This is a genomic window from Pseudomonas cannabina, from assembly GCF_900100365.1.
Lineage (GTDB): Bacteria > Pseudomonadota > Gammaproteobacteria > Pseudomonadales > Pseudomonadaceae > Aquipseudomonas > Aquipseudomonas cannabina.
Map to the genome: position 1 here is coordinate 4,201,212 of NZ_FNKU01000001.1, position 57,163 is coordinate 4,258,374.

Sequence of the window (57,163 nt, forward strand, 5' to 3'; positions counted from 1 at the left end):
CGACTACCCGGAATGGGAACTGGGCGTGCAGATCGTGGCCGAGGAAGACGAGCACAAGTTCGACTTCGACTTGCTCGATCCGACCAAGATCATCCCGGAAGAGCTGGTCCCCGTCACGCCGCTGGGCAAAATGGTGCTGAACCGCAACCCGGATAATTACTTTGCCGAAACCGAGCAGGTTGCGTTCTGCCCGGGCCATATCGTGCCAGGTATCGACTTCTCCAACGATCCGCTGCTGCAAGGTCGCTTGTTCTCCTACACCGACACGCAGATCAGCCGCCTCGGTGGTCCGAACTTCCACGAAATCCCGATCAACCGTCCGATTGCGCCGAACCACAATGGCCAGCGCGACGCACAGCATCGCACCACCATCGACAAGGGCCGTGCTTCTTACGAGCCGAACTCGATCGACGGCGGGTGGCCGAAAGAAACCCCGGCAGCTGCGGTGGACGGCGGTTTCGAGACTTACCCTGAGCGTGTTGAAGCGCACAAGGTGCGTGAGCGCAGCGAATCGTTCGGCGATCACTTCTCGCAGGCGACGCTGTTCTTCCAGAGCATGAGCCACCATGAGAAAGAGCACATCATCGCGGCGTACAGCTTCGAGTTGGGCAAAGTCGAGCGCGAGTACATCCGTGCCCGTCAGGTCAACGAAATTCTGGCCAACATCGATCTGGAACTGGCCAGCCGTGTGGCGGCCAACCTGGGTCTGCCTGCGCCGAAGGCCGGCACTGTGCCTGTGCGTCAGACGTCGGTGAAAGAGTCACCGGCGCTGAGTCAGGTCAACCTGCTGTCGGGCGACATTGTTTCGCGCAAAGTCGCGATCCTTGTGGCCAATGGCGTTGACGGCAAAGCGCTGGAGGCCATGAAAGCTGCACTGACAGCCAAAGGCGCACACGCCAAGGTACTCGGTCCGACGTCTGCACCGGTCAAAACGGCGGATGGCAAAAGCCTGCCGGTCGATGCTTCAGCTGAAGGCCTGCCTTCGGTAGCGTTCGACGCAGTGTTCGTGCCGGGCGGCGCCGATTCGGTGAAAGCGTTGAGCACTGATGGCGTGGCACTGCACTTCATCCTGGAAGCCTACAAGCACCTCAAGGCCATCTCCGTTGCCGGGGAAGCTAAAGACTTGTTGAGCTTGCTGCGCCTGGAAGAGGATGCGGGCCTTCTGGTGGTGTCGGATAGCGCATCGTTCGAAGTCTTCTTCGACGCGATGGCCCAACACCGCGTCTGGGACCGTGAAGTGAAAGCCAAGGCTATTCCGGCTTGATCTAGACGCTAGAGCCAGTCTTGTTCTGGTTGGATTATCGTCCCCACGCTCCAGCGTGGGGACGCATTTCTGGACGCTCTGCGTCCGATCTTGAGTATGCGGCGCGGCGCAGATTTGTGACGCGAAGCGTCACGCACGGCATTCCCACGCGGAACGTGAGGAACGATAGCTGTCCAAAAATCCGCTTTTGAAAAAGCAGTTCAAGACTTGGCTGACGTCAAAACGATGTGCGCTTTTTCATTGCGCTCGATTTCTCGACGCAGCTGCAACTCGAAGTCTGGATTGGCCTTCACCACCCGTTTGGTCAGCAACGTGGCCAGCCACGGGTAATCCTCGGTGCGCGGCACCACCAGCAGCACTTCACAGTTGAACGCCACGGTATCCGCCGCAATGTCATCCAGTTGACGACGCAGTGCGGGCATATCGCCGATTTTCAGGTCAATGGTGGTACTCGGCGCTGACGGGTCAACCAGCTTGGCCACCCTTCTCGCTTCCGCTTCTTTCAATTGCGCTTCGGCTTTTTCCAGTTCCGCCTTGCGGGCGTGGGCAATCGCCCCGTTGACGCCGCTGGTCAGCGCAGGCGCCTTGGGCATCAATGCGCGCGCTCGAGATAATGCGCTGGCCGCAGCGTTCATGTCGCCCTTCTGCAGGCTGATCTGACTGCGGCTCAGGTAAGCTTCGGCCAGACGACGCTGCAGAGGCTCGAGCCGGGCATCGTCGGAATTGGCTGCCTGCAACGTCGCCAGTTGATCCTCGGCGGTTGCCAGCTCATTGCCAGCGATGTTCTGTTCAAGCTGCGCGAAGGCGTCAGGTTGAGCCTCGGACGCAGGCGTATCGACCGTTGGCGCACTCTGACAGGCACCCAACAGGATGGAAAATGCGACCAGCAGCAGATAGCGTGGGGCGAACGGCTTCATTCCTGCGATTCTCTAGTTTGCGCAAAAAACGAGCAAGTCTACACCGCTCGCCTGGGTAGAACAAAGCTGAGCAAGAACAACGCCGCAGCGGATACCACTATAGACGGTCCGGCCGGTGTGTCCTTGAACCATGACAATGATAGCCCGACGCACACCGCAGTCACGCCCAGCAGGCTTGCGCCGATAGCCATCTGCTCCGGCGAGCGGGCGTGACGCTGTGCCGCAGCGGCCGGAATGATCAGCAACGAAGTAATCAGTAACACACCGACGATTTTCATCGCCACCGCGATCACTACCGCGATCAACAGCATCAGCGCCATGCGCAGCGCTGCGACCGGCAGGCCTTCGACACGGGCCAGTTCTTCATGCACGGTCATTGCCAGCAGCGGTCGCCACAGCGCAATGATCGTGACCAGCACCAGCGAACTGCCACCCATGATCCAGGCCAGATCGGCCGGGCTGATTGCCAGCAGATCACCGAACAGATAAGCCATCAGGTCAATTCGCACTTCGTGCATGAAGCTGAGCACGACCAGCCCGAGCGACAGCGTGCTCGGTGCCAGAATCCCCAGCAGCGTATCCGACGCCAGCGGTTGACGCTGTTGCAGGGTGACCAGCAGCACCGCCAGCAACAGGCAGCCGCAGGTCACCGCGATGGTCGGGCTGATATCCAGCAAAAAGCCCAGCGCCACGCCGAGCAGCGCGGCGTGGGACAGTGTGTCACCGAAATACGCCATGCGCCGCCAGACCACAAAGGAACCGAGCGGACCCGCCACCAGGGCCAGCGCAACGCCTGCGAGCAAGGCATACAGTAGAAAATCAGCCATGCTTGCAGCTGTCTCCGTGAACGTGAGTGTGAGGGGTGGCCGGGACGTCGTTCACCACCGCGCCATGCAGATCGTGGGCGTGGTCGTGATGATGGTGATAAATCGCCAGGCTTTGCGCATTCTTGCCGAACAGTTCGACGAACGCCGGATCATGGCTGACCTGCTCGGGATGCCCGGAACAGCAGACGTGGCGATTAAGGCACACCACTTGATCGGTGGTGCTCATCACCAGGTGCAGGTCATGGGACACCATCAACACGCCGCACTGGTGACGGTCGCGCAGCCGTGTGATCAGGCTGTACAACTCAGCCTGCCCGGCCACGTCGACGCCTTGCACCGGTTCGTCGAGCACCAGCAATTCGGGCTTGCGCAACAAAGCGCGAGCCAGCAGCACGCGCTGCATCTCGCCACCGGAAATACCCTGCAACGGGCTGTCGATGACTTTTTCGGCGCCGACCTCTTCCAGTGCAGACTGCGCCGCAGCACGGTCCACACCGGGCACCAGACGCAGGAAGCGCAGCACCGACAGCGGCAGGGTCTGGTCGACATGCAGCTTCTGCGGCATGTAGCCAACACGCAACCTCGGTTTGCGCCACACCGTGCCTGAATCGGGCTTGAGCAGCCCCAGCACCGCACGCACCAGCGTAGTCTTGCCCGCGCCATTGGGGCCGATCAGCGTAACGATCTCACCAGGACGGACACTGAGCTGGATGTTGTCCAGCACGCTTTGCCCGGACAGCGTGACGGCGACCTGCTCCAGACGTATCAATGCATCCGTCATCAGGCGGCCTTGCAGCCAGCGCACACGCCAACGATCTCGACCGTCTGGCCTTCGACCGCAAAGCCGACGCCCGCGGCAGCATCGACCACCGATGCGCTGATGGCCGGGTGTTGCAACTCGATCGCGGCATGACACACGCGGCAAATCAGAAACTGGCCCTGATGCGCGTGGGTCGGGTGATTGCAGCCGGTGAAGGCATTGAGCGAGGCAATCCGATGCACCAGGCCGTTTTCCAGCAGGAAATCCAGCGCACGGTAGACGGTCGGCGGCGCGGCGCGACGGCCGTCCTCTTCGCTGAGCACCGCCAGAATGTCGTAGGCACCCAGCGGTTTGTGGCTTTGCCAGACCAGTTCCAGCACGCGGCGGCGCAGGGTAGTCAGGCGCAGCCCCTGTTTTGTGCACAGAGCGTCTGCTTCGGCGAGGGCCGAATGCACGCAGTAGGAGTGGTCATGGGGGCGACTGGCCAGGGGAGTATTGGGCATGAGCAGCGACGATATTGGCTAGAGACGTTATTATGTTACCTGTTCCTGACTTATATGAGTGATTCGAGTGCGCCGTCTTTTCAATCTTGTTGCTGTTCTGTGGATCGGTCTGTTGTTCATCGCCCCGGCTCAGGCCGAAGTCAACGTACTCACCAGTATCAAGCCATTGCAGCTGATTGCGGCGGCTGTGCAGGACGGCGTCGGCAAGCCCGAGGTGCTGTTGCCCCCCGGTGCGTCGCCTCATAACTATGCGCTGCGACCATCCGACGTACGGCGCGTGCGCGAAGTCGAATTGTTCTACTGGATCGGCCCGGACATGGAAACCTTCCTGCCGCGCGTCCTGCAAGGCCGCAGCTCGCCTGCGGTTGCCGTGCAATCGCTGCCTGGCATGCACTTGCGCCATTTCGGCGAAGACAATGCCTCCCATGACGACCACGCTCATCATGACGAGGATGCAGACGAACACGATCACGACCACCAGCCCGGCAGCCTGGACTCGCACCTGTGGCTGTCGACCGTCAATGCGCGAGTGATCGCAACAAAGATGGCGGCTGACCTGAGCACTGCGGACCCGGCCAATGCGGCTCGCTACGCCAGCAACGCCGAGGCGTTCAGCAAGCGCCTCGATGCGCTGGACGCGCGTATCAAGGGCCGTGTCACTGCCGTTGCGGGCAAACCGTTTTTCGTGTTTCACGAGGCGTTCGATTATTTCGAAGAAGCTTACGGGCTCAAGCACGCCGGCGTATTCGCCATTGCCGCCGAGATCCAGCCCGGGGCGCAGCACGTGGCGGCCATGCGCGAGCGCCTGAAAGCGGCGGGCAAGACCTGCGTATTCAGCGCCCCCCCCTGCGCCCACGCCTGGCAGAAACCCTGAGCGCAGGCCTGCCGGTCAAACTCGCAGAGCTGGACGCGCTAGGCGGCTACATCCCCGCCTCCGCGCAGGGTTACGAGCAGGTGTTGCAGAAACTGGCGGATGATCTGACGGGCTGCCTGAGCAGTCTTTGACAGTACAGGCACTTTTCGTCCTGACTATCGTCCCGACGCGCATTGGCAAGATAGTCGGTAGGGTGCTTAACCCCGTGGGCGAGCCAGTCAGTCAGAGCGCAAACGGCAGCGCGATGTGTGCTTCCTGGCGCTCGGCCAGACGCCGTTCAAACTCCACGGGATCGTGAATCAGCACGTCCTGCCCGGCGAACGTCTCGGCGGCGATCAGGCGGGACAGCCAGAAGCGTACGCAGGCGATGCGCAACATCGTGTTCCAGAGCTTCGATTCCGCAGCCGTGAACGGCCGCAGCCCTGCGTAAGCGCCCAACAGGGCACGCGCGCGGACGGCGTCGAGCTGGCCGTTTTCGCGTGAGCACCAGTCGTTCAGCGCAATCGCCAGGTCGTAGAGCATCGGACCGGAACAGGCGTTATAGAAATCGATCAGCCCGGTCAGGTGTGTGCCTTCAAACAGCACGTTGTCACGAAACAGGTCGGCGTGCAGGTTGGCGCGTGGCAAGGCCATGATTTGTGGCTTGAGGTCTTCGATTTCCTGAAGGCTTTTTGCAAGCAATGCCCGCTGAGTCTCGCCCAGGTGCGACAGAAAGTTGCGCCCCTCGCTCAACATCCAGTCCAGCCCGCGATCCGTCTTGCGCTCCACTATCTGCTCGCGTGTCGCCAGATGCAGATTGGCCAGCAACTCGCCGATCTGCACGCAATGCTGAGTATTCGGCTCACTGATGTGCTTGCCCGGCAGGCGCGGTTGCAACAGCGCCGGTTTGCCTGCCAGCTCGCGCAGCGCCTGACCGTCGGTGGTGCGCAGGGCGTAAGGCACCGGCAGATCAGCCTCGTGCAGCACATCGAGCAGCTCAATGAAGAACGGCATTTCCTGCACCGGACCGCGCTCGACCAGAGTAAGGACGAATTCGCCCCGCTCTAGGCTGATGAAGTAATTGGTGTTTTCACTACCGGCGGCAATGCCCTGAAAGTCAAGCAGACGGCCGAGCCCGTAAGGGGCAAGAAATGTTTCCAGCTCGGGCCGAGCCAGCGGGGTAAAAACGGACATATCAGAACTGCCAACCAATAAAGTGAATGTGGGGTGCTACCGACCAGCGACTACCAGCTGAATATTTCCCACTGCGGGATCAGCATGTCCGGTTGATCCGAACGAATGAAATTGGGGCTTGTACCATCGGCGCGCACCAGAAAATAGGGCTTGCCGTGTTTCGGGGTGATTTTCACTGCATACAGAAAGCCGTTCTGTCGGTATTCCTGAATGGTTCGGTCACCGTCGGTGCGAATAGTAACGTCCGGAGCCGCCGAAGGTGAGTCCTCTGCTGCAACAGCGAGCAAAGGGCAAAGTGCCAACAGGCCGGTCAATAAGAGTCGATTTACCTTGCGCATGATAACCTTGTCGCTTTGTCGTCAATGGTCCGCGCATTCTAGCGCCGACCCCGCCGAAAAGGTTGATTCTGCTCATGACCCAAGCGCCGCTCGTCCTGGTGGACGGTTCTTCTTACCTCTACCGCGCCTTCCATGCACTGCCCCCTCTGACCACGTCCAAAGGCTTGCCGACCGGCGCCGTCAAAGGCGTGCTGAACATGCTCAAAAGCCTGCGTCGCCAGTACCCGGAAAGCCCGCTCGCCGTGGTTTTCGATGCCAAGGGCGGGACCTTTCGTGACGCGCTGTACACCGACTATAAAGCCAACCGGCCCAGCATGCCGGATGACCTGCGCGTGCAGGTCGATCTGCTGCATGCGTGCGTCAAAGGCATGGGCTATCCGTTTTTGTGCGTGGAAGGCGTCGAAGCGGATGACGTGATCGGCACCCTGGCGCGCAGCAGCGCAGCGGCAGATCGTCCGGTGGTCATTTCCACCGGCGACAAAGACATGGCGCAACTGGTCGACGGGCACATCACGCTGGTCAATACCATGACCGGCAGCGTGCTGGACGTTGCAGGCGTGAAAGAGAAATTCGGCGTCGGCCCGGAGCACATCATCGATTACCTGGCGCTGATGGGCGACAAGGTCGACAACATTCCAGGCGTGCCGGGGGTCGGTGAAAAAACCGCAGTCGGCCTGCTGGTTGGCGTCGGTGGCGGGATCAAAGAGCTTTACGACAACCTCGACAAGGTCGCGACCCTGCCGATCCGCGGTGCCAAGACCCTCGCCGCGAAGCTCGAAGAGCACCGCGAGATGGCGTTTCTGTCCTACGAACTGGCGACCATCAAGATCGACGTGCCACTGGACATCGAACTGGATCAGCTGCACTGCAGCGAGCCGGACCGCGATGCGCTGATGGAGCTGTACGCCGAGCTGGAATTCAAAAGCTGGATCGAAGACCTGCAACGCGATGCCAAGCGTGCCGGGCAGGAATTGACCGTTGAAGAGCCTACAGTCGAAGCCAAAGAAGCGGCCTATGAAGTCATCCTTGAGCAGACTCAGTTCGACGCCTGGCTGAAAAAGCTTCAGGCCGCGCCGCTGTTCGCCTTCGTCACTCAGAGCAACGGCACCGACGCCCAACGCGCGCAACTGGTCGGCTTGTCTTTTGCCATTCAGACCCACGAAGCGGCGTACATTCCGCTGACTCACTCTTACATGGGCGTCCCGCAGCAACTGGATCGGGACAGCGTGCTCAAGACCCTCAAGCCGTTGCTGGAGGACCCGGGCAAGATCAAAGTCGGTCAGCACGCCAAATTCGCCATCAATCTGCTCGCCAATTGCGCGATCGATGGCGATCAGGCGCAAGGCATCGATTTGCAGGGCGTCAGGTTCGACACCATTCTGGAATCCTACGTACTGGATTCCACGGCGACCCGTCACGACCGCGACAGCCTGGTGGCCAAGTACTTGACGCACACGCCGATCAACTTTCAGGACATCGCCGGCAAGGGTGCCAAACAGCTGACCTTCGATCAGATCGCCATCGAGCAGGCGGGCAACTACGCCGCCGAAGAGGCCGACCTGACCCTGCGTCTGCATGAAGTGTTCGAAGCGCGTCTGGCGGCGATCCCGACCTTGCAGCCGGTACTCAACGATATCGAGATGCCACTTGTCCCCGTACTGGCGCGTATCGAGCGCCAAGGCGCGCTGGTCGATGCCAACCTGCTGGGCATCCAAAGCGTCGAACTGGGCGACAAGATGACCGCATTGGAGCGCGAAGCCTTCGCCATTGCCGGTGAAGAGTTCAACCTGGGCTCGCCCAAGCAGCTCGGGGTGATTCTCTACGAAAAGCTCGGCATGCCGATCCTCAGCAAAACCGCCACCGGCCAGCCGTCGACCGCCGAGGCAGTGCTTGCCGAACTGGCCGAGCAGGACTTCCCGCTGCCGAAGGTGCTGATGCAGTACCGTTCGATGAGCAAGCTGAAAAGCACCTACACCGACCGCCTGCCCGAACAGATCAACCCGCGCACCGGGCGCATTCACACGTCTTATCATCAGGCCGTGGCGGTGACCGGGCGCTTGTCGTCCAGCGATCCGAACCTGCAGAACATCCCGATTCGTACCGCCGAAGGGCGCCGTATTCGTCAGGCGTTCGTGGCGCCGAAGGGTTACAAACTGCTGGCGGCGGACTATTCGCAGATCGAACTGCGGATCATGGCGCATCTGGCGAAGGACGAAGGCTTGCTGCACGCGTTCCGCAATGATCTGGACGTACACCGGGCCACGGCGGCGGAAGTCTTCGGCGTCGAGCTGGAAGGCGTGACTCAAGACATGCGCCGCAGCGCCAAGGCGATCAACTTCGGCCTGATCTACGGCATGAGCGCGTTCGGTCTGGCCAAGCAGATCGGCGTCGACCGCAAGCAGTCACAGGCTTACGTAGACCGTTACTTCGCCCGCTACCCCGGCGTGCTCGACTACATGGAGCGCACCCGCGCCCAGGCCGCCGAGCAGGGTTTTGTAGAAACCATCTTCGGCCGTCGCCTGTACCTGCCGGACATCAATGCCAAGAACCCGTCCCTGCGCAAGGGCGCGGAGCGCATGGCGATCAACGCGCCGATGCAAGGTACGGCCGCAGATATCATCAAAAAAGCGATGGTGGCGGTAAATGGCTGGCTGGATGCGTCCGGCCTGGATGCACGCGTCATCCTGCAGGTGCACGATGAACTGGTGCTGGAGGTGCGCGAAGACCTGGTCGATCAGATCAGCGAACAGATCCGTCCGCACATGAGCGGAGCCGCAGAATTGGCCGTGCCGCTGCTGGTGGAAGTCGGCATCGGCAACAATTGGGACGAGGCACATTGAGTGAAAAAGGGCGAACTGTAGGCAGGTTCGTCAAACATTGTAGGAAAGGTGAACTTTTCTTAATTGCTGGAACTTAACCATTTGGACAGGAGTCAGAGGTTCCGATAGATTGCAAAATCCATCGTGCTCCTAGTTGTGTTAAGTGTTGGCATATATCCGGACCCCACCCTAAGGTCTGGACCTTAAGCCCCGGAACTTCCTTCTCCCCATGCGAAGTCCGGGGTCTTTTTTTGCCTGCGATTTACTCGGCAGGCACCTTGTCTTCCAGTTCCATCCAGTCGGCCAAGACGGTGTAGGCCTCTTCCAGCCCCATGCGCTTGGGGGCCGAGAACAACTGAATGCTGACGGCGTCGCCCCAACCCTTGCGGATCTCGGCCTGAACCTTGAGCAGCGTGTTCTTGGCTGCACCGTAGGTCAGCTTGTCGGCCTTGGTCAGCAGGATGTGCATCGGCATGTTGCTCGCGATGGCCCAGTCCAGCATCAAGATGTCGAAGTCAGTCATTGGATGACGGATGTCCATCATCAGGATCAGCCCCTTCAGGCTTTCGCGACTGCCCAGATAGGCTTCCAGGTGACGCTGCCAGTGCAGCTTGAGCGGGATGGGTACTTTCGCGTAACCGTAGCCAGGCAAATCGACCAGACGGCGATCTTCGTCCAGGCCGAAGAAGTTCAGCAACTGGGTACGCCCCGGCGTCTTGGAAGTACGCGCCAGGCTGGCATGCGTCAGGGTGTTCAGCGCGCTCGACTTGCCCGCGTTGGAGCGACCGGCAAATGCGACTTCAAAACCTTCGTCATCGGGGCATTGGTCGACCTTGGCGGCGCTGAGCATGAACGTGGCCTGTTGGCACAGACCGAGAATGGGGTTTTTGAGCTGCATGTGATTTCCGGTGAAGGCCCTTGCCTAAAAGGCGTGTGGCAAGAGGTGTCGGTTTCGTTTGGGTGCGTGCGCCTATAATGACACACCTGTCCCCCGGCCCATACTCGCACCCTGTCGGGGCGCACTGACTGACCGCTGGAACATTCAGACATGACCTGCTTCACTCCTTATGCAAAAAGGCCTGCCACGGCCGCCCATTTTTACAACCCCAGCGTTACACTAACGAACTCAGGCTTTCGCGCCCGGTCGAACACACCGTCGCATGAAGGCGATTCAATCTGCTCAGGAGTAAAGCATGCGTAATCTGATCATCAGCGCCGCTCTGGTTGCCGCCAGTCTGTTCGGTATGTCCGCCCAGGCCGCCGAGCCCATCGAGGCCGGCAAACAATACGTCGAGCTGAAAAGCGCTGTGCCCGTTGCCGAGCCGGGCAAGATCGAAGTCATCGAGCTGTTCTGGTATGGCTGCCCGCATTGCTACGCGTTCGAGCCGACTATCAATCCATGGGTTGAAAAACTGCCGTCCGACGTCAATTTCGTGCGTATCCCGGCCATGTTCGGCGGCCCATGGGATGCACACGGCCAACTGTTCATCACCCTGGACACCATGGGCGTCGAGCACAAGGTTCACGCAGCCGTCTTCGAAGCTATCCAGAAAGGCGGCAAGCGTCTGACCGACAAGAACGACATGGCCGATTTCGTTGCGACTCAGGGCGTGAACAAGGACGATTTCCTCAAGACGTTCGACTCCTTCGCAGTGAAGGGCAAGATCGCGCAGTACAAGGAACTGGCCAAGAAGTACGAAGTAACTGGCGTTCCGACCATGATCGTCAACGGCAAATACCGTTTTGACCTCGGCTCGGCCGGTGGCCCGGAAGCAACTCTGAAGGTGGCCGACCAGTTGATCGCCAAAGAACGAGCAGCTATGGCGGCTGCCAAGTAAGCGCCGGTCATGCGCCGCTGGGGCAAAGGTAGCCCGCGTATCGTTGGCCTGCATGATCCGCAGGTCAACGAACATCACCTGACGCAAAGTGGCTTGCCGGAAGACGGCAGGCTGCGTTTGCTCAGTTTCAACATCCAGGTCGGTATCAGCACCGAACGCTACCGGCACTACCTGACGCGCAGCTGGCAGCATTTACTGCCGCATGGCGGACGCGCAGGCAACCTGCAGAAAATCGGTGACCTGATCAACGACTTCGATCTGGTGGCGCTTCAGGAGGTCGACGGCGGGAGCATGCGCTCCGGCTTCGTCAATCAGGTCGAACATCTTGCCCAGCTGGGCGGTTTTCCGTACTGGTATCAACAGCTCAATCGCAACCTCGGGCGTCTTGCCCAGCACAGCAACGGTGTCCTGAGCCGTCTGCGCCCGACCAAGATCGAAGACCACCCGCTGCCCGGCCCGGCCGGACGCGGTGCCATTCTCGTGCGCTTTGGCGAAGGTGAAGACGCGTTGATCGTGGTCATGATGCACCTGGCCCTCGGAACCCGCACCCGAACCCTACAACTCGCCTACATTCGCGAACTGATCGGCGGCTACCGTCATCAAGTGCTGATGGGCGACATGAACACGCACGCCAATGACTTGCTGGAACACTCGCCGCTTCGTGATCTGGGGCTGCTGGCCCCGCAAATCGAAGCGACGTTCCCCAGTTGGCGCCCAAAGCGCTGCCTTGATCACATTCTACTCAGCCCGACCCTGACGCTTGAACGCGTGCAGGTGCTGGCCCAACCCATTTCCGATCACCTGCCGGTTGCCGTCGAGATTCGCCTGCCTGCTTCACTGTGTGGGGACTCACTGCCTGTGCCCTCTGGTGGAAACCTTGCATGAGCGACGACGCGGAGCGTTGGAAAGAGAAATACCTCAAAGGGATCGAGCAACAGGATAAGCTCGAAAAGCGCTGGGATGCGCGGCTCGACTTGCTGCGGCGCGGCTTGGTACGCAGCAGTCTGGCGGCAGAGGGTTCAGACCGGGCCGTCGACGAATGCATGAAGGAAATGCGTGAAATCGTCCGCACCGACGACATGGACGCAGGCCTCGCTGCCCTGATCCCGCGCCTTGAAAAGGCCGTGCTGGATTCTGAACATCGCCGCGAAGTGCGCGCCGGGCAGATCAGTTCGGCACTGACCGCTCTGGTCGCACAACTTCAGGCACTGCCGCTGCCACGCGACGTCCGCAAACCACTCAAGCGCTTCGCCAAGGACCTTGAAGAACGCGCCGCTCAGGCACGCGAACTGCCCGTCCTGCTCAGCGAGTTGAGCAGCCTGCAAGGCCAGGCCCTGACGCAGATCGAAAAACCCGAAGAAGGCCCCCGCCAAGGATTGCTGCAACGCCTGTTCGGCGCGCGGGACACGCACAGCGAGCAACACCCTCCTGAACCGCCTCAGCCTGAAACGACCCCGGCCTCGGTGCGAGAGGAACAGCACGACAACGTGCATGAACGCCCTGCATCCCCCGCGCCCCCGGATACACCGCCAACGCCGGTAGCGCCACTTCCGGCGCAGGCCGAGCAGACTGATACATTTATCGAATCGGCCCCACCGCCGACAGCCGTTGCCGAGGGCGAGGCAGTCGCTGCTCCCGCGCCAGTAGAAGCCGCACCCTCCGTGATCGCCACGCCCACTGTGACGATCAACGCAGAAATTACTCCCGAACCACCGGCTGAACACGCCTACACCTACGTCGAGCCCGTCGATATCACCGACATGCTGGCGCCTGTTCCCAGCGTGCCGTATCAGCAACGACCGGCGCCGCCCATCGTTGACACAGAGCCGCCGGAAGAAGATGCCGAGCCTGAAACCGAGGTCGCAGAAGGCGATGACGGCTACGCGCTGCCCTCCTCCCCGGAGCCGAGCTACAGCTCGGTCGCTGAGCACATCGAAGAAACCCTGCTGGGCCTGCTCAACGACCTGACGTTGTCCGAGCATTTCCGTCCGCAGGTCGAGGACATGCAGCTACGCCTCAAACACGGGCTTAACTGGTACGAACTGCTGCCGATCCTCGACGATCTTGCAGTTTTGATGCTGGCGATCAATAACGGTGGTCAGCAGGAATTCGGCAGCTATCTCAAGCAGCTGAACGAACGACTCGAGTCGTTCCAGAGTCATTTGCAGGCTGCCAGCGAAGATCACGCCGAGGATCAGTCCGCCGTTCGCGACTTGAACGAGCAATTGCGCGAGCAGGTGGGCGGGCTGCAAAGCAGCGTTCAGGATGCGTCCGACCTGACCAGCCTCAAGCAGGTGCTGGATAACCGGCTCGAAGGCTTGCTCAGCACCATGGATAATTACCAGCGCAAACGCGACGACCGCGAGCAGGAAGTGGCATCGCGACTGCAAAGCCTCTCGGCACGCGTCGCCAGCATGGAGCAGGAAGCACTGGGTTTCAGGAGTCACCTGGAAGAGCAACGCCAAAAAGCGCTGGTCGACACGCTCACCGAACTGCCCAACCGGGCCGCCTGGGGTGAACGCCTCGAGCATGAAATGGCGCAGTGGCAGCAAGAGAAGAACAGCCTGCTGGTGTGCATTCTCGATCTCGACCATTTCAAGCGTATCAACGACGGCTACGGGCACCTGGCTGGCGACAAGGTGTTGAAGATTGTCGCCAACGTTTTCAAGAAACGCCTGCGGCCTGGGGATTTCCTCGCCCGCTTCGGTGGCGAAGAGTTTGTCATGCTGTTGCCCGCAACCGTTCCCGATGTCGGGCTAAAGCTTCTCGACGAACTGCGTGCCGCCGTCGAGCTGTGTCCGTTTCACTTCAAGGGCGAACGGGTAACCATCACGGTTTCCATGGGAATGACCGCTTTTCGGTTGGGAGAGCGCTCCGATACCGCCATCAAGCGCGCTGACCAAGCGCTTTATAAAGCCAAGGAAAATGGCAGGAACCGGGTAGAACAGGGATAGCTGAAACATTTGTCCGAACAAATGTTTCAGCCTGAAGCTATTTGCTGGCGCTTTGTTATCCTGTCGCATTTCCTGCCGATGTTGCCAATCCAATGAAGCTGTATTTCTCCGCCTTTCTGCTACTCGCCCTCACGGCCTGCTCCAGCGGTCCAACACTGGACACCAGCCACCCGTCTGTGAATTTCGACAACCGGGTGCAGTACGTCGTGATGCATTACACCTCAACCTCGCTGGAACGCTCACTCCAATTGCTGACCCATGGCGAGGTCAGCAGTCATTACCTGATCGGAGATGACGCCAAAGCCACCGTTTACAAACTGGTCGATGAAAACGCCCGAGCCTGGCACGCCGGCGAAAGCGAGTGGGAAGGCCGCACCTGGCTCAACTCCAGCTCGATCGGCATCGAAATCGTCAATCCCGGATTCAAGGAAACACCGACAGGGCGCCTGTGGTATCCGTACAGCGAAGCGCAGGTCCGGTCGATGATCGTGCTGCTCAAGGACATCGTCAAACGCAACAGAATCGACCCCAAACACGTCATCGGTCATAGCGACATCGCCCCGCTGCGCAAGCAGGACCCGGGCCCGCTGTTCCCATGGAAACGCCTCGCAACCGAAGGCCTCGGCATCTGGCCCGACGAGCACCAGGTTGCCCAGCGCCAGGCATTGCTCGCTGTCAACCTGCCGAGCATCACCTGGTTCCAGCAGCAACTGGCACGCTTTGGCTACAGCACCCCGCAAACCGGCGAGCTGGACACCGCAACGCGACAGGTGCTGGCAGCCTTCCAGATGCACTATCGCCCTGCCCGTTTCGACGGCGAACCCGACGCACAAAGCGCTGCCATTCTGCAGGTGCTTAATCACTCGAATTGATTAGGTTTAATGGAGAATAAGGTCCCAGAATGTTAAATGGACGCCCACATCGCACGGCAAGCCAAGGTTGAATTAATGTACAAGATCCTGTACAAAACCCTATCCCAAGCTAAGCGCTTGAAGAAGCGTTCGACACCTGAAAGGTAGTCGAGCAGTTCCAATCCCATGAAGGGCCTGGTTGAGCCAGGAAGGAATATTTATATGCAGGTTTTATCATTCAGTCAGGCTCGCGCCGGCTTGAAGCAGGCTATGGATGATGTGTGCAGGGACCATGAGCCCGCTCTCATCACACGCTTGCGCGGTGATCATGTAGTCATGCTGTCCCTTGATGACTACAACTCAATGTCAGAAACCATGTATCTGCTGGGTACAGAGGCCAATGCGACGCGTCTGCGACAATCTGTTGCACAGCACAAAGCCGGGAAAGCTTTTATCAAGGAGATTTCCCTAGATGTCACAGGGCCAGAAACAGAAGAATAAGGAAGCGGCAAGATCCGCTGTGGGCGTACACTTCACGGCGCTAGGATGGGACGATTACTCTCACTGGAAGGATTCAGACCAGACTATTTCCAAATCTATCGACAGCCTTATCAACCAATGCCTGCGCACCCCATTCAAGGGCATAGGCAAGCCGGAACCACTGACCGGTGATTTAACAGGTTACTGGTCTAGGCGCATCACGAAAGAGCACCGTTTTGTCTATTTTTACGAGGGAGGTGTACTTACAGTCATCGCATGCCGCCATCACTATTGATGACTGGAAGTCTTCATGACAATTTGAAACGCAAAACTCTGTGCAGGACGCACGGGTAAGTGCCTGCTTTGTCTGGCACGTAACTCAAAGCGGCAACGCCATATAAAACTGCGTGCCCTGCCCCGGCCTTGAGTAAACCCCCATGCGCCCGCCGTGCAACTGGACGATCTCCTTGCACAGCGCCAGCCCAAGCCCGGCGCCGCCTTTTTTGCGGCCGACCTGAACGAAGGGCTCGAAGATTCGCCCTTGCTGACCGTAAGCGATGCCCTCGCCATTGTCCTCGACGCTGATAATTGCCCGCTCGCCATGGCGCCGCGCTTGCAGGCGGATCAGCCCTTTCGGTGGCGTGTGGCGCAAGGCGTTGTCGAGCAGGTTGTCGAGCACCCGCTCCAACTGGGACTGGTCGGCATGCAGACGTGGCATCGGCTCCTGCACATCCAGCATCAGCACAATGTCCTGCTCCAGCGCTTGCTCTTCGAACCGGGCCTTGGCTTCTTCCAGCAGCGCTTCGACAGAGCACGGCGCCAGCTTGAGCTTTTGCAGGCCGTTCTGATAACGCGAGAAGTTCAGCAGGTCGTTGATGAGCTGCATCAGACGCTGCATTTCTTCAGTCACGGTATTCAGCAGATCGGCTTCGCGGGACTCTGGCGCAAAGTGCAGCCGCTCCTGCAACAGGCCGAAGGCCATGTGCATGCCGGTGACCGGCGTGCGCAGTTCGTGTGAGGCGCGCAGCACGAACTCACTGCGCACGCGCTCGAACGCGCGTTGCTCGGTGACGTCATGCAGCACCATCACCGCCCCCAGAATATGCCCCTTGGTATGACTGACCGGCGTCATGCTGTAGGTCAACAAGCGAGACTCGCTGTCTATTTCGATGGCCAAATCTTCCGGCGCGCGCTCCAGTGTGCCCCCGCGCAATACCAGATGCAGCTGCTCATCCAGTTCGGGACGCCCCAGCGCTTCACCCAGACTCTGACCCAGACGGCTTTCATCCCAACCGAGTTGGCGCTGAGCCACAGGATTCAAGTGTTCGAGATGCCCTTGCCGGTCAATCATCAACAGGCCGTCGTCGATGCTGTCGAGGACTGCTTGCAGCCGCTGTTGCCCTGCCAGCAGCTCATCGACATTGGTCGCCTGATGCTGGCGCAACGCCTCAGCCATGATGCCGAAGCGTCGGGTCAGCAGGTTCATCTCGGCGGCCGAGGAAATCGGCAGTGTGACCTCGTAATCACCCTCGCCTATTCGGTCGGCTGCCTTGGCCAGCGCTTCGATCGGGGCACCGAAACGCCGCGCAATACCGTGCGCAGTCACGAAGCCGATGCACAGCACTGCCAGCCCGACCAGCCCCAGCAAGCCAGCGATCCACAGCGCGCGGTCCCGGGAGTTGATTTCGGCATTACTGATATTTTCGAGCGCTGTACGATGCACGCTCAGCAGCCCGTTGCGCAGCGTGTCAAAGCTATCACTCAATTGCGGCGTGCCGCGTATGCCACGCGGGTCGTTCCCGTACAGCTTCCAGTCGTCAATGAAGCGCTGGTAATCACCCCTGGTTTTTTCGAAGCCGACCCGCACATCCTGCTGGGCGTCCTGCGCAGAGCCCTGCTCTAACAGCTCTTTGAACTGAGCCTGAGTTTTATCCAGCTCAGCCTGATTGCGCTGCGAACCCGTCATCAGTACCAACTGATCGCCGAGGTTCTGGCGCAGCTTCAAACCCAGGTCGAGAACCGCGAAGTTGTGCTGAATCAGCGATTCCTGAGTACGGGCCATCTGCATGACGCTGACGAGTCCCAGCAGCAGTCCGAGCAAAGCGACCGTGATAAGGGCCGAAATACTCAGAAAAAGGCGAGTGCGCAACTTCATGGCCAGTTTCATTCGAGGTCATTCACAGGTTGTACTGTTTACGTTTGCGGTAAAGAGTAGAAGCGTCGATACCCAGTGTTTTCGCGGCCTGATCGAGCGTTTCGCTGGTGGCCAGGACTGCGCCGATGTGTGCTTTTTCCAGCTCGTCCAGGCTCAACGCGGCACCGACACGCGGCGCATTGTTAACCGGTTGCTCGGCCATGCCCAGGTGGTTGACCTCCACGCGCTCTTGCGGGCAGATAATACTGGCGCGTTCGATGACGTTACGCAGTTCGCGGATATTGCCGGGCCAGCGGTAGTTGAGCAGCGCGGCACGTGCTTCATCGCTGAAACCGCGAGCCGGGCGGGCGTAGTCCTTGACGAAACGCGCCAGAAAGCGGTCCGCCAGGGTCAGGATGTCTTCACTGCGCTCACGCAAGGCAGGCAAATGTAGGGTGATAACGTTCAGACGGTACAGCAAGTCCTCACGGAAACGCCCGCTGCGCACCATGTCCTCCAGATTGAGGTTGGTGGCCGCCAGAATACGCACATCGGCCCGTCGAGTGACCGGATCGCCCACACGCTCGTATTCCTTGTCTTGGATGAAGCGCAGCAACTTTGGCTGCAACGTCAGTGGAAAATCGCCGATCTCGTCGAGAAACAGCGTGCCACCATCCGCCTGATTGACACGTCCCAAGGTGCTTTCACTGGCGCCGGTAAAGGCTCCACGGCTGTGACCGAACAGCTCGCTCTCCATCAACTCGGCCGTCAGCGACGGGCAGTTGATCGTGACGCAAGACTTCTTGGCGCGCTTGCTCCAGCCGTGAATCGCACGGGCCAGCTCGCCTTTACCCGTCCCTGACTCACCCAGAATCAGAATGTTGGCGTCAGTCACTGCAACCTGACGGGCCGTTTCCAGAATCGCCATCATCGACGGGCTGTGGGAATCCAGACCATCCTTGGGCTTGCGAACCTCGCCTTCCAGTGCTTCGAGACGGGCAGAAAGCTGTCGAACTTCCAGCTGCTTGGCGGTGGCCAGACGCAGTTGATCAGGGCTGCACGGTTTTACCAGATAGTCGGCCGCGCCGGCCTGAATCGCATCGACGGCGGTATCGACGGCCGAATGCGCGGTCACAATGACCACGCGCATCCACGGCGCCTGGATACGCATCTGCGCCAGCACGTCGAGGCCATTGTCCTCACCCAGACGCAGGTCCAGAAAGCACAGATCAAATACTTGGCGTTGCATGAGCGTGTCCGCCTGCGCTGCGCTATTGGCAGTGGCGACGCTGTAACCTTCGTCTTCCAAACAGTATCGGAAGGTGCGGAGGATGGCGGACTCATCGTCCACAAGCAGAATACGGCCCTGATTCTCAGTGGCTGCTTCCATTTTTCCTACGCTCCTTAATGAATTGTCTCAGTTAGTCTCGGAATCATCGGGCAAGTTGCATGGTCAATTCTGATTGATTCTGCGGCATTCGTGGTAGCTATCTGTTCGTTTAATGGCGAATGGCCTGATCGCCCCCTGTTTATGCCGTTTAAACCGTCTGTTCGGAGACAACATTCATTTTCAAAAGGAACGCTCACATGTTTTCACTGAAAAAGATCGCGCTGATCACTGCCGCCACCGCAATGCTGGGCAGCGGCCCCGTGCTCGCCCAGCCTGATCTGCCCACCCAGCTTGCCGAAGCGCGACAGGAAGGGTCTATCTGGACGGCCTTTGCGCTGAACAAACATCTAAGCCCGTTCAAGATTGATGTGGATGTCGAGCAAGGTACTGCCATTCTGAAGGGCAAGGTCGAAAGCGAAGTGGATCGCGAATTGGCAGAACGCATTGCGCTGGACGTCAAAGGCATCGAAAAAGTCGACAATCAGCTACAGGTCGATGCATCGGTTGCCAGCGACGCCGGCACTCGCACCGCCATGGCTCAGCGTTTCGACGACGCCACGCTGGTCGCCACGGTGAAATCCAAACTGCTGTGGAGCAGTGTCACCGAAGGCTTGAACATCGACGTCGACAGCAAGGATGGCGTGATCACGCTCAAGGGCCGCGCCCAAAGCCCGGAAGCGAAAGAATTGGCAGGAAGCCTGGCAAGCAACACCGATGGCGTCGTCAGCGTCAACAACCTGATCAGCCTGAGCGCCGCCGACTCGATAGCCGCCAAAGCGCAACCACAATCGCTGACGCCAACTGAAGAGATGAGTGACGCGTGGATCACCAGCAAGGTGAAGGCCAGCCTGATCTATAGCCGCACGCTGGACGGACTGAATATCAAGGTAGACACCAAGGCCGGGGTCGTGAGCCTGAATGGCGTCGTTGCCAACTTCGCTGAGAAGGAACTGGCGATTGAAATCGCGCGAAACATTCGCGGCGTCAAAGGCGTGAATGGCGATGCCCTGAAGGTCATGGCACGCAGCGCAGGCTGAGCCTTCTGGCCTCGGGCGCAGGACGCTTCGTGCAGAACGCACGATTACAAACGTGTAATCGTGCAGCTTGCTGGTAGGACCCGCCTGTAAAACTTTATAACCCTCTGATTTTATTGGGTTTAATATCGTGTAACGACTTGGCACGTACTCTGCAATATCTCCTGCATCGAGGTCGGAACATGGCGACCCATCAGATCGCAAAACTACAGGTCAGGGGAGTTTGCAGATGAACATCCAGCGTATTGCACAATTGCGTATTTCTCCCCTGCACATCCAGCAAGGTCTTTTCCTGATGCTGGCCCTGTTGGTCACTCTGATCGCCATTCAACAGTTCCAGCGCTGGGATCAAACCCGCCAGGCCACTCAAGCCAGACAGCAATTCCTTCACAGCAGCAGCGTCTCTTACCGTGACGTCAGCGCACCAGTGCTCAAAGAAGCGTCGCCGAGCCTTCGCCCTGTCGATGGTCTGGTCTCTGTGGATGAAGTAGCGCCGCAGCAAAAATGGGTTTTCTGACCCGCTTTGAAAAAAACGCAGCACTCATATTATTAAAACGGCATCAAAAAGGAGTATCACCATGTTGAGTTGGGCTATCACGTTTCTGATCATCGCCATTATCGCTGCAGTATTGGGCTTTGGCGGTATCGCGGGTACGGCTACTGGTATCGCCAAGATCCTGTTCGTCGTCTTCCTGGTGATGTTCGTTGTGTCGTTCTTCTTCGGTCGTCGTGGTCGAGGCTAAAGATGCACACGTCATTTCGCACACTGGCCACCGCCCTGTTGTTGGGCGGCAGCGCCATGGCCATGGCCGCCAACGATGGGCAGTCCAGGGTCAATGAGCTTTTGAGTTCTGCCCCTGAGTACCGCACAACCTGGGCGAAAGTCGTCAAGAAGGAAGAGCGGTTGCCGGACTGGGTGATTAACCTGTCCGGTGCCTCTGAGCAGCAAATGACGGCGGTCACCGAAGACGGTGACAAGTATCTGGTGGGGCCGCTTTGCGAAACCGCCGATACGTGCAAAAGCAAGCGCCTGATCGTGGCTGTCAGCCTCGATAAGGAAGATGCCTATGCCATGCTGGTTGAAGTGCCTGCCGGTCTTCCTGCCGACAAGTCACCCACCCGTCACGCGACTTACCGCTTCCTGGGCAAGCCTGACGACGGCATGAAAGGTCTGTTGCAAGAGCAATTGCGCAAAGACCCGAACTGGTATTGATCCAGCAAGGAAGTTGTCAGCTCCATGCAGCGGACACTTTCCTGATCTGCGCGACCTGAGGAAGGTGCGCGCATGACCATGGGGCCGGGATGCGTTGATCGAAAGGATCGGCGTGACCTAGGGGTACAGGGAGTACCTCCGTAACGGGCCGGGTCAGGCAAGCTGCCGTTCAATAGTCATTAAAAGGTATCTTGATCTGTCGAAACCTTTTGATGATCATTGCACGGCGCTTCATATCCTCCTCGCTATCCCTTCAGATTAAATCGCATCTCTGGGCAGCATCAGCCCCAGAGGCAGACGCACTCGCGCTTCAAGACCACCCCCTGAACGATTTCTCAATTCGACATTGCCGCCATGCATGGCCGCGATTCGCTTGACGATGGCCAACCCGAGCCCGGTGCCCTTGCCGCTACGCGCGCGATCGCCGCGTATGAACGGGTTGAAAATGGTGTCCAGTTCCGAGGGATCAATGCCCGCGCCTCGGTCCAATACGCTGAGAACGACATAAGGCGCATTTCTATCGCCTGACACATAAGCGGCCACTTCGATGCCATTACCCGCATGATGCCGGGCATTGCCAATCAGATTGGTCAGCAGACGCTTCATCGACACCCTGCGCAACGGAAACGGTGGAATGGGCTCCAGGCACAGCCTGATGCTGTCTTCATCGTTGTTGAAGGGCGCCACGACATCGCGCACCAGGTCGCCCAGATCGACCTCTTCAATCTCTTCGTCGCGACCATCGCGAATGAACGCCAGAAACTGATCGAGAATGGCGTCCATGTCCTCGATGTCGCGCACCATGCCTTCGGAGAACTCGTTGTCGTTCATCAGTTCCAGCGACAGGCGCAAGCGGGTCAGCGGTGTTCGCAAGTCATGGGAAACGCCCGCCAGCATTAGTTCGCGCTCCTGACCGGCCTGTTCAACATCCTCGGCCATCTGATTGAAGGCCCGATAGACTTCAGTCATCTCGCTGGGCGTGTCACTGACCGGCAGGCGCACACTGCGCCCCTGCCCCAGTTGCCGGGCAGCGAACACCAGGCGTTTGAGTGGCTGATTCAGCTGGCGGACGAAAATCCAGGCCGACGCCGTGGACAGCAAACCGATCGCCAGGAACCAGCCCAGCACGCTCCAGATTTTCTGGCCGCGCAATGGATGCGGATAAAGTGGCACTTTCAGCCAGCCATCGCCGAGGCTGGGTGCGCGCACCCACAGCGCGGGCGGGGCATGCACGCGCAGACGCACTTCGGTGTCGGCGCCCAGTTCAGCCTGCATCTGGCGCTGATAAATCTCACTGTACGGCCAGTGCTGCTCACCTTCCGGCACGCCACCACCCACGACACGAATCAGCCCGGCCGCCTCGGCAATCGCGTCGCGATCGTTTTCATCGGCCGCCCAGTAAGCGCGCAAGGTCAGCGCGACGCCATGGCTGTACTGCCTGTCGACCAGCACGTCTTCGTTCATCAGCAGATAGACCAGCGTCAGCGCCTTGGAAAACAGCACGACGATGAGCACCAGCCAGAGCGTGCGCGAGAAAAAGCTTTGCGGAAACCAGAGCGGAGTCTTCATAACAGCAGCCATACACTTTGCAAGGCGAGCCAGGCTCGCGAATTTGCCGAACGCGGGCGAGACCCGATGGACGAACGCAAAAAACCAGAACGTCGATAACCTGTTGAACGGTTATCGACGTAACTGGCAGGAATAACGGATTTCGGTGCTGACAACCCGGTTGTCAGCGATTTCCGGCACCATCTGGAACGAATACATAGCCCACGCCCCAGACCGTCTGGATGTAACGGGGTTTGGACGGATCGGGCTCAATCAGACGACGCAGACGGGAAATCTGCACGTCGATGGAACGTTCCAGCGCATCCCACTCCCGGCCACGGGCCAGATTCATCAGTTTGTCACGGGTCAACGGCTCGCGAGCGTGCATTACCAGCGCCTTGAGTACCGCAAACTCGCCGGTCGTGAGCATGTGCACTTCGTCGCCACGCTTGAGCTCGCGGGTCGCCAGCGACAGCACGTAATCGCCGAAGCTTACCGACTCGTCTTCACTGCCAGGGGCACCGGGCACCGGCGCGGCCTGACGACGCAATACCGCCTTGACCCGCGCCATCAACTCGTCCGGGTTGAACGGTTTGGCCAGATAGTCATCGGCGCCCAGTTCAAGACCCTTGATACGGCTCAGCTCATCACCCTTGGCGGTGAGCATGATGATCGGTACCTGATTGTTCGCGGCACGCAGCCGGCGGCAGGCGGAAAGACCGTCTTCCCCGGGCAGCATCAAATCCAGCACCACAAGGTTGAAAACCTCACGGGCCAGCAATCGGTCCATTTGCTCCACGTTCGCCACCGCTCGGGCACGGTAGCCCTTGCTGGTGAAAAAACGTTCAAGGAGACTGCTCAACCCCGGATCGTCATCGACAATCAGGATTTTTTCGCCTTCAGCATTTTGTGCGGTGCTGCTCATCGGATGCTCCTCTGATCTCGGGGCGCATTATGGCGTAGCTGCGGTGATGCGCACCGTGTGCATTGTTAGCAGATTTTACTGGGGGCAGCACTCGCGCATGCTGTTGCACGGAAAAAAGACCACGTTTGTCGGCCGATCCCCTAATTCGCCTTCGCCGGGTATAATGCGCCGCCCTCAAAGTCAGGCAACGCCGGACGTGCAGGGCGGAAGTCAGGCAAGGCAATTTCGTACACAGCCCCAGTTTTTTGCTCACAACTCCAGGTGGTCTTATGGACAGCATCAACAGCCGCATCGCCGAAGAACTCGGCGTACGCCCACAACAGGTCGCCGCGGCCGTCGCACTACTGGATGAAGGCTCGACCGTGCCCTTCATTTCCCGTTATCGCAAGGAAGTGACCGGCAGCCTCGATGACACGCAATTGCGCCATCTGGAAGAACGTCTGCGCTACCTGCGCGAACTGGACGACCGGCGCGTCAGCATCCTTGCCAGCATCGAAGAGCAAGGCAAGCTGACCCCGGAACTCGCTCGCGATATCAATCTGGCCGACACCAAGACCCGCCTTGAAGATTTGTACCTGCCCTACAAGCAAAAACGCCGCACCAAGGGGCAGATCGCCCTTGAAGCAGGCCTCGGCGAACTGGCCGATGGCCTGTTCAGCGACCCGGGCCTGAATCCGGAAACCGAAGCTACACGCTTCGTCGACGCTGAAAAAGGCGTGGCCGACGTGAAGGCCGCGCTGGAAGGTGCCAAGTACATTCTGATGGAGCGCTTTGCCGAAGACGCTGCCCTGCTCGACAAACTGCGCAGTTTCCTCAAACAGGAAGCGGTGATCAGTGCGCGTGTGGTGCCGGGCAAAGAAGAGGAAGGCGCCAAGTTCCGCGACTATTTCGAACACGACGAGCCGCTCAAGAGCATGCCGTCGCACCGCGCCCTGGCGATTTTCCGTGGTCGCAATGAAGGCTTCCTCAGCAGCGCGCTGAAAGTCGGCGAAGAACTGCCGGGCGCCATGCACCCGTGCGAGCTGATGATCGGCGAGCGCTTCGGCATCCAGAACCAGAGCCGCCCTGCTGACAAGTGGCGGGCCGAAGTGGTGCGCTGGACCTGGAAAGTCAAGCTGTACAGCCATCTGGAAACCGATCTGCTCGGTGAGTTGCGCGAGAGCGCGGAAACCGAAGCGATCAACGTGTTCGCCCACAACCTGCACGACCTGCTGCTCGCCGCCCCGGCTGGCCAGCGCGCAACACTGGGCCTCGACCCGGGCTTGCGCACCGGCTGCAAGGTCGCCGTGGTAGACGCCACCGGCAAACTGCTCGACTACGCGACGGTCTATCCGCATGTGCCGAAAAACCAGTGGGACCAGACCATCGCCGTGCTGGCTGCGCTGTGCGCCAAACACTCGGTCGACCTGATCGCCATCGGCAACGGCACCGCCAGCCGTGAAACAGACAAGCTGGCCGCCGATCTGATCAAAAAATATCCAGGCCTGAAAATGACCAAGGTCATGGTGTCGGAAGCCGGCGCATCGGTTTACTCGGCCTCGGAACTGGCGGCCAAGGAATTCCCCGATCTGGACGTATCGATCCGTGGCGCTGTGTCGATTGCCCGGCGCTTGCAGGACCCGCTGGCCGAGCTGGTGAAAATCGACCCGAAATCCATTGGTGTCGGTCAGTACCAGCATGACGTTTCGCAACTGAAACTGGCTCGTGGTCTGGACGCAGTGGTTGAAGACTGTGTAAACGCCGTGGGCGTCGACGTGAATACCGCGTCGGTGGCGCTGCTGGCACGGATTTCCGGCCTCAACACCACACTGGCGCAGAACATCGTTGCGCATCGCGATGAAAACGGCGCCTTCAAAACCCGCGCCTCGTTGAAGAAAGTCAGTCGTCTGGGCGAAAAAACCTTCGAACAGGCCGCAGGCTTTCTACGCGTGATGAACGGTGACAACCCGCTGGACTCGTCGGCCGTTCACCCGGAAGCTTACCCGCTGGTGCAGCGGATTGCGGCGGAGACCGACCGCGACATCCGTTCGCTGATCGGCGATGCCAGCTTTCTCAAGCGTCTGGACCCGAAGAAGTTCACGGACGAGACCTTTGGTCTGCCGACCGTGACCGACATTCTGCAAGAACTGGAAAAACCGGGCCGCGACCCGCGTCCGGAGTTCAAGACCGCCGAGTTCCAGGACGGCGTCGAAGACCTCAAGGACCTGCAACTGGGCATGATCCTCGAAGGCGTCGTCACCAACGTCACCAACTTCGGTGCGTTCGTCGATATCGGCGTGCATCAGGACGGCCTGGTGCATATCTCCGCGCTGTCCGAGAAGTTCATCAAGGACCCGCGTGAAGCGGTCAAGGCCGGCGACGTGGTGAAAGTGAAGGTCATGGAAGTCGACATCCCGCGCAAACGCGTCGGCCTGTCGATGCGCATGAGCGACACGCCCGGCGAGAAGATCGACGGCGCCCGTGGCGCTCGCCCCGGCTCTTCGCAGCGCCAGCAGAGCAGCGCGCCGCGCAAGGAAACTTCTGCACCGGCACCGGCCAACAACGCCATGGCCTCATTGTTCGCCAACGCCAAGCAATTGAAGAAGCGTTGATGGACTTCCCCGAGGATCTGACCCACAGCGCTTACTTCAAAATGCTCGGCTGCGAGCTGCGGCGTCTGGACGAAGGCGTGGCCGAAGTCGCGTTGCCGCTGGAGGCGCATCTGCGCAACCGTGGCAACGTGATGCACGGCGGGGCAATCTTCAGCCTGGTCGATATCGCCATGGGGCTGGCCTGTTCCAGTTCTCATGGTTTCGACCAGCGCAGCGTGACCATCGAGTGCAAGATCAACTACGTGCGTGGCGTGTCCGATGGCGAAGTCCTGTGCATCGCCAGGGTGCTGCATGCGGGCCGCCGGACGCTGGTGGTCGAGGCCGAGGTGGTTCAAGGCGACAAGCTGGTCGCAAAAGCCCAAGGCACATTTGCGGTCCTCTAGACTCAGTCAAAGGCTGATGAACGCAATCACTGCGAACTGTACCTAGCCGTATCTACATCATTTGGGTTAATTTCGGCACCATTAGCGTGGTGCCGAGTCCATTTGGGTGGTACGACGAAGAGCAGTGATTGTGAACAGGCGTTACAGACCAACCAGGCGACTACGCCAGTTCCTTTCTTCACCCTTGTAGACCGTCAAGTCCACCCCCATATCGGGGCGACCGATGCGTGAAGGATTACACCTTGAGCGAACTTTTAAACCGTCGTCTTGCCTTGCTCGGCGAGCGCAACAACCTCTCTTTGCTGGAGCAATGCCTGCACGGTATCGAGCGTGAATGCCTGCGCGTTACCCCCACGGCAGAACTGGCCCGCACGCCTCATCCACAAGCTCTGGGTGCCGCACTGACCAACGGCCAAGTCACGACCGATTACTCCGAATCTCTGCTGGAGTTCATCACGCCAGCGTTGAAGAACCCGGCCGACACCCTCGACAGCCTCGACAAGATCCATCGCTTCGCCTACAGCAAGCTGGACAACGAGCTGCTCTGGAGCCCGTCGATGCCGTGCCCTTTGCCTGACGAAGAGCACATCCCGATCGCGTATTACGGCACGTCGAACATCGGCAAGCTCAAGTACGTCTATCGCAAGGGTCTGGCGCTGCGCTATGGCAAGACCATGCAGTGCATTGCCGGCATTCACTACAATTTCTCGTTGCCGGAAGACGCCTGGGCGCTGCTCAAGCAGACCGAGGACTTTGCCGGTGACGCGCGGGACTATCAGTCGCATTCCTACATCGCGCTGATCCGTAATTTCCGCCGCTACAGCTGGCTGCTGATGTACCTGTTCGGCGCATCACCGGCGCTGGATGCCGGTTTCCTGCGCGGCCGTGAGCATCAGCTGGAGCAACATTTCGACGCCGACACGTTGTACCTGCCTTATGCCACCAGCCTGCGCATGAGCGATCTGGGTTATCAAAGCGATGCCCAGGCCGACCTGACGCCGTGCTACAACGATCTGGTCAGTTACACCGACAGCCTGCGCAAGGCCGTGGCCACGCCGTATCAGCCTTATGTCGAGGTCGGTACTCATGACCGGAACGGCGAATGGATTCAGCTCAACACCAATGTGTTGCAGATCGAAAACGAGTACTACTCCAACATCCGCCCGAAACGCGTGACTTACAGCGGCGAACGTCCTATTCAGGCGCTGGTGGCGCGTGGGGTGCAGTACGTCGAAGTGCGCTGCCTGGACATCAACCCGTTCTTGCCGACGGGTATCAGCCTGGAGCAGTCGCGCTTCATCGACGCGTTCGTGCTGTATTGCGCGCTTGAAGAAAGCCGGCAACTGGCGGGTCACGAGTGTTCCAACGCCAGCTCGAACTTCCTCGCAGTGGTCAAGGAAGGTCGCCGTCCGGGCCTGAACCTGCTGCGCGACAACAGCCCGGTCGAGCTCAAGGCCTGGGCCACCGAGTTGCTGGAGAAAATCACGCCGATTGCCCGGCTGCTCGATCAGGCGCAGGGGATTGATGAGCACATCAAGTCGATTGCCGTGCAACAAGCCAAGATCGACGACACTTCCCTGACCCCGTCCGCTCAGGTATTGGCCAGTATGCAAGCGCATAACGAGGGCTTTACGGCTTTCTCCCTGCGCCAGAGCCAGGTCCATGCCGAATACTTCCGCACCCACCCGCTGAGCGCCGAAGAACAGGCGCACTTCGAAGCCCTGGCCAAAACCTCCATCGAGGAACAGGCCGAGCTGGAAGCCACGGAAGAAGTGGTGGATTTTGACACCTTTGTCGGGTCGTACCAGGCGAGCATTCTGTCGATCAGTAACTGAGCCGCGCAATTACTGTGGGAGTGAGCTTGCTCACGAAAGGGACGGTTCAAACGCCCCTTTCCTGGGGCTTGTACCAGCCTCTTCGTGAGCAAGCTCACTCCCACAAAATATAGCCAAGAGTGCTCTGCGTCCCCTCCTCAAATCGCTTTTTCGAAGATCTTCGAATTACGCTGGAAGTTGTACAGCGACGCGCGGGCGCTCGGCAGGCGGTCGACGCTGCTGGGCTCGAAGCCGCGCTCGCGGAACCAGTGTGCGGTGCGCGTAGTAAGAACGAACAGGGTTTTGAGGCCCAGCGCTCGGGCGCGGTTTTCGATGCGCTCCAGCAGTTCGTCACCGCGTCCGCCGTGACGGTATTCCGGGTTGACGGCCAGACACGCCAGCTCGCCCGCCTCCGAATCGGCAATCGGGTACAGCGCCGCACAGGCGATGATCAAACCTTCCCGCTCAACCACGCTGAATTGAGTGATCTCACGTTCCAGCACTTCACGGGAACGGCGTACCAGAATGCCCTGCTCTTCGAGCGGCGTAATCAGGTCCATCAAACCACCGACGTCCTCGATGGCCGCCTCACGAACCAGCTCAAACTGCTCCTGCGCCACCAGCGTGCCGCCACCGTCGCGGGTAAACAGTTCGGTCAGCAGCGCGCCATCTTCGGCATAACTGACGATATGGCTGCGTGCCACACCGCCGCGACAGGCTTCGGCCGCCGCATCCAGCAACTCCGCCTGATAGTTGCCGCCCAGGCGCTGCAAATGCGCGGGCACCTGTTGCGGACGCAACTCACGCACCAGTCGGCCCTGCTCGTCCAGCAGACCGGTTTCCTCGCCGAACAGCAGCAGCTTGTCGGCCGCCAGATCGATGGCTGCGCGGGTGGCGACGTCTTCACAGGCCAGATTGAAAATCTCGCCGGTCGGTGAGTAGCCCAGCGGCGACAACAGCACGATATGACGCTCATCCAGCAAGCGATTGATGCCCTTGCGGTCGACCCGACGCACCTCGCCGGTGTGCTGGTAATCGACGCCCTCGAGCACCCCGATCGGCCGTGCAGTCACCACGTTGCCGCTGGTCACCCGCAGGCGTGAGCCCTGCATCGGCGAAGCCGCCATGTCCATCGACAGGCGCGCTTCGATGGCAATGCGCAACTGGCCTACGGCGTCGATCACGCATTCCAGGGTTTCGGTGTCAGTGATGCGCAAGTCACGGTGATAACGCGGCGTAATCCCGCGTTGGGCCAGACGGCTTTCGATCTGTGGACGCGAACCGTGAACCAGTACCAGACGCACGCCCAGGCTGTGCAGCAGCACCAGGTCGTGGACGATATTGCCGAAGTTGGGATGCTCTACGCCGTCGCCGGGGAGCATGACGACGAAGGTGCAATCGCGGTGGGCATTGATGTAAGGAGACGCATGGCGAAGCCAGTTGACGTATTCGGGCATGACAACAAGAGCCTGTAGATAAAATGGACGAAAAGAAAAAGCACGCACAACGGTGTGGTGGTTATCGTCGGAACAGGCTTGGCAACACGCGCAGTCTCCTTTTCTTCAATATGTGTGGAACCTGACTCACTGGGGCGTCAGGCAGTAGTGCTCGATCAACTGACGTAACAGACGCACTGTAGGGTCCAGACGTGACATTTCGAGGTATTCCCCCGGCTGATGCGCGCAGGCGATATCACCCGGGCCGAGCACCAGTGTTTCACAACCAAGGCGCTGAAGATAAGGCGCTTCGGTGCCGAACGCTACTGCTGCGGCCGTATGACCGGTCAGCCGTTCAGCCACACGCACCAGTTCCGCGTCGGCCACCTGTTCGAACGGCGCACACTCGGGGAACAGTGGCGCGTAGTCGATCTGCACCTGATGCTTTTCGGCGAGTGGTTGCAGCTTCTGCCGGATCGCCGAACGCAGTACGTCCGGGTCCATGCCCGGCAGCGGGCGCAGGTCGAACTCCAGCGAACACTGACCGCAGATCCGGTTCGGGTTGTCGCCGCCATGAATGCAGCCCAGGTTGAGGGTCAGTTGCGGTACGGTAAATTGCGGATTGCGGTATTCCAGCTGCCACTGGTTGCGCAGGCCCTTGAGTTCGCTGATCGCGTCGTGCATCGCTTCCAGCGCGCTGTGCCCGAGGCTCGGATCCGAAGAATGACCGCTGCGCCCGAGAATGTGAATGCGCTCCATCATCACGCCTTTGTGCATGCGGATCGGCTTGAGCCCGGTCGGCTCGCCAATCACCGCCGCACGGCCCAGCGGGCGTCCGGCGTCTGCCAGCGCACGTGCCCCGGCCATCGAGCTTTCTTCATCGCAGGTCGCCAGGATCAGCAACGGCTGCTTGAACGGCTGATCGAGCAGACCACGCACCGCCTCAATGACCAGCGCAAAGAAACCCTTCATGTCACAACTGCCCAGCCCGACCCAGCGACCATCGACTTCGGTCAGTTTCAGCGGGTCGGTTTTCCACAGCGCTTCGTCGAACGGCACAGTGTCGCTGTGCCCCGCCAGCACCAGGCCACCGGGCCCCGTGCCGAACGTCGCCAGCAGGTTGAACTTGCCGGGCGAAACCTGCTGGATATCACAGGCAAAACCCAGGTCACCGAGCCATCCGGCCAGCAGGTCGATGACAGGCCGGTTGGTCTGGTCCAGAGAAGGCTGAGTGCAGCTCACCGAGGGCGCAGCGATCAAGGCGGCAAACTGGTCTTTCATGGACGGCAACGGCATGGACGTTTCCTGTAATCAAGACAAAACAGGGATCATTATAGGGCCATAGCCACCCAGGAATAAACCGTTTCGGGCCATGTCCTGTACACTGCCGCCCTTAGCAGCCGTTCATCCATGGGCTGCGCTCCCGTTATCAGTATCAGCGTTTGGATTCCCCCGGCCATGCAAAAAGAAACAGAAATCAAACTCCGCGTCAGCCGCGAGACCCTCGCTGCACTGCGCGAACACCTGTTGCTCAAGAAGCGCAACAAAAGTGGCTGGGAGCGCCTGGAACTGTCGAACCAGTATTTCGACACCCCGGAGCGTGAGCTGGCGCAGGCCAAGGTGGCGCTGCGCATCCGTCGTGACGGCGATCAGATCATCCAGACCATGAAGACCCGCGGGCAAAGCGTGGCCGGCCTGTCCGAGCGCAACGAATACAACTGGGACCTGACCAAAGCCAAGCTGGACCTGAAAAAACTCGAAGGCGATTGCTGGCCAGAGCAACTGGCCGAGCTGGACAAGAAAACCATCAAGCCGCTGTTCACCACCGATTTCATCCGTGAAAAAGCTGAAATTGCCTGGGGTCGCGGCAAGACCAAAGTCGTGATCGAAGCTGCGCTGGACCTTGGCCAGGTGGTGGCAGGCAAGCAGAAGGAAGAAATATGCGAGCTGGAACTGGAGCTGCGCGAAGGTGATCCGGCCGCCCTGCTGGAACTGGCTGCCGAACTGGCCGCCAGCCTGCCGTTGATGCCGTGCGACATCAGCAAGGCCGAGCGCGGTTATCGCCTGCTCGACGCCAGCAGCTACGCGCTGAGCCTGCCTGCACCGACGCTGCACTCAGAAACGCCGCTGGACGACGCCTACTCGGCGTTGGCCTGGCACCTGCTGGGCAGCAGCCAGCGTCTGGCCGAGCAATACCGTTTCAATGGCCACTGGCGACTGCTGCAGGACTGGGTCGAGATGCTGGCTGAGCTGCGGGCACTGACCAGCAGTCTGGGTCAGGCCGCACCGCGCAGTTCGTCGGCGCAACTGCGTACCGCACTGGACGCCTTGCTGGAAGACTGGCGCCCGTTGGTTCAGGCCGGTCAGGAAGATGGCGATGTACGCGGCGCAGCGCACGAGCAGTTTCTGGAAGAGTTGCAGGACACCCGCTGGGGCGAGTTCTCGCTGAACACTTCGCGCTGGTTGCTGGCCCGCAGCTGGACCGCCGAGCGCAATACCCGCGGCAACCGCCAGGGCGCTGCGCTGTTGAGCAGCTGGCTACCGCGCCTGCTGGGTGAAGAAGCGACCTCACTGCAACTGAGCCGTTATCAGCAGCAGCCGGAAGACCTTGCCGAGCAACTGCCGCGCATCGAGCGCATCCAGGCCTGGCTGCACTGGGCACGTGGCGCGCTGGACCTGCCGGAGCTGGACCGTCTGTACGGCGAACTGCGCAAACTGGAAGAACTGGCTCACCTGGACATCAGCGACGAAGTCCTCGACGCCCGCGTTCAGCAAGCGATCACCGTGTTCCAGAGCCGCGCGTGGAAGACTTTGTTGCGTTTGTGACAGTCCTCGAACCACGATGATTCTCGTGGCTACGCTGCGTGCTCGTCGTTATACATAAATCCTGAAAGCCCAAAATACTGGGTTTTCAGGCTTCTGTCGGCAGGGCGCGGGACCGGACCGGGGCGACGCTTCGCTTGTTCGCGAAGACGTCAGGCCCGCCACAACCTGATATACGGCAGCACAAATGGTGTTTCTGAATTTATGCCTGAACGGCTTTCCTCAATGATCCATTTGGTGCCTGATGATCAGCCTTCGTGGACAAGTCCACTCCCACAGGGGCACATCCCCCCTCCCGGCTGAAACCATTTAGCTGCTACAGTAATTCCCGGTCGCACAGAAGGCGCAACGCTGTCACGCTTGGCGTCTACTCTTGCTCATCGTCTGATGATGAATAGTCTCAAGGAGCGCGCATGGCAGCCCTGGCCCCCTCTTCACAGGATCGCTGGCTCGATCTGAACGATGTGTTGCGCGATCTGGTCGCGGAAGGCTCTCTCGGCCAGGACGACTCGGAAATCGCGCTTGTCCAGCGCCGCAGTGCGGCGAACATTCAGCTGCACCCTCTCGAATTTCTCGCTTCTCTACAGTTTGACGACCTGAAGCGGCCCGGCAAAAAGCTCGACCTGGAAACCCTCACCGCCTGGCTGGCGAAAGCCTGCGACCAGCCGTACATGCGCATCGACCCGCTGAAGATCAACGTGGCAGCCGTCACGCCATTGATGTCCTACGCCTTCGCCCAGCGGCACAAGATTCTCGCCGTGGCAGTGGACCGCGAGTCGGTGACCATCGCCAGCGCCCAGCCATATGTGCGCTCGTGGGAAGCCGACCTCGCCCACGTACTCAAACTGCAGGTGAAACGCGTCGTTGCCAACCCGACAGACATCCAGCGCATGGCGATGGAGTTTTTCCGGCTGGCGAAATCGGTCAGCGGTGCCAACGCGTCCGAACAGAAAATGAGCAACATGGGCAACTTCGAACAGTTGCTCAAGCTCGGTGCCAGCGATCAGGAACCGGACGCCAACGACGCGCACATCGTCAATATCGTCGACTGGCTGTTCCAGTACGCGTTCCAGCAACGTGCCAGCGACATTCATATCGAGCCGCGCCGCGAACAGGGCACCGTGCGTTTTCGCATCGACGGCGTGCTGCACAACGTCTATCAGTTTCCGGCGCAAGTGATCATGGCGATTGTCAGCCGCCTGAAAAGTCTGGGCCGGATGAACGTCGCTGAAAAGCGCAAGCCGCAGGACGGCCGCGTCAAGACCACTACGCCTGAGAACCGCGAAGTGGAGCTGCGCCTGTCGACCTTACCGACGGCGTTCGGCGAAAAGATGGTGATGCGGATTTTCAACCCCGAAGTGCTGCTCAAGGACTTCGACCAGTTGGGTTTTTCCAGTGACGACCTGCGGCGCTGGCAGGACATGACCCGCCAGCCCAACGGCATCATTCTGGTCACCGGCCCGACCGGTTCGGGCAAGACCACCACGCTGTACACCACCCTCAAGAAGCTGGCGACCTCGGAGGTCAACCTCTGCACCATCGAAGACCCTATCGAAATGGTCGAGCCGGCCTTCAACCAGATGCAGGTGCAGCACAACATCGATCTGAGCTTCGCTGCCGGTGTGCGCGCGCTGATGCGGCAAGACCCGGATATCATCATGATCGGCGAAATTCGCGACTTGGAGACGGCCGAAATGGCGATTCAGGCCGCACTGACCGGTCACTTGGTGCTGTCGACCCTGCACACCAACGACGCGCCCAGCGCCATTAGCCGCATGCTCGAACTGGGCGTGCCGCATTACCTGCTCAAGGCGACCATTCTCGGCGTCATGGCGCAACGCCTGGTGCGCACGCTGTGCCCGCACTGCAAGGCGCCGATCAACCTGAACGAAACCGACTGGCAAACCCTGACCCGCCCCTGGCAAGCGCCTGTACCGCCCGGCGCGCATCAGGCAGTCGGCTGCGTGGAATGTCGCGACACCGGTTATCGGGGCCGGGCCGGGGTCTACGAGATCATGGTCATGTCCGACAACATCAAGGCACTGATCTCCGCAGACCTGGACCTGACTGCCATGCGCCGTCAGGCGTTCAAGGAGGGCACCCGCAGCTTGCGTCTGTCTGGCGCGCAAAAAGTCTCGGCCGGGCTGACTACACTTGAGGAAGTACTGCGGGTGACACCGCAAAGCGAACAGCGCTGACAGGGTTGGAAGCGCTGCTCCAGAAGCCTGACGTCATGGCGAGCCAGCTAAAGTGAACTAAGTGGTACACATTAATTGAACTAGTTCATGGCTTTAGCTATCCAACCCCTCAGAACAACCACAGTCGGAGTATCTCACCATGCGTCTCAAGTTTGCTGTCGCCACCGTAGCCTTGCTTTCCATCCCGATGGGTTCAGCGATGGCTGACACCTTCTGGCGTAACGTATTGTCCTCGGGCGCCACCACTGGCTCGAGTTATCTCACCTTTAAGGATCACAAGCTGATCGTTGCTGCTCAGGATGATGCAGGCAGCTACGTTGCCAGCAACGGCGACATTCGTGGCCCGTTTCTGGAAGCCGCTATCCAGCAGGTTCGTAAAGAAAATCCTGGTTTGAAAGCGACCGACATGGAACTGGCCAACGCCATCCTGGACAAGAACCTGGTTGCAGAAAGCCAGTAAGTGTCACGCATAAAAAATGCCGCTCGATGAGCGGCATTTTTGTGTCCGGCGGTTACTCGCCGATCGCGCTTTTGTAGCCTGCGGCGTCCAGCAGCCTGGCCAGATCGGCCTCTGCACTGGCTGGCTTGAGCTTGAAGATCCAGCCCCCGTACGGATCGCTATTGAGCAACTCGGGCGAACCGGCCAACGCCTCATTGACCTCGACAACGTCACCGGCCACTGGCGAGTAGATGTCCGAAGCGGCCTTCACAGACTCGACAACCCCGGCAGTATCACCCGCTGCGAACACTTTACCGATTTCCGGCAGTTCGACGAACACCACATCGCCCAGCGCTTCCTGTGCGTGGTCGGAAATGCCGACGGTCACGGTGCCATCAGCTTCAAGGCGCGCCCACTCGTGACTTCCAGCGAAACGCAGCTCGGCGGGAATATTGCTCATTTAGTCATCCTCAACATCGGGTCAGAGGAAAACCCGCCATAGGTTAGATCAGGGTCTTGCCGTGGCGCACAAACGCTGGCTGCACCACCCGCACCGGATACCACTTGCCGCGGATTTCCACCTCGGCCCGGTCGGCGGTTGCCATCGGAACGCGCGCCAGAGCAATGGATTTGCTCAGCGTAGGAGAGAAACTACCACTGGTGATCTCACCTTCGCCAATTTCTGCGATTCTTACCACCTGCTGGGCCCGCAACACGCCGCGTTCTTCGAGCACCAGTCCAACCAGCTTGAAGGCTACGCCTTCGGCCCGTTCTCGTTCCAGAGCCTTGCGGCCGATGAAGTCACGGTCGGCAGGGTCCCAGGCGATGCTCCAGGCAATGTTCGAGACCAGCGGTGAAACACCTTCGCCGATGTCCTGACCGTACAGGTTCATACCGGCTTCAAGGCGCAAGGTATCGCGAGCGCCCAGGCCGATGGGGGAAATACCCGCGCCGACCAGCTCATTGAAAAAGCTCGGGGCCTGCTCGGCCGGCAGCATGATTTCCAGGCCGTCTTCGCCGGTATAGCCCGTGCGGGCGATGAACCAGTCGGCATCATCGCGACCTTCAAACGGTTTGAGCTCGGCAATCAACTTGCCGCGAGCACTGGAAACCAGTTCGGCAATTCTGGCCCGCGACCTTGGCCCCTGAATGGCGAGAATCGCCATCTCGCTGCGCTCGTTCAGCTGGACATCGAAATCGCCCAACTGCGCCTTCATCCAGGCAAGGTCTTTGGCACCGTTCGCCGCATTCACGACCAGACGATAACCGTCGGCGGTGAGGTAGACGATCATGTCGTCGATAATTCCGCCAGCCTCATCCAGCATGGCACTGTAAAGCGCCCGACCTGATGTCTTCAGACGGTCGACATCATTGGCCAGCAGGTAGCGCAGCCAGGCGTTGGCCTGACGGCCGGTCACGTCGATCACGTTCATGTGAGAGACATCGAAGACCCCACAATCGCGGCGCACCTGATGGTGCTCCTCGACCTGCGATCCATAATGCAACGGCATGTCCCAGCCACCAAAATCGACCATTTTCGCGCCAAGGGCGAGGTGCAGGTCGAACAGGGGGGTACGCTGTCCCATGGGTTTCTCCTTCCGGGCGTGGCGAAGGTGCGGGCAGAAACACTCGGCAAGCCCCCAATAGACCGGGGTTTGCAGCACATTTACAACTGACCGAATAATCTGACAGACCGCACCGATTGCGGCGCATTGTAGCCGCAAGGTTGAGACCCCGCACCTAACCAATCTGTCGGGCAGATCGCCGAATCAACCCGATGACCGGTAATAATCCTACAAGTACCAGCGTCAAAGCGGGCAGCGCCGCGCGTGCCCACTCGCCCTCGCTGGTCATTTCGAAGATCCGCACCGCAAGCGTATCCCAGCCAAACGGGCGCATCAGCAGGGTGGCGGGCATTTCTTTGAGCACGTCGACAAACACCAGCAGCGCGGCGCTGAGGGCTCCCGGCACCAGCAGCGGCAGGTACACGTTAAGAAACAACTTCGGACCACTGACGCCCAGACTGCGCGCGGCTTCGGGCAATGACGGCCGTATGCGCGACAGGCTGTGCTCCAGAGGACCAAAGGCGACCGCGATGAACCGCACCAGATAGGCCAGCAACAGTGCCGACAGACTGCCCAGCAACAACGGTTTGCCCGCCCCGCCCAGCCAGCCGGACAATGGAATTACCAGCTCACGGTCCAGATAACTGAATGCCAGCATGATCGAAACAGCCAGTACCGAACCCGGCAGGGCATAGCCCAGGTTGGCGAGGCTGACACCGGAGCGAATCGCGGGCGTCGGTGCCATGCGTCGGGCGAAGGCCAGGATCAGCGCCACGCTGACCGTGATCAGGGCGGCGATGCTGCCCAGATAGAGCGTATGCAGGATCAGGCCGATGTAGCGCTCATCCAGATCGAACCGGCCACGTTGCCAGACCCAGACGATCAGTTGCAGCACCGGCACGACGAAGGCGCAGAGAAACACCAGCCCACACCAGAAGCTGGCTCCCCAGGCCTTGAGGCCTTGTAGCGGGTAAAGCGCCTAGCCTCGTGGCCGTTCGTTGGTCGGACGGCTCGCGCCTCGCGCCCGACGCTCGCCGTACAGCAGGATCAGCACGGCCAACAGCAGCAGGCTCGCCAGTTGCGCGGCACTGGAGAGGCTGAAGAAGCCGTACCAGGTTTTGTAGATGGCCGTGGTGAAGGTGTCGAAGTTGAAGACCGAGACTGCGCCGAAGTCCGCCAGGGTTTCCATCAACGCCAGAGCGACGCCCGCACCGATGGCCGGACGCGCCATCGGCAGCGCCACTCGCCAGAACGCCTGTAAGGGTGTTTGCCCCAGGACGCGCGCGGCCTCCATCAAACCCTTGCCCTGCGCCAGAAAAGCCGTACGTGCCAGCAGGTAGACGTAGGGGTAGAAAACCAGCACCAGCACGATGATCACGCCACCCGTGGAGCGCACACGCGGCAAACGCAGGCCGGAGCCGAACCATTCACGCATCAGGGTTTGCAACGGGCCGGAAAAATCCAGCAGGCCGACAAAGACGAACGCCAGCACGTAGGCGGGAATCGCGAACGGCAGCATCAGCGCCCAGTCCAGCCAGCGCCGACCAGGGAATTCGCACAAGCTGGTCAGCCAGGCCAGGCTCACGCCCAGTAGCGTCACACCTGCGCCGACCCCGAGCAGCAGGATCAGCGTGTTGCTCAGCAAGCGCGTCATCTGGGTTTCGAGCAAGTGCGACCAGATTTGCGTGTCAACCGTCCCCCACGACAGCAGCAACACACTCAGCGGCAACAACACAAGCGCTGCGATGGCAAAGACCAGTGGGTACCAGCGACGTTGGACAGGATGGGCCAAGGAGGTTCTCGAAATGAGGGGGTTCAAGAGGGTAAGCAGAGGGTGCGCACAGATCTGCTTCTGATTCTGGCTGAAAGCCGTAGCAGCTGACCGGGCGACGCTTCGTTTGTCCGCGAAAAGGCCGGTACATTCTCAGAAAATGCACTATCTGAACTGACGGCTTCGCGGACAAGTCCGCTCCTACGCCCTGCGGGCAGAAGCCTGAAAGCCACGCTTTTCGGGCTATTCAAGATTTATTTAATGAGCGCGAAGCGTATCAACGAGAGTCAGGCGGTGGATATTAAATCAATTCCAGCCGGCGCGATCCATCATGCGGATGGCTTCTGCCTGGCGCTTGCCTGCCACTTCGACCGGGATGGTGTCAGCCTTGAACTGACCCCAGCTCGCCACTTCTTCCGACGGTGCCACGTTCGGGTTGGCCGGGAACTCCTGATTGACGCTGGAGAAAATCGTCTGCGCCTCGGGACCGGTCATCCATTCGACCAGTGCCTTGGCGGCTTCCGGGTGCGGTGCATGTCTGGTCAGACCAATGCCTGACAGGTTGACGTGCACACCGCGATCCGCCTGGTTCGGCCAAAACAGCTTCACCGCCAGCTTCGGGTTCTGCTTGTGCAGACGGCCGTAATAGTAAGTGTTGACGATGCCGACGTCGCACTGCCCGGCATTGATCGCCTCAAGCACCGCGATATCGTCGGAAAACACATCAGTGGACAGGTTGTTGACCCAGCCCTTGAGGATCTTCTCGGACGCTTCAGCGCCGTGGGTTTCGATCAATGTGGCGGTCAGCGACTGGTTGTAAACCTTCTTCGCCGTACGCAGGCACAGGCGCCCTTCCCAGTTCTTGTCGGCCAGCGCCTCGTAAGTGGTCAGCTCCGCCGGCTTCACCCGATCAGTGGAATAGGCGATGGTGCGCGCGCGCAGGCTCAGGCCAGCCCAGCCGTGGGTGGATGAGCGGTATTGCGCGGGGATATTGGCTTCGATCACCGGCGAGGTAAACGGCTGCAGAATACCCATTTGCTCGGCCTGCCAGAGGTTGCCGGCATCGACTGTCAGCAGCAGGTCGGCAGTCGCATTCTCGCCCTCGGCCTTGATGCGCTGCATCAACGGCGCTTCCTTGTCAGTGATGAATTTGATCTTCACCCCGGTTTTGGCGGTGTAGGCGTCGAATACCGGTTTGATCAGCTCGTCGATCCGGGAGGAATACACCACCACCTCGTCGGCGGCCTGAGCGGTGCCGCCCAGCAAAGTCAGTGTCAGAGCAGCCAGAAGACGCTTGCTTGCCTGCATCGGGGTATCTCGCGTTCGCAAATGAGGCGAAATGGTAGTGAATCCCATTTGCTATCTCAATCGAAGCGCGAACGGAGCCGTTACCGAATGTTTCCAAGCTTCTCCCTTCGCGTGATCAGCACACCGCTTTTACCTTGGAAAAGTTCGCGATCCTGCGTAATTTTTCGACGTCGAACACTTCCAGTTGCCCTATCCCCAGGCGCACGACCTTGCGCTCGTGCAGGTCTTCAAGCACTTCCAGCAACGCCGACAGCGAGAGATCTTGCAGCGAGCTGATTTCATCCAGCGCGATCAAGCGCCGCGCATGACTCAGCGGCCCATACCCCTCACTCAGCAACAGCAACCGCCAGGCGACCCGCGACCTGGGGGGCAGTTGTCGCAGCTTTTCGGGGTTTTGCAGGGGCAAGCCGAGTTTCTGGCTCAGCAGCGCGGCGAACGACCGCCAGTACTCGGGGTGCTGTTCGAGCAACGAGACGAGAAATGAATGGGGTACATGCAGAAAAATGGTCTGATCCAGTGAGCAGACATAGAACCGGCGAGGCAGGTTGTCGAACAGCGATACTTCACCGAACCAGTAAGGCCGCGGGATCGGCTCCTGCCTGGGGCCCAGGCGCTGTAGATGGGCACCGCCGATGCGCACGTTGCCTTCCATCAGCACATAAAGCCCACAGGGCGTGGCGCCTTTTTCGAACAGCAGCTTGCCCGGTGTCTTGCGGACCTGGCGAGCGGCATGCAGCAAGCTATCCTGCAAAGCGGCGGGCAGGTGAGAAAACCAGTAGCCGGACAGCAACGATGACCGCCATAGCACTCCGTTTGTCATTTTTGCTCCCTTTTATTGCGGGCAATCGTATTGCAAAGGCGATACGTTAACCAAACCCGATTATCGTCGCAGGCAGGAATAATAATGAAAACCCTTGTCGATCATCTCAGCCAATACGCGTCCTATCATCGTGATTCGCGCAATATCGTGACGCACTTCGTGGGTATCCCTTTAATTGTGCTGGCGGTGGCGGTGCTGCTGTCGCGTCCGGGCTGGGACATTGGCGGGCTATGGTTTTCGCCTGCGGCCGTGGTGACACTGGCGTCGACGGTCTTTTACCTGAAACTGGACCGTGCGCTGGGTGTGGTGATGGCGGGTTTGCTGGCGCTGTGCGTCTGGGCTGGCGCACTTGTGGCGCAGCAGGCCACCATGGTCTGGCTGAGTGCAGGAGTCGGGTTGTTCGTCTTCGGCTGGATCATCCAGTTCATCGGCCATTACTACGAAGGCCGCAAACCGGCGTTTATCGATGATGTGACCGGACTGATCATCGGCCCTTTGTTCGTGGTCGCGGAACTGGCATTCCTGATGGGCCTGCGCAAACCGCTGCGCCACGCCATCGAAGAACGCTCCGGCCCGGTGGGACGAAATGTGCGCAAAGCGGCGGTGTGACGGCTTTGCTCGCGTTGCACAAGCATTTATAGCGATGCAGAGCTTCTGCCCGAAGGGCATGGGAGTGGACCTGAGTACAGCGATTGACGCTGGAGCATCGATCCAGCTCAGCCCCTCAAAGCTTCTGCCACACCTTCGGTTTGAAGAACAGGGTCTCGCCCCTCGCCAGCCCGACCAGGCTGTCGTGATCCTTCACCACTTCGGCTTCGATCAGTTCGCTCTGCCCTTCCACCTTCAGCGTGACCCGTGTGGTCGCACCCAGCGGGCGGATGTCGCGGACTTCGGCGGCGTAGTGGTCTTCGATTTCCTGACGCGACAACGAAACCTCGTGCGGGCGGAACAAGACGTGACCCTCTTCACCCAGGCTCAGGCGATTGGAGTCACCCAGGAAGTGGTAGACGAAATCGTTGGACGGGTGCTCGTACACCTCGCCCGGTGAGCCGATCTGTTCGATCACGCCTTTGTTCATGACCACAATACGGTCAGCCACTTCCATGGCCTCTTCCTGATCGTGGGTCACGAACACCGAGGTCAGGTTGATGTCTTCGTGCAAGCGCGCCAGCCAGCGCCGCAGTTCCTTGCGGACCTTGGCGTCCAGCGCGCCGAACGGCTCATCCAGCAACAACACTTTCGGCTCGACCGCCAACGCCCGGGCCAGTGCGATACGCTGCCGCTGACCGCCCGACAACTGCTCGGGGTAGCGATCAGCCAGCCAGTCCAGTTGCACCATGTTCAGCAGTTCGTGGACTTTTTCGGCGATGCGCGTTTCGTTCGGGCGCTCGCGCTTGGGCTTCATGCGCAAGCCGAAGGCAACGTTGTCGAACACGGTCATGTGGCGGAACAGCGCGTAATGCTGAAACACGAACCCGACGTTACGATCACGCACGTCATGCCCGGACACATCTTCGCCATGAAACACGATGCTGCCGTCGTCCGGGGTTTCCAGACCGGCAATGATACGCAGCAGTGTGGTCTTGCCGCAGCCTGACGGGCCGAGCAAAGCCACCAGCTCGCCACTCTGGATGTCCAGACTGATGCTGTTCAGGGCTTTGAAGGCGTTGAAATTCTTGCTGACGTTACGGACTTCGATCGACATGATTATTCCTCCGCCGCGTTATGGCGCAGACGGTTAATGCGGGATTCGCTCCACTGCTTGAGCAGCAGGATGAACAGCGCCAGGATCAGCAACAGGCTCGCCACGGCAAAGGCTGCGACGTGGTTGTACTCGTTGTAGAGAATTTCGACGTGCAACGGCAGGGTGTTGGTAACGCCGCGAATGTGCCCGGACACCACCGATACCGCGCCAAACTCGCCCATCGCCCGTGCGGTACACAGCACCACGCCGTAGATCAGGCCCCATTTGATGTTCGGCACCGTGACGTGCCAGAACATCTGCCAGCCATTGGCGCCGAGCAGTCGCGCGGCTTCCTCGTCCTGCGTGCCCTGCTCCTGCATCAGCGGGATCAGCTCACGCGCCACGAACGGCACGGTGACGAAGATGGTCGCCAGCACGATGCCCGGCAGGGCAAACACGATCTGGATGTCATGATCCTGCAACCACGGCCCGAACAGGCCCTGCGCGCCGAACATCAGCACGTAGACCAGACCGGCAATGACCGGCGTCACCGAGAACGGCAGGTCGATCAGCGTGACCAGAATGCTCTTGCCACGGAACGAGTATTTACTCACGCACCAGGCCGCGCTGACACCGAACACCAGATTGAGCGGCACCGAAATCAGCACGGCAATCACGGTCAGCTTGAGCGCCGACAAGGCGTCCGGCTCGAGGATCGCGGTGAAGAACGCGCCCAGACCGTTTTTCAGTCCCTGGGAGACCACGATAAACAGCGGCAAACCCAGAAACAGCACGAACACCAGCCAGCACAGGCCGATCAGGATGCGTCGCGACACCGCGCTGCCACGACGGGCGGCGTTGGCGGAGGCGGCGGCTGAAACAGATGAATAAGACATGTTCTGCGCCTCCTCAGGATGGGGTTTCGATGCGCCGCTGCAACAGATTGATCAGCAGCAGCAGAATGAAAGACACCACCAGCATCATCACGCCGATAGCCGTTGCGCCGGTGTAATCGTACTGGTCGAGCTTGACCATGATCAGCAGCGGCAGGATTTCGGTTTTCATCGGCATGTTGCCGGCGATGAAGATCACCGAACCGTACTCGCCCACGCCGCGGGCAAACGCCAGGGCGAAACCGGTCAACCAGGCGGGCAGCAAGGCCGGAACGAGAATATGGCGAAACACCTGCCACGGACGCGCCCCGAGACAGGCAGCGGCTTCTTCGACTTCACGGGGGATATCGGCCAGCACCGGCTGCACGGTCCGCACCACGAACGGCAGCGTCACGAACGTCAGCGCGAGGGTGATACCCAATGGCGTATAGGCGATCTTGAAGCCCAGATCCGCAGCGAACTGCCCGACCCAGCCATTCGGCGCGTACAGCGCTGTCAGGGCGATACCGGCCACCGCAGTCGGCAGGGCGAACGGCAGATCGATCATCGCGTCGATGATCTTGCGTCCGGGGAAGGTGTAACGCACCAGCACCCAGGCCAGCAGCGTACCGATCACGCCATTGATCAGGGCCGCATAGAACGCGGTGCCGAAACTCAGCTTGAGCGCCGCAATCACGCGAGGCGCCGTGATGATGGTCCAGAACTGATCCCAGGTGAGCTGCGCGGCATGCACGAACATGGCGGCCAGCGGTATTAGCACAATCAGACTGAGGTACACCAAGGTGTAACCCAGCGTCAGCCCGAAGCCGGGTATGACGGGGGAAATGCGACGCGACATAAAAGTCCCTGGTTTCACTTACACGAAGCCCGGACGTTAATCCGGGCCGCTTGACCTGACCTGCGGTGCCACTCGCGCGGCATCGCCATTCGGTTTATTGCGCCTGGTAAATCTGGTCGAACACGCCGCCATCATTGAAAAACTTCGGCTGCGCAGTCTTCCAGCCGCCAAAGTCTTTGTCGATAGTCACCAGATCCAGTTTTGGAAACTGGCTCTCGTATTTGGCAGCGATTTCTTTGTCACGTGGACGATAGAAGTTTTTTGCGGCAATTTCCTGCCCTTCCTTGCTGTACAGGTGCTTGAGGTACTCGGTCGCGATCTCGGTGTTGCCCTTCTTCTCGGCATTTTTGTCGACCACGGCCACTGGCGGCTCGGCGAGAATCGACAGCGACGGCACGACGATGTCGAACTTGTCCTTGCCGCCCTCCTCTTTCAACGCCAGAAACGCTTCGTTTTCCCAGGCCAGCAACACGTCACCCTGGCCGTTGTTGACGAAGGTGATGGTCGAGCCACGAGCGCCGGTGTCCAGAATCGGCACATGCTTGAACAACGTCTGCACGTATTCCTTGGCTTTGGCTTCATCGCCGCCGCCCGCTTTCAGGCCGTAAGCCCATGCAGCCAGGAAATTCCAGCGAGCGCCGCCGGAGGTTTTCGGGTTAGGCGTGATCACGGAAACGTCTTTCTTGATCAGGTCGCCCCAGTCCTTGATGCCTTTCGGGTTGCCCTTGCGCACCAGAAACACGATGGTCGAGGTGTACGGGGTGCTCGCGTCCGGCAGGCGGGTCTGCCAGTTTTCAGGCAGGGACTTACCGAGTTTGGCGATTTCGTCGATGTCACCGGCCAGCGCCAGGGTCACCACGTCGGCACGCAGGCCGTCGATCACACCACGCGCCTGCTTGCCCGAGCCGCCGTGAGACTGCTTGATCTCGACCTTGTCGTCCGGATGAGTCTTCTTCCAGTGGCTGACGAATTCTGCGTTGTAATCCTGATACAGCTCGCGCGTCGGGTCGTAAGACACGTTGAGCAGTTCGTAATCCTTGGCAACAGCCGAACCTGCGAAAACGGCACTGGCGATAGCGGCCAGTGCAAAGCGGCGAATGGACATAGATGAAGCTCCCGGGAATTCTGTGTGTCGGCTTTTTGATTTCTTCTTGGCGCGTCAGAACGGCATCCGTACTGCCGAGCTGCTTGTGTTCAGCGGTGCATCAGGAGTCAGGATGAAGCCCTCCGGTTGACCAGTCGGGTTACAACGTCAGCTTTGCTTGGCGGCTGGGTTCTGCAAGCGGAATTTTTCCTTGCGCTCGATCTGCACCACCTGTGCGTTGTGCACAGTGATTTCGACGGCGCCGAAACGCAGGTCACGCAACGCACTCTGTATCTCACGCAGAATTGCTGCTTCGTCCTGACCGTCAACACTACGTAGAGATGCGCTCATTATCTTATTCCTTGAAAGGTGAGAAACCTGCCGTCGTGACTGGGCCGATGGCTGTGGCGATGGACCAATCATAGTGAGCCGGAGATATTCTTAAAAAGACTATTTAAGAATGCAGATATAACCAAAAGACATTTAGCACGAAGGCTTATGGTCAGGATGCATTGCACATCCCGACGCCGGTCACGCGCGGGTAAAGCGGGCTAGTTGAAAGCGGGCGCGTGAGACCAGTCGATTGCCTGCGCGGCCATGGGTCGGGCAAACCAGTAACCCTGGCCCAACTGACAACCGTTGCTCAGCAGAAATGACGCTTGGCTGGCATGTTCGATGCCCTCCGCCAGCACGTGCATGCCAAGGCTTGAGGCCAGCGCGATGACCGCCCGCACGATTGCGATGTCATCGTCGTCGCCAGGCAGCCCGGCGACGAAGCCCTGATCGATCTTCAGCTTCTGCACCGGCATGCTCTTGAGCCGCAGAAGTGACGAGTAGCCCGTGCCGAAATCGTCGATGGCCAGGCTCAGGCCCAGCTCACGCAGCCGGTGCAGCTGCTCGATGGCCTGCTCGGGGTCTTCCATGACGGCGCTTTCCGTGACTTCCAGCTCAAGAAACACGGGATCGAGCCCGGTCTCGCTCAAGACCTGAGCCACTTGCCGGTCCAGATCACCCCGGCTGAACAGACGACTGGACACATTGACCGCAACAGACGCAATCGGAACGCCCGCCGCCAGCCAGGTCTGCATTTGCCGACAGGCAGTATTCAATACCCAGGCGTCGATATCGACGATCAGCCCGTTCTGCTCGGCGATGGGGATGAATTCGCCGGGCGATACCATGCCGCGTGTCGGGTGCTGCCAACGCACCAGCGCTTCGGCAGCGCAAATTCGCCCGGTATTCAGGTCGTAAACCGGCTGATAAAACACCCGCAACTCTTCCTGCTCGATCGCCTGACGCAGCTCGCTGGCCAGTTGCACCCGTTGCTGGGCCTGGGCGGTCAGCTCCTCGGTGTACAGGGCAAAGCCCTCCCGACCATCGTTTTTGGCCTTGAACAGCGCCGAATCGGCATTGCGCAACAGTTGTTCCGCAGTCAGGGCGTCACCGGGAAACAGGCTGATGCCGATGCTGGCAGTGACAAACAACTGATGCCCGGCAATTGCATAAGGCGGCTTGAACGCATTGATGACCTGCTGCGCAAGGGCGGCAGCGTGCACCATCTGTGTACAATTTTTGACCAACAGTGCGAATTCATCGCCGCCCAGACGCGAGACCGTCGTGTCACTGCCGGACAGCACCTTGAGCCGTTCGGCAGCCGCCTTGAGCACCTCGTCGCCGATGTTATGGCCGAGGCTATCGTTGATGTTTCTGAAGTTATCCAGGTCCACCAGCAGCAACGCACAACCGCGCCTGCTGGAGCGAGCGGACGTCAGCGCCTGGCTGATACGGTCGGTCAGCAGCAGGCGGTTGGGCAGCTCCGTCAACGCATCGTAGTGCGCCAGTTGCGCCAGCTCCTGCTCGGAGCGCTTGATGGCGGTGATGTCGGAAAACACCGCCACGTAATGCCTGGCTTTGCCGTCATCGCCCTTGATGCTGCGGATGGTCTGCCACTGCGGGTAGATCTCGCCGCTTTTGCGCCGATTCCAGATCTCGCCGCTCCACTGCCCGGCACTGAGCAGCGAGTGGTACATCTGTCGATAAAACTCCGGGCCATGGCGGCCGGACTTGAATTTGCTGGGGTTGAAACCCAGCACTTCTTCGGCCTGATAGCCGGTGATGTCCACAAAGGCGCGGTTGACGTGGACAATGCGCCCGTCTGCATCACTGACCAGCACGCCCTCACGCGTGCTGTCGAACACCACCGCCGCGAGCAGCAGCCGGTCATAGTCCTCCTGCTGTCGCGCGAACGTCGCTTCGCCGCCGACGATGCCCTTCAGTCTGTCACGCACAATGAAGATCATGACGGCGCTGAGCAGCGCCCAGCTGTAACCGATCATCTGTTGGCCGAAGGCCAGTCGCGCCGGATCTTCGACAAAAACCGACAGCAAGTAGTCGCCGGTCACGAACCACAGAATCGACAGCAGCCCATACAGGACGGCGGTTCGCAGCGCGCCACGGGAATATTCGGACATAAAAAACGCAAGCCTGGCGAAAAGTCTGAATTATAAAGCAGGAAACATCCTGCGACTCTTATCTGCAAGGGTGACTGGTTTTCTGTGGAATGTCAGTGATAATGCTCGTGCGACTTTTTTCTTCACAGGTACTTTTACGAGGGCCAAACAGCCTATGTGGTACAACGGTTTGCTCGACCTTTCAGTCTGGCAGGTAATAGCAGTCACGCTGGTAATGACCCATGTAACAATTATTGGCGTCACGGTCTATCTGCACCGCTATTCAGCTCACCGCTCGCTCGAACTCAATGCCGGGCTGAAGCACTTCTTCCGGTTCTGGCTGTGGCTGACCACTGCCCAGAACACCCGCGAATGGACCGCCATCCACCGCAAGCATCACGCAAAATGCGAAACCGCCGACGACCCACACAGCCCGGTCGTCAAAGGCTTGTCCACCGTGCTGCGCAAAGGTGCCGAGCTGTATCGCGAAGAAGCCCGGAATCAGGATACCCTGCGCATCTACGGCAAAAACTGCCCGGAAGACTGGATCGAGCGCAATCTGTATTCGCGCTACAAACTGCTGGGTATCGCCCTCATGGCAGTAATCGACCTGGCGCTGTTCGGCGCGCTCGGTATCACGGTCTGGGCTGTGCAGATGATGTGGATTCCGTTCTGGGCCGCAGGCGTGGTCAATGGTCTCGGCCATGCGGTCGGCTATCGCAATTTCGAATGCCGTGACGCGGCGACCAATCTGGTGCCATGGGGCATCGTGATCGGCGGCGAAGAGCTGCACAACAATCACCACACTTACCCCAACTCGGCCAAGCTGTCGGTCAAGCCCTGGGAATTCGACATGGGCTGGGCGTGGATCAAGGTATTCAGCTTCCTGCGTCTGGCGAAGGTCCAGCGGGTCGCGCCTATCGTCCACCGGGTCGAAGGCAAGGGCAGCATGGACATGGACACAGCCATGGCGATCCTCAACAACCGCTTCCAGATCATGGCGCAGTACCGCAAGCTGGTCATCGCGCCGCTGGTTGCTCAGGAGCTGGGCAAGGCTGACGAATCGGTGCGTCATCAGTTCCGTCGGGCCAAACGCCTGCTGTCGCGTGAAACCAGCCTGCTCGATGACAGGCACCACGTGCGCATCCAGACCATGCTGGAACACAGCCACGCGCTGAAGGTGATCTACGAAAAACGCCTCGCGCTGCAACAGATCTGGGTCAAGACCAGCAGCAATGGCCACGACATGCTGTCCGCCATCAAAGAGTGGATTCACGAAGCCGAAGCCAGTGGCATTAAGTCCCTGCGCGACTTCGCTGACCAGTTGAAAACCTACTCGCTGCGCACTGCGCACGCCTGATACCGTTGATCGGCGCGCCCCTCACGGGCGCGTCCGCTTCGGAACTTCCCCCCATTCAGCCTATCTCATCAACTTTCCCGGGAAATATGGGAAAGGGTTTGGCAGTGCCGCCAATGCTTGAGATACGTGCTCATGGAAAAGCAGTCCCCTATCGCCTCAGCTGGCGCACCGATCACAGATATGCCCGCAGCCGCAGAAACCCTGTTAGCCCTGATGCACGCTCAGGCCGAAGTTACCCGCCTGAGCGAGCGCGAACAATTGTTCAGCTCGCTGCTGGTGAGTGTGAACGCCGTTCTGTGGGCGTTCGACTGGGAAACCCAGCATATGGTCTACGTCAGCCCGGCCTACGAGCGTATCTTCGGCCGCTCAGCGGGCTTGCTCTTGGCCGACTACGGCGAATGGCGGGACAGCATCTACCCGGATGATCTCAACTACGCCGAACGCAGCCTGAGCGAAGTCATCGAGAAAGGCGCCATCGAAGATCGCGAGTACCGGATCATTCGTGCCGACGGCGAAGTCCGCTGGCTCAGCGACAAATGCTTCCTCAGCCATCGCGCCGACGCCAGTCAGCGCTTGATCGTGGTGGGTATCGCTGAAGACATCACCGAGAAAAAACACCTCGAAGATGAACTGCAACGCCTGGCGACGACCGATGTGCTGACCCAGAGCAGCAACCGCCGCCACTTCTTCGAGTGCGCCCAGCGAGAGTTCGAACTGGCGCGGCTGAACGGCACGCCGCTGGCCTTTCTGCTGCTTGATATCGATGACTTCAAACTGGTGAACGACACCTACGGCCACCAGGAAGGCGACACGGTATTGCAACGCATCGCCGAAAGCGGTCGCTCGGCCTTGAGGCGCGGTGATCTGTTCGGGCGTATTGGCGGCGAAGAATTCGCGGCGTTATTCCCCGGCTGCGCGCCGGAAATGGCCATGCAGATTGCCGAGCGCCTGCAACGCGAGATTCAGCGGCAGAATTTTCAGGCAGGCGGCGTCACATTCAGCATCACCGCCAGCCAGGGCCTGACCAACCTCGGCCCCGAAGACCAAGGCCTCGAAGCCCTCTACGGCCGCGCCGACGCCGCGATGTATCAGGCCAAGCGCCAGGGCAAGAATCAGATCGTGCTGGTTTGAAGCGCCTTAAATAATCTGAGTTATCGTGCGACGCTCCGCGTTGCATGCCCGCCTTGGACGCTCTGCGTCCGATCCTGAGTAGGCGGCGCGGCGCAGATTGTGACGCAGAGCGTCACGCAAGGCATTCCGACGCTGGAGCGCGCGGAACGATAATCTCAACTACCGAGTTATCGTGCGACGCTCAGCGTCGCATGCCGCCCTGGACGCTCTGCGTCCGATCCTGAGTAGGCGGCGCGGCGCAGAGCGTCAGGATGATGTTCACTTGTGGGAGCGAGCTTGCTCGCGAAGGCGGAGTCATTGATCAGCAAATCTTCATTGGCTGTTCCGGCCTCTTCGTGAGCAATGCGGATCGCCGCCGCGCCCATTCCCATAGGACGATGTTCACTTGCTAGCGAAGAAGCTTGGCCACGCTCTTATTTCTTCGGTACATCCTGAACCGCATCTCCCGGGTCCTCAATCGCCGCTGGTTGCTCGGCAGGCGGTTCAGGCGCCAAGTCCAGCAGATCAGGCTCATCGTCCTCAACCACCTCAGCAGCGGCCTCAGGCTCGACCGCGACCGGTCTCAGCAGACTCGGATCAGTCACGCCGGTCAGTTTTTTGCGCAGCCGCTGTAAATCGCCCACGCTCAATTTCAGCAGCTTGGCCGACTTGGTCTTGATCAGCGCGGTGACGCTTTCCTCCTCGCCCAGTCGCGCCATTTGGCCCGCCAGGTTCATGGTCAGCACTTCGCGCGTATAGATGCCGGTGTTGTACTGATACACCGCAGCGATCAGTTCACGCAGTTCCAGCGGCAAGCGCCAGCGAGTGCGCAGTGCCGAACCAAACGCGGCGGAATACTGCTCCAGCGATTGCTCGATGGCCTGCTCGTTCAGTTCGCCGCCCGCCAGCAGCCATTCTTGCAGGCAGCCCAACACCGCCAGATCACCCAGCGATTGCAGCAGCCCGGCGCAGAAACAGCGTTCGACATCCAGTTCCAGCATGCCGCCCAGAATGCGCGCGTACTCAGCGGTGCGTTGCGACATCGTCCACAGCTCGCTGGCCCGCGCCAACAACGCGTCATGGGTCAGAACGGCCATGCGCTTTTTGGCCAGGCCCGATGCGATGTTTGCCCCCTGAACCGGACCCAGAACGGCCAGCGCCCCGGCCAGCGACTGAATCGGCTTGCCCAGATGCTGGGCGGCGCTGTTGGCGGCAGCAACCAGCACCGCCGTGATATGCGGATCATTGCGCAACTCTTGCTCGAGCAGCACCGGATCCGTTCCGTTCGGCGTCTGACTGAGCTTGATCGCCGTCGCGACATCGACATACAGCGGTGCACCGTCGGCAATATCGCGACGCTTTTCGAGAAACTTGCTCAGCGTCAGCCCCGGCGCAAGCGCGGGCACCTCGCCCGGAGCCAGCGCACGATGTTCCAGCAACAGGCCTTCGAGGCGATGGCGCAAACCTTCGGTGTTCAGCGGCTTGGTCAGGTAGGCGGTCGGCGCCAGCGGCACGACCTCGCGCACACTGGCGCTGTCATTGCGATTGCTGATCAGGATAAACGGTATGGCAGGCTGACGACGCAGGTTGCGCACGCCGCGCAACAGACTCAATCCATCGATACCCGGCAGCTCGCGAGCGGCGATGACCAGGTCAGGAAGATGCTTTTTCATCCACTCGACAGCCTGTTTGCCATCAGTGCACATTTCCAGCTCGACATCCGCACGCACGCTCAGCACCAGATCACTGAGCGTCTCGCGAACCCACGGGTCAGACTCAGCAATCAATACGCGAGGAACCGCGGGCAAAACTACAGCAGTCATCATGACTCTCCGATGTCGATGCGCTCACCTTAGCCAATGCAATCGCCCGTATATAGCCAAAAGAGCGAAAAACCTCGCTCCAGACGAAAAAAAACCCGTCGAAACGGGCTTTTTTTGTCTGTTTGGTCACAAATTAATCAATTCGTGACGTCACACTTTTCAGGCGATTTCAGCGAAACATTCTTCCAGAATCGCCAGACCACGGCTCAGAATTTCATCTTCGGCGGTCAGCGGGACAAGCACGCGCAACACGTTGCCATAAGTACCGCACGACAGCAGGATCAGGCCCTTGTCACGTGCCTTGGCGACGACCTGAGCGACGGCCGCCGCGTTCGGCTTGTGCGAGTCGCCGTCTTCGAACAGCTCGACAGCAATCATCGCACCCAGCGCGCGCACTTCACCGATCACCGGATACTTGGCTTGCATCGCCTTGAGCGACGTCACCAGATGCTCACCCAGTGCCTGGCAACGCTCCAGCAGGTGCTCTTCTTCGAAGATATCCAGAACCGCCAGTGCCGCCGCGCAAGCGACCGGGCTGCCCGCATAGGTGCCGCCCAGTCCGCCTGGCGCGATGGCGTCCATGTATTCAGCCTTGCCGCACACGCCCGCCAGCGGGAAGCCGCCTGCGATGGACTTGGCAAAGGTCGTCAGGTCAGCAGCAACGCCCATCTGCTCCATGGCGAAGAACGTGCCGGTACGGCCAGCGCCGGTCTGCACTTCGTCCGCGATCAGCAGGATGCCGTGCTTGTCGCACAGCTCGCGCAGACGCTTCATGAACGCCTTCGGCGCCACGTAGAAACCACCCTCGCCCTGCACCGGCTCGATGATGATGGCAGCGATATCTTTAGGCTCGGCGTCGTTCTTGAAGATGCGCTCGATGCTGGCGATGGAATCGTCAACGCTCACGCCATGCAGCTCGCACGGGTACAGCGCGCGGAAGATCCCGCCCGGCATCAGGCCCATGCCGGCCGAGTAAGGCACCACCTTGCCGGTCAGACCGAGGGTCATCATGGTGCGACCGTGGTAAGCGCCGGTGAAGGCGATCACGCCCGCACGGCCAGTGGCAGCGCGCGCGATCTTCACGGCGTTTTCCACCGCTTCGGAGCCCGTGGTCACCAGCAGGGTTTTCTTCTCGAAATCACCCGGGACCTTGGCGTTGACCTTCTCGCACAGCTCAACGTATGGCTCGTAAGCCAGGACCTGGAAGCAGGTGTGAGTCAGCTTGGTCAATTGCTCTTGCACCGCCGCAACGATTTTCGGGTGCAGGTGCCCGGTGTTCAATACCGCGATACCGCCCGCGAAGTCGATGAACTCACGACCTTCTACGTCGGTGACGGTCGCGTTCTTCGCCGAAGCAGCAAAAATCGGGTGGATCTGCCCAACGCCGCGCGGGACGGCTGCATGGCGGCGTTGCATCAGGGAGTCGTTAGTCTTGCTCATGTATTCCTCATTCGCCGCTCATCGGTCGGCGTGGCTCAAGGATCAAGCGGGCTGGATCAACTGCGGCAGCATACGATGATCGACTGCTGCAGCCTTCAGGCCACCAAGAAACTGCTGTGCTGCAAAAAACCGATGACACGTCGCTCTCGCGCGCCATCGGCTGCAATACTTCTGCGCCAGTCAGACCGACAGGCAGAGGTATTTGATTTCCAGATAATCTTCGATGCCGTACTTGGAGCCTTCACGGCCCAGGCCCGACGACTTGATACCGCCGAACGGTGCCAGTTCGTTGGAGATCAGGCCGGTGTTGATACCCACCATGCCATATTCCAGCGCTTCGGCAACCCGGAACACCCGGCTCATGTTCTGCGCGTAGAAGTACGACGCCAGACCGAACTCGGTGTCGTTGGCCAGCGCAATCGCTTCGGCCTCGTCCTTGAAACGGAACAGCGGGGCCAGCGGGCCGAAAGTTTCTTCTTTGGCAACGGCAGCATCTTTCGACACGTTAACCAGAATAGTCGGCTCGAAGAACGAACCTTCCAGACTGTTGCCGCCGGTCAGCACGGTTGCGCCTTTGCTGACCGCGTCGGCGATGTGCTCCTTGACCTTGGCAACCGCCTTGTCGTCGATCAGCGGGCCAGTGGTGATGCCGTCTTCCAGACCGTTACCGATCTTCAGCTTGCCGACCGCGGCCTTGAGCTTCTCGGCGAACGCGTCATACACCGCGTCCTGCACATAGATGCGGTTGGCGCAGACGCAGGTCTGGCCGTTGTTGCGGTACTTGGAGATCATCGCGCCCTCGACCGCCTTGTCGAGGTCAGCATCGTCGAACACGATGAACGGCGCGTTACCGCCCAGCTCCAGCGATACTTTCTTGATGTCCTTGGCGCATTCGGCCATCAGCTGGCGACCGATCTCGGTCGAGCCGGTGAAGGACAATTTACGCACAATCGGGTTGCCGGTCAGCTCGCTGCCGATATCGCCCGCACTGCCCGTTACCACGCTGAACACGCCAGCCGGGATACCCGCACGCTCGGCCAGTTCAGCCAGCGCCAGTGCCGAAAACGGCGTTTGCGACGCAGGCTTGAGCACCATTGTACAACCCGCCGCCAGCGCAGGACCGGCCTTGCGGGTGATCATCGCCGCCGGGAAGTTCCACGGGGTAATCGCCGCTGTCACACCAATCGGCTGCTTGAGCACGATCAGACGCTTGTCCGGCTGGTGACCAGGAATCACATCGCCGTACACGCGCTTGGCTTCTTCCGCGAACCACTCGATAAAGGACGCTGCATAAGTAATCTCGCCCTTGGCCTCAGCCAGCGGCTTGCCCTGCTCCAAAGTCATCAACAGGCCCAGGTCGTCCTGGTTCTCGATCATCAGCTCGAACCAGCGACGCAGCTTGTTACCGCGCTCTTTGGCGGTCAGCGCACGCCAGGCCGGCAGCGCCTTGTCAGCAGCCTCAATCGCCCGACGCGTCTCGCCTGCGCCCATTTTCGGCACCGTACCGAGGATCTCGTTGGTCGCCGGGTTGTTGACCTTGATCGACTGACCACCGTCCGCGTCCAGCCACTGACCGTTGATATAGGCTTGCTGGCGGAACAGAGTGGAATCTTTAAGCTGCATGTCGGGCCTCCTAAACAGCGCCGCACAAAGGCAGAGCGAACAATTGAATATCGATGCACCCCGTTTGGAAGCCATCGTCAGGAAAACATTCCATCGGGTTCCAGCGATGCGCAACGCATAAAAGCAGGAAGACCGAACAAGAGCGTTTGAAATCTCAAACGAATCCTAGGCATTGCGGGGGCAAAGGACAATAGGCTGTTCGAAAAAAAGAACGGTCGTTCAGGGCTGTGTGGTTTTCGGATCAGTGTCAGCCCCGGAGGGGGCTGCAGCACTATCGATAATCCGGCAGCGTGAACGCCTGCACTGCCGGGGTCAGCGCCTTGGCAGCACGCTTGCTGATAAAAGGCGTTGCCACCAGCCGCTGCACGGCGCGCAGGATTTTCACCCCGGTCTGAGTGCGAGGATGTACCAGACGCGGAACAAGTTTCGGCACGCTCTGCGACTTTTTCACCACAGGGCGCAGGACATATTCGTACGAGGCAAGCGCCTCTGCAATCGTATCGGTCTTGGTGAGTTCGCCCGCCAGCACATACGCGCCAATAAGCGATAACGAAGCACCGACTCCGCCCAGCGGCGTGACACACCACGCCGCATCGCCCAGCAGGACCACCGGGCCATTCGACCAGCGATCGATCTTCACCTGACGCAAGTCATCGAACCAGAAATCCTCCGCAGCCTCCATCCCTTCCAGCAGACGAGGCACCTCCCAGCCCGCGCCTGCAAAGGACGCCCGAAGAAACGCCTTCTGCTCGGCAACACTGTTGCCGACCGTCATGTGGCTTCGGCCCTGCACATTAAAAAACGCCCGCGTCGTCCCGCGGTTATCCGGACGCACACCTGCACTGCGACCGCCCACCGCGTTGTACCAACGCGCAGTCTGGCTGTCCGTCGGCGCACGGGGCACGGTAAAGAACGCGCTCGCCAGGTCCATTCTGCGAGGCTGGTTCTCACCGGGGAACACCAGCTCCCGGGTGTGCGAGCCGACACCTTCCGCGATGATCAACAGGTCAAAACGCTCCACGCCACCGCTGCCGAACGTGACGGACACACCCGCCTCATCGCGCTCGACCGAAACGATGCGATCACCAAAGCGATAGAACGCGTCGGCAGACGAAGCCTCATAAAGCAGCCGGGCAAGGTCACCGCGCAGCACCTCAAGCTCAGCCGTCGGCCCATCGCCCTCCAGACCGGACAGATCAATGCGCGCCGCTGTGCGATTGTCCTCATCCACCCACGCCAGCCCGGTCTCGCCGGTATTAAGGTCCTTCACCGCCTGCTCAAGGCCCATCAAACGCAAGACCTCCCGAGCCGCGCCGCGCACATCCACATTCTGCCCGCCATCGCGAAAGGCAGGCGCCTGCTCGACAACCGTGACATCGCAATTGCGCTGCGTCAGCCACCATGCCGCTGCGCAGCCTGCGATGCTGGCCCCGGTGATGAGAACGCGGCACGGGCTGCGCTCGATGCTTTTGAACTGGTTGATAAGATGGCCTCGGTGAGAACGAGCTGGCTGGGGGGTATTGGGGCATCATGCACCACGTGGTGGTTGTGCCGGAAGCGGTGGCCTGTCCCTTTGTGGGCGTCAGTGGATGTGGGGTGATGAAAGGCCTACCGGCGTCCGCATACAGGGGGCGCTGGATGATTTGCGTTGCAGGCCGACCGCAACTGGACGCCCCGTACCCATGTGAGTATCATGGCGCCCGCGTCGCACCAGTAGCTCAGCTGGATAGAGTACTGCCCTCCGAAGGCAGGGGTCGTGGGTTCGAATCCCGCCATCTAATCCAGTATCGCTAAACGATTGTCAAATCTACATTTTTCGACAATAGCAGGACAGAACAAGCTGGTGGGGCACTGTTGAGTGCTTTTAG

General features: G+C 59.9%; 47 protein-coding genes and 4 pseudogenes (1 of these 51 running past the window's edge). 23 read left to right on the forward strand and 28 right to left on the reverse strand.

Features of this window, described 5'->3' with window-relative positions:
- Positions 1 to 1,264, forward strand: the 3' portion of a protein-coding gene (gene katE, locus BLT55_RS19860; RefSeq protein WP_055001751.1) for a catalase HPII. 887 nt of this gene lie to the left of the window's left edge; the window shows 1,264 of its 2,151 coding nt (coding positions 888–2,151); its start codon lies off the left edge, out of view; the stop codon is at positions 1,262 to 1,264.
- A 200-nt stretch (positions 1,265 to 1,464) separates the two neighbouring features.
- On the opposite strand, the gene BLT55_RS19870 is transcribed toward katE, so the two are convergent.
- The 4 genes from BLT55_RS19870 to BLT55_RS19885 are packed head-to-tail and all read right to left on the reverse strand — an operon-like array spanning position 1,465 to position 4,271.
- Entirely contained in the window at positions 1,465 to 2,181 is a 717-nt protein-coding gene (locus tag BLT55_RS19870; RefSeq protein ID WP_055001750.1) for a PA5502 family lipoprotein, read from the reverse strand.
- A gap of 38 nt (positions 2,182 to 2,219) precedes the next feature.
- Positions 2,220 to 3,008, reverse strand: coding sequence for a zinc ABC transporter permease subunit ZnuB (gene znuB, locus BLT55_RS19875; protein WP_055001749.1), 789 nt, complete (start codon positions 3,006 to 3,008; stop codon positions 2,220 to 2,222).
- Positions 3,001 to 3,789, reverse strand: a complete 789-nt coding sequence (gene znuC, locus BLT55_RS19880) for a zinc ABC transporter ATP-binding protein ZnuC (RefSeq protein WP_055001772.1) — start codon at positions 3,787 to 3,789, stop codon at positions 3,001 to 3,003. Before znuC ends, znuB begins: the two co-directional genes overlap by 8 nt.
- A complete protein-coding gene (locus BLT55_RS19885) occupies positions 3,789 to 4,271 on the reverse strand; it encodes a Fur family transcriptional regulator (RefSeq protein WP_055001748.1) in 483 nt (160 codons plus the stop codon). Before BLT55_RS19885 ends, znuC begins: the two co-directional genes overlap by 1 nt.
- A gap of 67 nt (positions 4,272 to 4,338) precedes the next feature.
- Between BLT55_RS19885 and znuA the strand changes: the two are divergent.
- Positions 4,339 to 5,276, forward strand: a pseudogene (gene znuA, locus BLT55_RS19890) (zinc ABC transporter substrate-binding protein ZnuA).
- Between the two features lie 91 nt (positions 5,277 to 5,367).
- Here znuA and BLT55_RS19895 read toward each other — a convergent pair.
- Together BLT55_RS19895 and BLT55_RS19900 are read right to left on the reverse strand one after the other, a co-directional pair.
- Entirely contained in the window at positions 5,368 to 6,318 is a 951-nt protein-coding gene (locus tag BLT55_RS19895) for a homoserine kinase (protein WP_007248175.1), read from the reverse strand.
- A gap of 50 nt (positions 6,319 to 6,368) precedes the next feature.
- Positions 6,369 to 6,656 (reverse strand): DUF2782 domain-containing protein, encoded by a 288-nt coding sequence (locus BLT55_RS19900; RefSeq protein WP_024645121.1) that lies wholly within the window; start codon positions 6,654 to 6,656, stop codon positions 6,369 to 6,371.
- A 74-nt stretch (positions 6,657 to 6,730) separates the two neighbouring features.
- On the opposite strand from BLT55_RS19900, the gene polA reads away from it, so the two are divergent.
- Complete coding sequence (gene polA / locus BLT55_RS19905; protein ID WP_055001746.1) at positions 6,731 to 9,496, forward strand: DNA polymerase I; 2,766 nt, start codon at positions 6,731 to 6,733, stop codon at positions 9,494 to 9,496.
- A 241-nt stretch (positions 9,497 to 9,737) separates the two neighbouring features.
- Here polA and yihA read toward each other — a convergent pair whose 3' ends face one another.
- A complete protein-coding gene (yihA, locus tag BLT55_RS19910) occupies positions 9,738 to 10,373 on the reverse strand; it encodes a ribosome biogenesis GTP-binding protein YihA/YsxC (protein ID WP_007248178.1) in 636 nt (211 codons plus the stop codon).
- A gap of 295 nt (positions 10,374 to 10,668) precedes the next feature.
- On the opposite strand from yihA, the gene BLT55_RS19915 reads away from it, so the two are divergent.
- From BLT55_RS19915 to BLT55_RS19940, 7 genes and pseudogenes are all read left to right on the forward strand, one after another.
- Positions 10,669 to 11,313: a thiol:disulfide interchange protein DsbA/DsbL gene (locus BLT55_RS19915; protein WP_007248179.1), complete on the forward strand. Its 645-nt coding sequence runs from the start codon at positions 10,669 to 10,671 to the stop codon at positions 11,311 to 11,313.
- Positions 11,314 to 11,322: 9 nt separating this feature from the next.
- Entirely contained in the window at positions 11,323 to 12,198 is an 876-nt protein-coding gene (locus BLT55_RS19920; protein ID WP_007248180.1) for an endonuclease/exonuclease/phosphatase family protein, read from the forward strand.
- Positions 12,195 to 12,984 (forward strand): annotated as a pseudogene (locus BLT55_RS34835) (hypothetical protein); the annotation flags it as partial. The gene BLT55_RS19920 and the pseudogene BLT55_RS34835, both read left to right, overlap by 4 nt.
- Before the next feature lie 65 nt (positions 12,985 to 13,049).
- A pseudogene (locus BLT55_RS34840) lies at positions 13,050 to 14,267 on the forward strand (GGDEF domain-containing protein); the annotation flags it as partial.
- 92 nt (positions 14,268 to 14,359) lie between these two features.
- Positions 14,360 to 15,139: an N-acetylmuramoyl-L-alanine amidase gene (locus tag BLT55_RS19930; protein WP_055001771.1), complete on the forward strand. Its 780-nt coding sequence runs from the start codon at positions 14,360 to 14,362 to the stop codon at positions 15,137 to 15,139.
- A gap of 201 nt (positions 15,140 to 15,340) precedes the next feature.
- Complete coding sequence (locus tag BLT55_RS19935) at positions 15,341 to 15,619, forward strand: type II toxin-antitoxin system Phd/YefM family antitoxin (protein ID WP_007248184.1); 279 nt, start codon at positions 15,341 to 15,343, stop codon at positions 15,617 to 15,619.
- Entirely contained in the window at positions 15,591 to 15,893 is a 303-nt protein-coding gene (locus BLT55_RS19940; RefSeq protein WP_074800783.1) for a Txe/YoeB family addiction module toxin, read from the forward strand. The genes BLT55_RS19935 and BLT55_RS19940 overlap by 29 nt, the downstream gene beginning before the upstream one ends.
- Before the next feature lie 84 nt (positions 15,894 to 15,977).
- On the opposite strand, the gene BLT55_RS19945 is transcribed toward BLT55_RS19940, so the two are convergent.
- A complete protein-coding gene (locus BLT55_RS19945) occupies positions 15,978 to 17,765 on the reverse strand; it encodes a KinB sensor domain-containing domain (protein ID WP_055001744.1) in 1,788 nt (595 codons plus the stop codon).
- Positions 17,766 to 17,775: 10 nt separating this feature from the next.
- Positions 17,776 to 19,122, reverse strand: a complete 1,347-nt coding sequence (gene algB / locus BLT55_RS19950) for a sigma-54-dependent response regulator transcription factor AlgB (RefSeq protein WP_055001743.1) — start codon at positions 19,120 to 19,122, stop codon at positions 17,776 to 17,778.
- Positions 19,123 to 19,319: 197 nt separating this feature from the next.
- Between algB and BLT55_RS19955 the strand changes: the two genes are divergently transcribed.
- The 4 genes from BLT55_RS19955 (at position 19,320) to BLT55_RS19970 (ending at position 21,369) form a co-directional block, all read left to right on the forward strand.
- Positions 19,320 to 20,159: a BON domain-containing protein gene (locus tag BLT55_RS19955; protein WP_007248188.1), complete on the forward strand. Its 840-nt coding sequence runs from the start codon at positions 19,320 to 19,322 to the stop codon at positions 20,157 to 20,159.
- A 226-nt stretch (positions 20,160 to 20,385) separates the two neighbouring features.
- Positions 20,386 to 20,673 (forward strand): hypothetical protein, encoded by a 288-nt coding sequence (locus tag BLT55_RS19960; protein ID WP_055001742.1) that lies wholly within the window; start codon positions 20,386 to 20,388, stop codon positions 20,671 to 20,673.
- A gap of 61 nt (positions 20,674 to 20,734) precedes the next feature.
- The gene (locus BLT55_RS19965) at positions 20,735 to 20,899 is read left to right on the forward strand and encodes a DUF1328 domain-containing protein (RefSeq protein WP_003380232.1); all 165 of its coding nucleotides are present in this window, start codon (positions 20,735 to 20,737) and stop codon (positions 20,897 to 20,899) included.
- A 2-nt stretch (positions 20,900 to 20,901) separates the two neighbouring features.
- Entirely contained in the window at positions 20,902 to 21,369 is a 468-nt protein-coding gene (locus BLT55_RS19970; protein WP_055001741.1) for an inhibitor of vertebrate lysozyme family protein, read from the forward strand.
- A gap of 258 nt (positions 21,370 to 21,627) precedes the next feature.
- On the opposite strand, the gene BLT55_RS19975 is transcribed toward BLT55_RS19970, so the two are convergent.
- The gene (locus BLT55_RS19975; protein ID WP_054080137.1) at positions 21,628 to 22,938 is read right to left on the reverse strand and encodes an ATP-binding protein; all 1,311 of its coding nucleotides are present in this window, start codon (positions 22,936 to 22,938) and stop codon (positions 21,628 to 21,630) included.
- 163 nt (positions 22,939 to 23,101) lie between these two features.
- A complete protein-coding gene (ompR, locus tag BLT55_RS19980) occupies positions 23,102 to 23,842 on the reverse strand; it encodes an osmolarity response regulator transcription factor OmpR (protein WP_007248192.1) in 741 nt (246 codons plus the stop codon).
- Between the two features lie 269 nt (positions 23,843 to 24,111).
- Here ompR and BLT55_RS19985 point away from each other — a divergent pair, with 269 nt between their 5' ends.
- The 3 genes from BLT55_RS19985 (at position 24,112) to gshA (ending at position 28,651) form a co-directional block, all read left to right on the forward strand.
- Positions 24,112 to 26,433 (forward strand): Tex family protein, encoded by a 2,322-nt coding sequence (locus BLT55_RS19985; protein ID WP_055001740.1) that lies wholly within the window; start codon positions 24,112 to 24,114, stop codon positions 26,431 to 26,433.
- Positions 26,433 to 26,816, forward strand: a complete 384-nt coding sequence (locus tag BLT55_RS19990) for a PaaI family thioesterase (protein ID WP_055001739.1) — start codon at positions 26,433 to 26,435, stop codon at positions 26,814 to 26,816. The genes BLT55_RS19985 and BLT55_RS19990 overlap by 1 nt, the downstream gene beginning before the upstream one ends.
- Before the next feature lie 242 nt (positions 26,817 to 27,058).
- The gene (gene gshA / locus BLT55_RS19995; protein ID WP_055001738.1) at positions 27,059 to 28,651 is read left to right on the forward strand and encodes a glutamate--cysteine ligase; all 1,593 of its coding nucleotides are present in this window, start codon (positions 27,059 to 27,061) and stop codon (positions 28,649 to 28,651) included.
- A 137-nt stretch (positions 28,652 to 28,788) separates the two neighbouring features.
- Here gshA and argA read toward each other — a convergent pair whose 3' ends face one another.
- Together argA and argE are read right to left on the reverse strand one after the other, a co-directional pair.
- On the reverse strand, positions 28,789 to 30,087 hold the full coding sequence (argA, locus tag BLT55_RS20000) for an amino-acid N-acetyltransferase (protein ID WP_055001737.1): 1,299 nt from the start codon (positions 30,085 to 30,087) through the stop codon (positions 28,789 to 28,791).
- Between the two features lie 126 nt (positions 30,088 to 30,213).
- On the reverse strand, positions 30,214 to 31,362 hold the full coding sequence (argE, locus tag BLT55_RS20005) for an acetylornithine deacetylase (RefSeq protein ID WP_055001736.1): 1,149 nt from the start codon (positions 31,360 to 31,362) through the stop codon (positions 30,214 to 30,216).
- A 162-nt stretch (positions 31,363 to 31,524) separates the two neighbouring features.
- On the opposite strand from argE, the gene BLT55_RS20010 reads away from it, so the two are divergent.
- The 3 genes from BLT55_RS20010 to BLT55_RS20020 all read left to right on the forward strand — a co-directional run bounded on the left by BLT55_RS20010 (position 31,525) and on the right by BLT55_RS20020 (position 35,547).
- Complete coding sequence (locus BLT55_RS20010) at positions 31,525 to 32,892, forward strand: CYTH domain-containing protein (protein WP_055001735.1); 1,368 nt, start codon at positions 31,525 to 31,527, stop codon at positions 32,890 to 32,892.
- Positions 32,893 to 33,302: 410 nt separating this feature from the next.
- Entirely contained in the window at positions 33,303 to 35,087 is a 1,785-nt protein-coding gene (tfpB, locus tag BLT55_RS20015; RefSeq protein ID WP_055001734.1) for a type IV pilus assembly ATPase TfpB, read from the forward strand.
- A 139-nt stretch (positions 35,088 to 35,226) separates the two neighbouring features.
- Positions 35,227 to 35,547 carry a DUF2388 domain-containing protein gene (locus BLT55_RS20020; RefSeq protein WP_007248201.1) on the forward strand — a complete coding sequence of 107 codons (321 nt, stop codon included), beginning with the start codon at positions 35,227 to 35,229 and terminating at the stop codon, positions 35,545 to 35,547.
- Between the two features lie 52 nt (positions 35,548 to 35,599).
- Here the strand turns inward: BLT55_RS20020 and gcvH are convergent, their stop codons facing one another.
- The 5 genes and pseudogenes from gcvH to BLT55_RS20045 all read right to left on the reverse strand — a co-directional run bounded on the left by gcvH (position 35,600) and on the right by BLT55_RS20045 (position 40,990).
- A complete protein-coding gene (gene gcvH / locus BLT55_RS20025; RefSeq protein WP_055001733.1) occupies positions 35,600 to 35,986 on the reverse strand; it encodes a glycine cleavage system protein GcvH in 387 nt (128 codons plus the stop codon).
- Positions 35,987 to 36,029: 43 nt separating this feature from the next.
- On the reverse strand, positions 36,030 to 37,112 hold the full coding sequence (gene gcvT, locus BLT55_RS20030) for a glycine cleavage system aminomethyltransferase GcvT (protein ID WP_055001732.1): 1,083 nt from the start codon (positions 37,110 to 37,112) through the stop codon (positions 36,030 to 36,032).
- 154 nt (positions 37,113 to 37,266) lie between these two features.
- Positions 37,267 to 38,883, reverse strand: a pseudogene (locus tag BLT55_RS20035) (ABC transporter permease).
- Positions 38,884 to 39,168: 285 nt separating this feature from the next.
- The gene (locus tag BLT55_RS20040) at positions 39,169 to 40,170 is read right to left on the reverse strand and encodes an extracellular solute-binding protein (protein WP_055001770.1); all 1,002 of its coding nucleotides are present in this window, start codon (positions 40,168 to 40,170) and stop codon (positions 39,169 to 39,171) included.
- A 115-nt stretch (positions 40,171 to 40,285) separates the two neighbouring features.
- Complete coding sequence (locus tag BLT55_RS20045; RefSeq protein ID WP_055001731.1) at positions 40,286 to 40,990, reverse strand: Crp/Fnr family transcriptional regulator; 705 nt, start codon at positions 40,988 to 40,990, stop codon at positions 40,286 to 40,288.
- Positions 40,991 to 41,074: 84 nt separating this feature from the next.
- On the opposite strand from BLT55_RS20045, the gene BLT55_RS20050 reads away from it, so the two are divergent.
- Positions 41,075 to 41,599, forward strand: a complete 525-nt coding sequence (locus tag BLT55_RS20050) for an Mpo1 family 2-hydroxy fatty acid dioxygenase (protein ID WP_055001730.1) — start codon at positions 41,075 to 41,077, stop codon at positions 41,597 to 41,599.
- 115 nt (positions 41,600 to 41,714) lie between these two features.
- On the opposite strand, the gene BLT55_RS20055 is transcribed toward BLT55_RS20050, so the two are convergent.
- The 6 genes from BLT55_RS20055 to dibA all read right to left on the reverse strand — a co-directional run bounded on the left by BLT55_RS20055 (position 41,715) and on the right by dibA (position 47,960).
- Entirely contained in the window at positions 41,715 to 42,695 is a 981-nt protein-coding gene (locus BLT55_RS20055) for a sulfate/molybdate ABC transporter ATP-binding protein (RefSeq protein ID WP_055001729.1), read from the reverse strand.
- Between the two features lie 2 nt (positions 42,696 to 42,697).
- Positions 42,698 to 43,570 carry a sulfate ABC transporter permease subunit CysW gene (gene cysW, locus BLT55_RS20060; RefSeq protein ID WP_055001728.1) on the reverse strand — a complete coding sequence of 291 codons (873 nt, stop codon included), beginning with the start codon at positions 43,568 to 43,570 and terminating at the stop codon, positions 42,698 to 42,700.
- Positions 43,571 to 43,583: 13 nt separating this feature from the next.
- Positions 43,584 to 44,405, reverse strand: coding sequence for a sulfate ABC transporter permease subunit CysT (gene cysT / locus BLT55_RS20065; protein ID WP_005887934.1), 822 nt, complete (start codon positions 44,403 to 44,405; stop codon positions 43,584 to 43,586).
- A 94-nt stretch (positions 44,406 to 44,499) separates the two neighbouring features.
- Positions 44,500 to 45,510, reverse strand: coding sequence for a sulfate ABC transporter substrate-binding protein (locus BLT55_RS20070; RefSeq protein ID WP_055001727.1), 1,011 nt, complete (start codon positions 45,508 to 45,510; stop codon positions 44,500 to 44,502).
- Positions 45,511 to 45,657: 147 nt separating this feature from the next.
- Complete coding sequence (gene oscA, locus BLT55_RS20075; RefSeq protein WP_002551397.1) at positions 45,658 to 45,840, reverse strand: sulfur starvation response protein OscA; 183 nt, start codon at positions 45,838 to 45,840, stop codon at positions 45,658 to 45,660.
- Between the two features lie 200 nt (positions 45,841 to 46,040).
- Positions 46,041 to 47,960: a phosphodiesterase DibA gene (gene dibA / locus BLT55_RS20080; RefSeq protein ID WP_055001726.1), complete on the reverse strand. Its 1,920-nt coding sequence runs from the start codon at positions 47,958 to 47,960 to the stop codon at positions 46,041 to 46,043.
- Positions 47,961 to 48,114: 154 nt separating this feature from the next.
- Here dibA and desA point away from each other — a divergent pair, with 154 nt between their 5' ends.
- Both desA and BLT55_RS20090 read left to right on the forward strand, forming a co-directional pair.
- Entirely contained in the window at positions 48,115 to 49,299 is a 1,185-nt protein-coding gene (desA, locus tag BLT55_RS20085; protein ID WP_055001725.1) for a delta-9 fatty acid desaturase DesA, read from the forward strand.
- 132 nt (positions 49,300 to 49,431) lie between these two features.
- Positions 49,432 to 50,430, forward strand: a complete 999-nt coding sequence (locus BLT55_RS20090; protein ID WP_055001724.1) for a GGDEF domain-containing protein — start codon at positions 49,432 to 49,434, stop codon at positions 50,428 to 50,430.
- Between the two features lie 413 nt (positions 50,431 to 50,843).
- On the opposite strand, the gene BLT55_RS20100 is transcribed toward BLT55_RS20090, so the two are convergent.
- The 4 genes from BLT55_RS20100 to BLT55_RS20115 form a co-directional block, all read right to left on the reverse strand.
- The gene (locus BLT55_RS20100) at positions 50,844 to 52,235 is read right to left on the reverse strand and encodes a response regulator (protein WP_055001723.1); all 1,392 of its coding nucleotides are present in this window, start codon (positions 52,233 to 52,235) and stop codon (positions 50,844 to 50,846) included.
- 156 nt (positions 52,236 to 52,391) lie between these two features.
- On the reverse strand, positions 52,392 to 53,672 hold the full coding sequence (gene gabT, locus BLT55_RS20105) for a 4-aminobutyrate--2-oxoglutarate transaminase (RefSeq protein WP_007248214.1): 1,281 nt from the start codon (positions 53,670 to 53,672) through the stop codon (positions 52,392 to 52,394).
- 180 nt (positions 53,673 to 53,852) lie between these two features.
- Positions 53,853 to 55,295, reverse strand: a complete 1,443-nt coding sequence (gene gabD, locus BLT55_RS20110; protein ID WP_055001722.1) for an NADP-dependent succinate-semialdehyde dehydrogenase — start codon at positions 55,293 to 55,295, stop codon at positions 53,853 to 53,855.
- A 271-nt stretch (positions 55,296 to 55,566) separates the two neighbouring features.
- Entirely contained in the window at positions 55,567 to 56,778 is a 1,212-nt protein-coding gene (locus tag BLT55_RS20115) for an FAD-dependent monooxygenase (RefSeq protein WP_055001721.1), read from the reverse strand.
- Positions 56,779 to 57,163 lie beyond the last annotated feature (385 nt).

What these genes read in the sequence shown, in the direction of transcription:
- BLT55_RS19870 (WP_055001750.1), bottom strand. Translation starts at nt 2,181, where the DNA reads ATGAAGCCGTTCGCCCCACGCTATCTGCTGCTGGTCGCATTTTCCATC.
- znuB (WP_055001749.1), bottom strand. Translation starts at nt 3,008, where the DNA reads ATGGCTGATTTTCTACTGTATGCCTTGCTCGCAGGCGTTGCGCTGGCC.
- znuC (WP_055001772.1), bottom strand. Translation starts at nt 3,789, where the DNA reads ATGACGGATGCATTGATACGTCTGGAGCAGGTCGCCGTCACGCTGTCC.
- BLT55_RS19885 (WP_055001748.1), bottom strand. Translation starts at nt 4,271, where the DNA reads ATGCCCAATACTCCCCTGGCCAGTCGCCCCCATGACCACTCCTACTGC.
- BLT55_RS19895 (WP_007248175.1), bottom strand. Translation starts at nt 6,318, where the DNA reads ATGTCCGTTTTTACCCCGCTGGCTCGGCCCGAGCTGGAAACATTTCTT.
- BLT55_RS19900 (WP_024645121.1), bottom strand. Translation starts at nt 6,656, where the DNA reads ATGCGCAAGGTAAATCGACTCTTATTGACCGGCCTGTTGGCACTTTGC.
- polA (WP_055001746.1), top strand. Translation starts at nt 6,731, where the DNA reads ATGACCCAAGCGCCGCTCGTCCTGGTGGACGGTTCTTCTTACCTCTAC.
- yihA (WP_007248178.1), bottom strand. Translation starts at nt 10,373, where the DNA reads ATGCAGCTCAAAAACCCCATTCTCGGTCTGTGCCAACAGGCCACGTTC.
- BLT55_RS19915 (WP_007248179.1), top strand. Translation starts at nt 10,669, where the DNA reads ATGCGTAATCTGATCATCAGCGCCGCTCTGGTTGCCGCCAGTCTGTTC.
- BLT55_RS19920 (WP_007248180.1), top strand. Translation starts at nt 11,323, where the DNA reads ATGCGCCGCTGGGGCAAAGGTAGCCCGCGTATCGTTGGCCTGCATGAT.
- BLT55_RS19930 (WP_055001771.1), top strand. Translation starts at nt 14,360, where the DNA reads ATGAAGCTGTATTTCTCCGCCTTTCTGCTACTCGCCCTCACGGCCTGC.
- BLT55_RS19935 (WP_007248184.1), top strand. Translation starts at nt 15,341, where the DNA reads ATGCAGGTTTTATCATTCAGTCAGGCTCGCGCCGGCTTGAAGCAGGCT.
- BLT55_RS19940 (WP_074800783.1), top strand. Translation starts at nt 15,591, where the DNA reads ATGTCACAGGGCCAGAAACAGAAGAATAAGGAAGCGGCAAGATCCGCT.
- BLT55_RS19945 (WP_055001744.1), bottom strand. Translation starts at nt 17,765, where the DNA reads ATGAAACTGGCCATGAAGTTGCGCACTCGCCTTTTTCTGAGTATTTCG.
- algB (WP_055001743.1), bottom strand. Translation starts at nt 19,122, where the DNA reads ATGGAAGCAGCCACTGAGAATCAGGGCCGTATTCTGCTTGTGGACGAT.
- BLT55_RS19955 (WP_007248188.1), top strand. Translation starts at nt 19,320, where the DNA reads ATGTTTTCACTGAAAAAGATCGCGCTGATCACTGCCGCCACCGCAATG.
- BLT55_RS19960 (WP_055001742.1), top strand. Translation starts at nt 20,386, where the DNA reads ATGAACATCCAGCGTATTGCACAATTGCGTATTTCTCCCCTGCACATC.
- BLT55_RS19965 (WP_003380232.1), top strand. Translation starts at nt 20,735, where the DNA reads ATGTTGAGTTGGGCTATCACGTTTCTGATCATCGCCATTATCGCTGCA.
- BLT55_RS19970 (WP_055001741.1), top strand. Translation starts at nt 20,902, where the DNA reads ATGCACACGTCATTTCGCACACTGGCCACCGCCCTGTTGTTGGGCGGC.
- BLT55_RS19975 (WP_054080137.1), bottom strand. Translation starts at nt 22,938, where the DNA reads ATGAAGACTCCGCTCTGGTTTCCGCAAAGCTTTTTCTCGCGCACGCTC.
- ompR (WP_007248192.1), bottom strand. Translation starts at nt 23,842, where the DNA reads ATGAGCAGCACCGCACAAAATGCTGAAGGCGAAAAAATCCTGATTGTC.
- BLT55_RS19985 (WP_055001740.1), top strand. Translation starts at nt 24,112, where the DNA reads ATGGACAGCATCAACAGCCGCATCGCCGAAGAACTCGGCGTACGCCCA.
- BLT55_RS19990 (WP_055001739.1), top strand. Translation starts at nt 26,433, where the DNA reads ATGGACTTCCCCGAGGATCTGACCCACAGCGCTTACTTCAAAATGCTC.
- argA (WP_055001737.1), bottom strand. Translation starts at nt 30,087, where the DNA reads ATGCCCGAATACGTCAACTGGCTTCGCCATGCGTCTCCTTACATCAAT.
- argE (WP_055001736.1), bottom strand. Translation starts at nt 31,362, where the DNA reads ATGCCGTTGCCGTCCATGAAAGACCAGTTTGCCGCCTTGATCGCTGCG.
- BLT55_RS20010 (WP_055001735.1), top strand. Translation starts at nt 31,525, where the DNA reads ATGCAAAAAGAAACAGAAATCAAACTCCGCGTCAGCCGCGAGACCCTC.
- tfpB (WP_055001734.1), top strand. Translation starts at nt 33,303, where the DNA reads ATGGCAGCCCTGGCCCCCTCTTCACAGGATCGCTGGCTCGATCTGAAC.
- BLT55_RS20020 (WP_007248201.1), top strand. Translation starts at nt 35,227, where the DNA reads ATGCGTCTCAAGTTTGCTGTCGCCACCGTAGCCTTGCTTTCCATCCCG.
- gcvH (WP_055001733.1), bottom strand. Translation starts at nt 35,986, where the DNA reads ATGAGCAATATTCCCGCCGAGCTGCGTTTCGCTGGAAGTCACGAGTGG.
- gcvT (WP_055001732.1), bottom strand. Translation starts at nt 37,112, where the DNA reads ATGGGACAGCGTACCCCCCTGTTCGACCTGCACCTCGCCCTTGGCGCG.
- BLT55_RS20040 (WP_055001770.1), bottom strand. Translation starts at nt 40,170, where the DNA reads ATGCAGGCAAGCAAGCGTCTTCTGGCTGCTCTGACACTGACTTTGCTG.
- BLT55_RS20045 (WP_055001731.1), bottom strand. Translation starts at nt 40,990, where the DNA reads ATGACAAACGGAGTGCTATGGCGGTCATCGTTGCTGTCCGGCTACTGG.
- BLT55_RS20050 (WP_055001730.1), top strand. Translation starts at nt 41,075, where the DNA reads ATGAAAACCCTTGTCGATCATCTCAGCCAATACGCGTCCTATCATCGT.
- BLT55_RS20055 (WP_055001729.1), bottom strand. Translation starts at nt 42,695, where the DNA reads ATGTCGATCGAAGTCCGTAACGTCAGCAAGAATTTCAACGCCTTCAAA.
- cysW (WP_055001728.1), bottom strand. Translation starts at nt 43,570, where the DNA reads ATGTCTTATTCATCTGTTTCAGCCGCCGCCTCCGCCAACGCCGCCCGT.
- cysT (WP_005887934.1), bottom strand. Translation starts at nt 44,405, where the DNA reads ATGTCGCGTCGCATTTCCCCCGTCATACCCGGCTTCGGGCTGACGCTG.
- BLT55_RS20070 (WP_055001727.1), bottom strand. Translation starts at nt 45,510, where the DNA reads ATGTCCATTCGCCGCTTTGCACTGGCCGCTATCGCCAGTGCCGTTTTC.
- oscA (WP_002551397.1), bottom strand. Translation starts at nt 45,840, where the DNA reads ATGAGCGCATCTCTACGTAGTGTTGACGGTCAGGACGAAGCAGCAATT.
- dibA (WP_055001726.1), bottom strand. Translation starts at nt 47,960, where the DNA reads ATGTCCGAATATTCCCGTGGCGCGCTGCGAACCGCCGTCCTGTATGGG.
- desA (WP_055001725.1), top strand. Translation starts at nt 48,115, where the DNA reads ATGTGGTACAACGGTTTGCTCGACCTTTCAGTCTGGCAGGTAATAGCA.
- BLT55_RS20090 (WP_055001724.1), top strand. Translation starts at nt 49,432, where the DNA reads ATGGAAAAGCAGTCCCCTATCGCCTCAGCTGGCGCACCGATCACAGAT.
- BLT55_RS20100 (WP_055001723.1), bottom strand. Translation starts at nt 52,235, where the DNA reads ATGATGACTGCTGTAGTTTTGCCCGCGGTTCCTCGCGTATTGATTGCT.
- gabT (WP_007248214.1), bottom strand. Translation starts at nt 53,672, where the DNA reads ATGAGCAAGACTAACGACTCCCTGATGCAACGCCGCCATGCAGCCGTC.
- gabD (WP_055001722.1), bottom strand. Translation starts at nt 55,295, where the DNA reads ATGCAGCTTAAAGATTCCACTCTGTTCCGCCAGCAAGCCTATATCAAC.